The following is a 57,671-nucleotide window of genomic DNA, read 5'->3' as shown; positions in this document are numbered from 1 at the left end:
TTAGATTATGAATTTTTGGTACTCAAATATTATTTATAATTTAACTATTCAAATTTGACGAATTCTAACTTTGAATAAATTATTTTAACTGAGAATAAACCCGCATTAAGCGGGTTTATTTCAATCTCAAAAGAGATTACATATTAGGATAATTAGGACCACCACCACCCTCAGGTGTTACCCAAGTAATGTTTTGAGATGGATCTTTAATATCACACGTCTTACAGTGAACACAGTTTGCCGCGTTAATTTGGAAACGCTTAGAACCGTCGTTTTCTTCCATAATTTCATAAACACCAGCAGGGCAGTAGCGCTGAGCAGGCTCATCCCATTTTGGTAAGTTCACATTTACAGGTATAGAAGCATCTGTCAGTTTCAAGTGAGCAGGCTGGTTTTCTTCATGAACGGTATTCGATACGAATACTGAAGACAAACGGTCAAATGTAATTTTACCATCTGGTTTTGGATAATTCGGTTTGAAGTTCGCAGCATCGACAGTTTTTAAAGCACTGAAATCTGGCTGTAAGTCATGTAGTGTAAATGGCACTTTAAAGATGTTTTGATCAACAAAGTTGAACGCACCACCCATCCATTGACCAAACTTATGCATAGCAGGGCCAAAGTTACGAGAGTTATATAACTCTTCTTTCAACCAACTGTTGTTGAACTTGTCTGTGTACGCAGTTAACTCTTTAGCGAAGAAGTCTTCACCTTCAGTCACACGTGCAATGGCAAGGTCACCACCTTTTTCCACACCCGCAGCAATCGCTTCAAATACAGCTTCACCGCACAGCATGCCTGATTTCATTGCTGTATGAGAGCCTTTGATTTTTGCAAAGTTTAGGAAACCTGCGTCATCACCAATTAAGCTACCGCCTGGGAATGTAAATTTAGGTAGAGAGTTGAAGCCACCTTTTACAACCGCACGTGCGCCATAAGAAATACGTTTACCACCTTCAAGATATTGCTTGATCAGTGGATGTGTTTTCCAACGCTGCATTTCCATAAATGGATACATGTGTGGATTGGTATATGATAAGTCAACGATCATACCCAACGTCACTTGGTTGTTTTCAGCGTGGTATAACCACCAACCGCCTGAAGAACCTGTTTCACTTAAAGGCCAACCTGCACCGTGCATCACCAAACCTGGCTTGTGTTTAGCAGGGTCGATTTCCCAAAGTTCTTTAATACCAATACCGTAATGTTGTGGATCGGCATCTTTATCCAAGTTGAATTTTTGGATTAAACGTTTACCTAAATGACCACGACAGCCTTCAGCAAATAATGTGTATTTCGCATGAAGTTCATAGCCAGGGGTAAAGTTGTGCGTTGGTTCGCCATCTTTACCAATACCCATGTCGCCAGTCTGAATACCTTTCACAGTCCCATCTTCATGGTAAAGAATTTCAGATGCTGCAAAGCCTGGGAAAATAGACACTTCTAATTCTTCAGCTTTAGCACCTAACCAGCGAACCACGTTACCTAACGAAATAACATAGTTGCCATCGTTATGCATGGTTTTAGGCACCATCCAATGCGGTGCTTCTTGTGATTTTTCATCAGACAATAAGAAGAAGGTTTTATCTTCAGTCACAGGCACATTTAACGGTGCGCCTTGTTCTTTCCAATCTGGGAACAATTCATTCATTGCGCGAGGTTCGAGCACAGCACCTGATAGAATATGCGCACCCACTTCGGAGCCCTTTTCCACGACACAAACGGACAGATCGTTTAGGTTATTTTCAATTGCAAGTTGACGAATTTTAATCGCAGCAGATAGGCCGGCAGGACCTGCACCGACGATAACTACGTCAAACTCCATCGATTCACGTTCGATGTGTTCCATGTAGGACTCCTCATATTTCGGAAGGTGGCATCCATTCAATTCATTTAAATGGTGCTGCCATGAGTGTTCTTAATGCCCAGACACAATTTTTCTATCGTGTCTTTGATATTGTGGGCTAGTATAGTTTTAAACCGAGTTCTAGCCAATTGGCTGAATCATATTATTTTTCCGTCACTAAGGTATTTATTAGGCGGATGAAGCAGCAATTGAACGAAAACCCGACGAAAAAATTCATTAATAGGGATGATAGAAATTTAATGAACATTGCACAATACTTAAAAGATGGACAGTCCGGTCACAAAAGGTCAATCCCTCCATTAGATCAATGGCATCCAAAGCATTGTGGTGCAATGGATTTGAAGGTTTTAGCCAATGGAGAATGGTGGCACGATGGTCAATTGATCAAGCGGCAAGCACTCATTGATCTGTTCTCAACCGTGCTTTGGAAAGAAGATGGGAAATTCTATTTAAAAACCCCTGTGGAACAAATTGAAATACAGGTGGAAGATGAGCCTTTATTTGTTAATCAAGTCGATACGCTTGAGCTAGAAAACAAGCGCTATATCCAGTTTACGACCACAACACAAGACGTGATTGTTGTGGATGATGAACATCCTATTTTTATGCGTGAATATCAAGGTGAATTGCGCCCTTATGTACATGTGCGTTTTGGAATTAATGCACTGATCCAGCGTGCCGCATTCTTTCATTTGGTTGAGATGGGTGAACTGCTTGAAAATGAAAAAGGTGAATCCATTTTAGTGTTACAAAGTGGTGATTTGCGCTTGCAATTAGGCACCTGAGGTTTAAGCTTTCCACCTTGTCATTCTGAACAACATATAAGTGATCCTATGACCGCCATTCACCCCATTTACCCACTGGATGTACCCATGCCGAAAGCTGGCGCAGATGCACCGATCGGTTTATTTGATTCGGGGATTGGTGGCTTATCTGTGGCCTTGGAAATTGCGCGCTATTTGCCGAATGAACGTATTGTGTATTATGCCGATACTGCACATGTACCCTATGGGCCACGTGATGATCAAAATATACGTGAATTGACTGCACATGCCATAGAGTGGTTATACCGCCAAGGCTGTAAAGTCGCTGTCGTGGCATGTAACACGGCATCTGCTTTTAGTTTGGATTATTTGCGTGAACATTATGGGGAGAACTTCCCCATTATTGGTTTAGTTCCTGCGTTAAAGCCTGCCGTTCTGCAAACAAAAAGTAAAACAGTGGCTGTTCTTGCAACTCCTGCGACATTTCGTGGAAAGTTGATTAAAGATGTGATGCATCGTTTTGCTGAGCCGGCAGGGGTCAATGTTCTGACTGTGACCAGTCTGGAATTGGTGCCCTTTGTTGAAGCAGGTGCGCAAATGACTGAGCCTTGCCTGCAGACATTAACCGAGATATTACAGCCAGTTGTAGATGCCGGTGCAGATTATTTAGTGCTTGGATGTACGCATTACCCCTTCCTAAAATCGGCAATTCAGTATATTTTTGGTCAGAAGCTGACATTAATTGACTCAGGTTTTGCAGTTGCACGACAAACAGCCCGAATTTTGATTAAAAATGAGTTATTATTTGATCAGAAAAGAGAAAATTGTTTGCGTATAGAGTGCTATGTCAGTGGCAATAATGCGGAAAATTTAAAACCGGTTGTGGCGCGCCTGATTCAAGATGATATTTCTTGGAACATTGCCAACATCGGACTTATAAGTTCAGAAGACTAAATCAGTCATTTTGGACAACGTTAAATGAAAAAATTAGTTTTTTATTGGGGTAGTCATGTCGCATTTTCCAGCTAAGATCAATTCGATGCTGAGTGCGTTATGCAGCGGGAGAGGATCACTAATGCTCGATAAGCGTTATCAAGTATTCATTTCCACATCTGGTAGCGAAATGCAGCCAGAACGGATCATTTTGGCTCAGACGCTTGTGGGAATGGGGTTTTTCTCATGGGGGCTAGAACAACGCACACCATTGAGCACTGCTTTTGCACGTCGTCAAATTGACGATTGTGACTATGTGATGATTTTATTGGGTAGTCAATACGGTGAGCAGTCTGTGTCTGGTGTGGGCTATATGCACCTTGAATACATCTATGCGGTGACCAAGCAAAAACCTGTCATTGTGTTTATGCATGATGATCCAGATTCACGTGATGATGCGTTACATGATGCTAAACCTGAACTTCGTGAAAAATTTAAAGAATTTAGAAAACTATTACAAAATGAAGTCGATCAAGTTTTTACCTATCGTAGTTTGCGTGATTTAGAAATGGCAGTTCGATTGAACATGCCACAAATGCTAGAACGCTATCCTGTTACAGGTTGGGTGCGTCCACAGAATACTCAAGCTTTACATGATGAAATTGATCGTTTAAAAGCCCAGTTAGTTCAACTCGAAACAGAGTCTGGAAAACGCGAAGTTGATCCATTCCTATCTTTACCAAAAGTGTCGATGCATGAAGTATTCTCTTTTGAGTATCGTATGCATGCCTATCAAGACGGCAATTTTAAAGAGCTGAAAGTTCAGAAAAAAATGACTTGGGCACAGTTGCTTTCGATTTTGGGTTCAACTTTTGTCAATCCAACCCCAGAAGAGTTTTTCTCTAAACGCATGAATGAATTTCTAAACGAAACAGGTTTGGAAGATGCTCGCGTAGAAATGCCTCGTGCGCATGCAGTTGCTCGTGCTCAGGTGAATATTCGGGCTTTGCATAATATCAAGAGTCAAATGCGTCAAAATGATTGGATCATTCCAAATGGACGTGATGACCGTCAACGCATGTTGTGGCAAGTGACCTCGAAAGGTCAAAAACTACTGGAAAGTAATTTGCTGGATAATGATCGGGTTTTTCAATTTAAATCTGCATATTAATCTGTATTATAAAATAGATAAAAAGCTGCTACATTAGCGTCATTCAAATTGATGGAAAAAGTGTAATGTTGTCTGCCGAAAAAGCTAAAGTCACCATTATTCTGGCGAACTTAGGCACGCCTGATGCACCTTCTGTGCCTGCGGTACGTCGTTTTCTGCAACAGTTTTTGTCAGATCAGCGAGTGATTGAAATCCCGAAACCGATATGGCAAATCATTCTACGTTTGTTTATTTTGCCATTTCGCCCTAAACGTGTTGCACATGCTTATGACATGGTTTGGGGTAATGATTCGCCCATGCGTGAAATTTTATTTGAGCAAGTCGCCGCAGTAAAACAGCATCTCACAGCAAAATATCCAGAATTTGAACTGAATGTGATTCCGGCCATGACTTATGGTAATCCGGGGATTTCTGCCGCTTTAGCGCAATTGGCTGAGCAGCCTCAAGACCACATTCTATTATTTCCGTTGTTTCCACAGTATTCAGCAACATCTACGGCACCTTTATATGATGCGATTGCTAAATGGATTCCACAGCAGCGTAATTTACCTGGTCTGAGCATTATTCGTGACTATTACCAGCATCCTGTGTTTATACAGGCCTTGGCGCAAAGTGTGCGTGATTATCAAGCTAAACATGGTGTACCAGATAAATTATTGATGTCATTCCACGGTATTCCACAGCCTTATGCCGATAAAGGTGATCCCTATGCTGACCGTTGCCGTGTAACAGGGCACTTGGTCGCAAAAGCGCTCGGTTTAAATGAAGATCAATATGAAATCAGTTTCCAATCGCGCTTTGGTAAGCAAGAATGGGTGAAACCTTATACCGATGCCACTTTGGAAGCGTGGGGCAAACAAGGCGTGAAATCGGTACAGGTTATGAGCCCTGCATTTTCAGCGGATTGTTTGGAAACGCTAGAAGAGTTGGCGCTGCAAAATGCTGAAATTTTCCAAGCTGCAGGCGGTGGCGAATATGGTTATATTCCAGCATTAAACGTGCGGGATGATCATGTCGCATTGCTCAATTTATTACTTCAAGCTAATCTTGATGCCTTAAAGCAAACATTAGCCCATTCATCGCCTTGAGGTTTTCGCCCTATGTTGCAAGTTAAAATCGTTCCCGTCACGGCATTTCAACAAAACTGTTCCATTGTTTGGGACTCTGAGTCGAAAGAAGCGGTCTTGATTGATGCAGGGGGAGAGCCGGAAAAATTAAAAGCTGAAGTTGAAGCGCTTGGTTTAACGGTAAAAGCATTGTGGCTGACGCATGGGCATTTAGATCATGCAGGTGCGGTTGGGGCATTAACCCAAGCGTGGAATGTTCCGGTGATTGGCCCACACAAAGAGGATGCTTTTTGGTTGGACATGATTCAGGAAGTTTCTGCGAAATACGGTTTCCCGATCCCTGAAAATGTCAATGTGACTCAGTGGTTAGAAGGTGGCGAAACACTGAAACTGGGTGAAGAAGAGTTTGAAGTACGTTTTGCACCGGGGCATACACCGGGTCATGTCATGTTCTATAACGCAAAATATGCCGTGCTTTGGACGGGTGATGTGTTATTTAAAGGCTCGATAGGCCGGACAGATTTTCCACGTGGTAACCATCAACAATTACTCGACTCCATTCAGCGTGAATGTTTTAGCTTGCCAGATGACACCCAGTTTATTTCAGGGCATGGTCCAATGAGTACCATTGGTTATGAAAAACAACATAACCCTTTCGTTGCTAGTAAAGCGGGTTAAGCAACAAGATTGAGAAAGCCAATAAAAAAAGGAATCCGTGTGGATTCCTTTTTTATTTACCTAAATAAAGGGTTTATGCACTTGAGTCCTTAGAACTGATCTTCCTCACGGCCGCCATCAGCCTGAGGCGCATCTTGGGTTGGCAGGCGATATTCGTCATTGGCCCATGCACCGAGATCAATCAATTTACAGCGATCTGAGCAGAATGGGCGGTATTCATTGTCTTCCCATGTGGTGAGTTTGCCGCAGCGTGGACAATTCATGGTGGTGGGCATGCTTAACTCCAGCAAAAACGGATGATTCAATTAGGCAAATACAGTCGCAGTTGTTAGACTTATGCCGTTCTGTTTAGTTTGATCTGTTTATGCCTATTCGTCAATTTCAAGCGCAGCGTATGCGAGCTCCCCGTGATTTTCAGCCGATTGATTCCACACCGATTTGTGTGGAAATTGGGGCTGGTAAAGGTAAACATGCATTATTGTTTTCAGCCAATCACCCTGAATTTCAATTGATTGCTGTTGAGCGGACACGTGAAAAATTTGTGGCAATGCAAAAGCAGCATCAACTTGAAGGGCAAAACAATTTAACTCCAATTCATGCTGATGCATTGCCTTGGGTAGTACATGCCTTACATCCTGCGCAAGTACAGCAATTCTTTATTTTGTATCCAAACCCTGAACCGCATAATCCTGCACAGCGCTGGTTAAATATGCCGTTTTTTGAATTTTTATTGTCGCGTTTGCAGCCGGGTGGTCAGATTACTTTGGCGAGTAATATTCCTGAATATATTGAGGAAGCGCAGCAGCAGTTAATTGATGTTTGGAAGCTACCTTTTGTCAAAGAACGCATTGCAGAGACTTCAGCACGTACACACTTTGAGATTAAATATCTAGAACGTGGTGAACTCTGTCAGCAGTTAATCATTACCAAGCCTGTAGATTACACCACACGTTTTGATGATTTTCAGCCGCTACAAGGTAAGCAACCCACCGAAGCATCTGCGGAATAATTGGGCATGACTCAGCGTATTGCAATCATTGGGGCAGGGCCTGCGGGATTGATGGCTGCGGAAGTGCTTAGCCAATTTGACTATGACATTCATGTTTATGAGCAAAAACCATCGGCAGCCCGTAAATTTTTAATGGCGGGCAAGACGGGGCTGAATATTTCGCATGCAGAACCCGTTGAACAATTTGTGCAGCGCTATGATCAAGTGGAATGGCTGAGTCCATGGGTTAAGCAGTGGGATGCAGCATGGATTCAACAATGGATGAAGGGGTTGGGCATTGAAACCTATATTGGTTCATCGGGTCGGGTCTTTCCTATTGAAATGAAAGCTGCGCCTTTGCTGCGTGCCTGGTTAAAACGTCTTAGTCTAGACGGGGTACAGTTTTATTATCGACATCAAGTTTTGGACTTACAGTCCAATCAGCTGACAATTCAAAACCTTGTTGATGGATCAAATCAAGCGCTTGGCTTTGATGCGATTATTATGGCGTGTGGGGCTGTGTCTTGGTCACGTTTAGGCAGTGATGGCGCATGGCAAAAATGGCTACAGCCTGAGAGCATTGAAGCTTTTCAGGCCAGTAATGCAGGCGTGGAACGCGTTTGGTCGAAGTTCATGCAGCCCGTGTTTGGACAGCCTTTAAAGCGGGTCAATGCATGGGTCGAGCAAGCCGAGCCGACCCAAGGTGATATCATCATTTCACACTATGGACTGGAAAGTGGATTGATCTACAAACAAGGTCGTGCTTTGCGTCAACAAGTGAAATCTGCTCAGCCCATGCAGCTGACTTTGGACTTATTGCCAGATCAAAGTGTTGAACAATTGGCTAAGAAATTACAGCCTTCGAAAAAGCAATCTTTAACCAATGTTTGGCGTAAAGCCGGTTTAGATGTGGCGAAAGCTGCACTGGTCCGTGAACTGGTGGATAAATCTTTGTGGCATGAACCTGCCTTACTTGCTGCGAAAATTAAACACTTAAATATTCAACTTGATGGATTTCGCCCGATAGATGAGGCGATTAGCTGCGCAGGTGGTGTGAAGCGTTCAGTCCTAAATGATGGCTTACAATTGAAGAGCAATCCTGCAGTATTTGTCTGCGGAGAAATGTTGGATTGGGATGCGCCTACAGGAGGCTATTTGCTAACAGCATGCCTTGCAACCGGTCGAGCAGCGGGTGAAGGGGTTCAAAACTATCTGGTTTCTTTGCAGAGCTAAGCGCTTCAAATTGTCACAATCTTGCTGAGGAGTTGTGATATTTTGAGATGAAATTCTTCTAAGAAAGACCACTATGCGCGTACAAGAACAATATACCGGAAGCTGCTTGTGTGGAGCGGTTTGTTATGAGATCAATGGTCCGATTGGTGAGATCGTGCAATGTCATTGTTCTCGGTGCAGAAAAGCCAATGGCACGGCATTTGCGACCAATGCTCCAATAGCCAAAGCAGATTTCAAAATTGTGTCGGGTGAACACGTATTGAAAAAGTTTAAATCTTCACCAACCACACAGCGTTGTTTTTGTGGGGAATGTGGTTCACCAATTATGAGTATTAAAACCGATACCCCGGATTACTATCGCTTACGTATAGGAACACTGGATACACCCATACAGCAAGTACCAGTCTGCCATATATTTGTCAGCTCGAAAGCAGAATGGGAAAGCATTCATGATGATTTACCGCAATATGCAGAGCATCCTTAATTTTTTTGCGTTGTATTTCTAAATAAAAAAGGGTTCACGTGGAACCCTTTTTGTTTAAGTCATTTTTCGACTTTTAATTTATTGAGCTTGAGCAGGATGTTTAAGCTCGGGATATTGTTCCTGCCAATGACCTAATTGTTCTTGTGCATGAATAAACTGACCGAGACCTTTGACACTATCACTAGGATTTTTTAACTCACCATCGGCTGTTTGATTTTTCTCACGATAAATTTGTGATTGATTGTCCCAGTACTGATACATCAAGCCTTGAATGTAACGGCCTTGCTCAGTTTTCATTTCGAGTTCTTTGAGCATATTCAGTGCTGACTGGATGTTGTCACGCTTACGCTGTGTAGCAAATTCATCAGTGAGTTTGCCTTCCTCACGCAGTTTCATCAGCTCATCTTCCATCTCATCGCTAATTTGACTAAAGCTCTCGTCATATTGCGTCAGTAGCGTTAAGTCGTGTAGATCATCTGGGGTCTTGGCAAAGTTTTTAATAGGATCACTATTTAGCTCTTTCATGATTTGATCGTCGAAACTGATTTCACTATTTTGTTCCACCGTTTTTGATGATTTTTCACATGCAGTGAGTCCTAAGACTGTACCCATGAGGAAGATGACACTGAGTTTTTTTAAAGAGATTGGCAAGAGCATAATCGTGTCCTAATGTGTTTTTCTAAAGATGTAGACATGCGTGATATAGGGGAAATCAATGAAATCCTGTGCAGTCTTTTGGGTTGATTCAGCCACGATATTTTCAAATTGTTGTTTCAGTTTTTGTTGTTCATCCGTGTTTAACGCTGCAATAAAACTGGTGGACAATAATCGTTTGGAAACCACGTGTTCCACTGTACCATGATGCAATTGTTGAAAGGTGGTTTCGGCAATTAATTTAAATGTTTGCTGCTGTTCAAACACTTTTTGCCATTGCCCACTATGATAACGTGGTGTGTCACCTTCGAGTTCACTCAAGACATCAGCGAGTTGTTTGACCCAATTGACTTGGATATCACGCTGGTTCCAAATCAAAACAAGATCCCCCTTGGGAACTAAGATACGACTGATTTCATTGAGGGTTTCAGGGGTGGCAAACCAATGAAAAGATTGAGCACAAAATACCGCTGCCACAGAATGATCATGCAATGGAATCTGATCACTTTGGGCGGCTAAAGTTGCAATATGCGGATGTTTTTTCTGCAATTGTTGCAGCATTTCATGCACAGGTTCGATCGCGGTGATATTTTCACTGAGTGGGCGAATATACTCGAGAAATTTGCCTGTACCTGAGCCTAAGTCCACCAGATGGGCTTGAGGGGCTAAAGCTAAATGTTGTTGTAGCCACGCACTGATTTCAATCGGGTAGTCAGGGCGGGCTTGTTGATAGAGTTCAGCTGCAGAGCTAAAGCCTTGTTGTGCGGCAGGATGTATTGAATGTGTCATATTCTGCACTTTTTAATCTGTATGGCCTCTATAAAATAGCATATTCGGAACAAGATAAACTTTGAATGCAACAAGGAAGGAAAAGCGTGACGCAACAAGGACTGGAGCAAAGCACAATGGAAAAGCACATCATTTTTGAAGATGATCAAATTCGTGTCATTTTTCAGCCTGGCAGTTCTCGTGAGCTTATTTTCTCCTTCGGTGATTTGATTACCCGCGCCAAGGGCTTGAGCATCAATGCAGAGAAGTCTTTGCAAAAGTATGATTTTAATGTGATTGGTGTGATGCCGAAACAAAAATCGTGGTTTCCAGCATCGTCAATGCAACCGATGTATCAAGCCATCAAGCCAATCCTCGAACAATTTGACCTACGTATTGCCTATGGTGGTTCCATGGGTGGCTATGCAGTCATTAAGTATGCCAATTTATTTGGATTCCAGCGCGTGGTCAGTATGGTACCGCAGTACTCCATAGACCCTGAAGACATTGTCGATACACGCTATGGCATGTTCTTTCAACCCAATCTGCATGCCAATATGCGGGTATTTGCTGAAGACGTCTCGACTACACGCGAATATATCGTGGTGTATGATCCTTATTGTCCAGAAGATCGCGCGCATTTTGAAAAATTACAGGCTTTAATTCCGCATGTGCATGTGTTGCATCTGCCGTTCACAGGGCATGATGCCATTGCAGTGTTGGCGAGTTCAGAACTGTTAAATGATTTCTTAAGACATCCTTTTGATGCGCCGTATTTTTATCAAAAAATGCGTCGGGTTAAGAAAAACAGCAAATTCTATTATCGAAAAGTCATCGAAAATTTACTGACTCGTCATCGAGATGCCTTGGGTGAAATTTTAAAAAGCAATTCGTTTCAGCTTGACCCTCAGTTTTTTGATGCCAAACAAAAACAAACCTTATTACGGGTATTGTTTAATAACAAACAAGTCAGTGAGCAAGATCTGCAAAAGTTGGGGATCACGACCTTTTTGCCACAGGAAAATCGTAGCCTACTACTCGACCAGTTTGAACATGGTTTAGTGTTTAATGTGATTAGCCAAAAAATTGAAAGCTATGCAGCCGGTGTGATTGCGCTGAACCATAAGTTTTTGATTCCTTTGCAGCCGAAGGGCACAGGCCTAGTATACGTACAAGTTCAAGATGAGCGTTACATGGTGGTGATGAATGACCGTCAGGTAATGAAATTGGTCTTAGCTCAAGATGAACTTGCGACAGGTATGCACCCTCTTTTAATGCAGAAATATGTGGGCTATTACACACTCAACTATAAAGAACTGCGTTTGAGTAGCGATGAATTTGGTCAAGTCTTCTTTGTGGAAAATGCCGATGCATCTTGCCAGTTTGTGGTGCAACCCGAACAAATTTAAGCTCGACATTGGGTTGAAAATCCAAAGCTTGCTAATTTGTAGGAAGAGATTATGATGAGAGAAAGGTAGTATAAAAAACAATCATACTACCTAAAACATCATGAGGAATACGAGGGGTATCAGTATGCATTCAACACAGATGCTTGCTGTATTATTCATCTTAGTGCTGACCATGGGTTCAGCCTATGCACAGGGGGTTAGTTCAAGCATACTGATTTTTAGCAGCAGTATGTTGTTACTTACGATACTGACCATTTATGTCATACTCAAAATTCGAAATTCATTGCAACATCATCTCGATAAACCCGCGAAATAGCGGGTTTTTTTATATGCTGTTCGATTGCACTTTGGTGCATCACAGGTTTTAATCATCCACAATCGAATTTTTATAATCGGCCAGAAGGGAAGCTGCCATGAAAGCGGTATTTCTAGATTATCAGTCTCTAGATAAACAGGACTTAGATTTTAGCGGACTAGAAGCACAGTTTGATGACTTGACGCTCTATCCCGCAACAATGGCTGCAGAGGTTGCTCAGCGCATACAAGAGGCTGATGTGATTATCAGCAATAAAGTACACATCAATGCTGAGCACATGCAGCTCAATCCGCAATTAAAACTGATCTTAATTTCTGCCACTGGCACCAATAACGTTGACCTTGTACACGCACAGCAACAAGGCATCGTGGTGTGTAATTGCCAAGCTTATGGCACCGCTGCGGTTGCACAGCATACCTTGATGTTAATGTTGAACTTGGCGACATCATTTCGACAGTATGATCGGGCGGTTCAACAGGGAAATTGGCAAAAAGCGGATCAGTTCTGCTTACTGGATTTTCCAATTATTGAGTTGGCTGGTAAGACTTTGGGGATTGTCGGCTATGGCGAATTGGGGCAAGCCGTGGCCCATTTGGCTAAAGCGTTTGGCATGAAAATTATGATTGGCGCGCTACCGAATCGACCTATGGTGGCTGAGCGAGTGGCCTTTTCTGAGATGTTAGCGCAGGTCGATTTTCTGAGTTTGCATTGTCCTTTAACTGATGAAACCCGTGATTTACTCAATCATGAAAGCTTGGCTCAAATGAAAGCATCGGCCTTTGTGATCAATTGCGCACGAGGTGGTGTGGTTAATGAATCGGCATTAGCCGAGGCATTGAAATCAGGAAAGATTGCAGGTGCGGCAACCGATGTCTTGACGGTTGAGCCACCTAAGCAGGGTAATGTGTTGCTTGACCCAAGTATTCCAAATTTAATTATTACTCCACATAGTGCATGGGGCAGCGTCGATGCAAGACAACGTATCGTGCAGCAAATGGTTGAAAATGTAGAGGCCTTTAAAGCGGGGATGGTCATTCGGCAGGTGAATTAAAACGAGTTTAAGGAACCTTATTTTTGAATAAAGCTCTATATAAATAGGGATGTCTATGCAGGTCGATCTTGCCAATAAAAAAAGTTTAAGATTATTTTGCATGCTGATTCTCTTTACCGCATGCATTACTTGGGCATGGTACAGTTATGTACTAAATATCAGTGAAAATTATTTATTCCAGAATCCTGATTTTGAAGTTCATAAATTCATGCCGACCTTACAAGTTGTGCTGGTTTCGGTATTTTTTATTGCGCATTTCGTCTTAGCGCTTATTGATTTTTTAAATCGCTATTGGTATTGGGGGCTATGGCTTGTTGTAGTGCCTATTATTGTGGGACAGGTCTATTTTTCTGTCTTTGGAGAGGTTGCTCATATTGATCATTTATCAGTCTGGGTTGACTATCCATTTTGCCTGTTGATGCTTATTCAAATCTGTACAGCATTGTTTGTACGTAGGCGATATCTCAAGCCTACTACTTAATGCATTAATGCTTAATTTAATAGTTAAATTTCAGCATTTTTTCAAAAATTTAGCATTGAAATGATTTTTGATTTGCTCAAATTCAAGTTCAGTCTTGATATTGTTTGGCATCATGATTTGTAAATAACTTTTTTCAAGTTTAAAAGGCTCTTTGGTATTGGGTTCAGCGTAAAAGCCACCGTTTGGATAAGTCAGATATGTTTCATAGGCACGTAAAATCTGACCTTTGTGAAAATAATAACTTGTTAGGCTTTGATAGGATTCACCAAAAACATAGAGGTTTATTTTGCATTGATCATCGAGTTGATACAGTGTCGCTTCATTGCCTTCAGTCGATTTGTATTCTTCGTCATCTAGCATCTCTAAGGTTTGTAATAATTTACCTTCGGCATCATGGTTATATTGGTATGAATCGTACAATTGGGGAAAAATAGTCTGCAACTGTGGATAACTTTTCAACAATTGTGGAAAACGTTGTAAGCCAATCACAGAGCCAACGCAGAGCAGAATACCAAGCAAGATACCAAATAAAATTCGCATTTTTTTCTCATTAATTCATTGTTTTTATAGGCATAGGCCAAAGACCAAAAGCATTCAATTTTGGTTTTAAAAAAGCCCAACCAAAGTTGAGCTTTTAAATGTGGTGTTAAATTATAAATCAGTCACAGGATAGGTTGTAGACGTCGAACTCGAAGGATAGCTACTTTGAGGATATTGATTGTTATTTTGCCCTGCATTGCTGCTCGGAGCTGTATTAATCGTATTACCTGAAGACGGTTCACTCAACGACTGTTGGCTAATGGGCGCAGGTTGGCTAGTTTTACCTGTAATATTTTCACGGGTTTGTTTCAATTTTTCATTGACGTTTTGGGTGGCTTGCTGTGCGCCCTGATCAACCTGTTGTACTGTATTTTGAGTAGCAGTTTTCGTATTGTCCCAAGCTTGGTCAACCGAAGGCTTAATTTTAGAAATCCCGCGTTCAGTCATTTCACCAATATTTTTAGCAGCACCGACCACGCCTTCTTGGGCTTTATAGGCCCACACATGCAATAAATTTGGATTATCACCATAAGGGCTCACAGGTTTTTTCGCTTGTTGCTCAGTACTTTGCGCTGCTGCGTTTTCTTGTGCCCAAAGCATGGGTGTCGTGAATATTAAGCTTAGGCATAACGTTGCTTTTAATGAAATCTTCACAGCTTCACCTCTGAATTTTATAGATTTTCTATCTGATGAATGGATTTAACGCATTATAGGAAAAATTGCAGCGAAAAAAACTTGCCATAGCACAATCAATACAGCAAATGACAGCTTTGTACACGTTTGTATTTTGCATAAGGTAAAAAAGGCCCACCGAAGGGTGAGCCTACTCTCTGGAGGAGAGGGTATGAAAGCCAGTTTATTTATTTGTGAGCACCTAAGCTGGCTTCATGTGAGCTATGGACTTCAGCTTGTGCGACAGGCGTTTGCAACTGTACATTGCTACTGCCACTCACATTGGCTTCTTGACCTTTTTGGAAATTCGCTTTGGTTTGTTGCCATTTTTCACTGGCAAATTGGCGACCTTCCTGAGCTTTTTCACCTAAATAACTCTTGGTTTGATCAACTTTGTTGTCGACATTACTTTTACGTTCATCGAGTTTTGCTTTGTCTTTTGCAGCTTTTTCATCGAGCTGTGCTTTGCGCTCATCAAGCTTGGCTTTGTTTTGCTCAGCCTTGGCATCGATCTTGGCTTTCGCTGCATCTGACTTTTCATCTTTAGACTGTTTTAGTTCAGCCCATTTGTCTTTGGCATCTTGCTTTTTGTCTGCACTAAATTCTTTGGTGTCTTGCCATTTTTCTTGAGTGAATGTTTTGGTCTTATCGACACCTTTTTCAATTTTATCACCTGCTTTATGTGCAGATTGATTAATGTCTTGTTTTAAATTTTGTAGAACACTCGGTTGTTGAGCATCTACTTTAGCTTCCACTGATGCTGTTGTATTGGCAAATAGTGGAGTGGTTGCGAATAATGCTGCGGTGATCAGTGTTGTTTTAAATAAAGGTTTCATCTTTGCAATTGTCCTCTTTTATTGAACGCTGCTGTTGCACTCAGCATTTGCGCTTTTGGAGCAGAGAACATCTTAAGAGTAAAAAAAAGCAAAAAGTGGTTTTGTGCGATAAGTCACACAATGCAATAACAGCTCAGATACGCGGAAGTTTGAAGTGTGGAAACTTGGTTAAGTTAATGCATTATTGTAATTTTATGAAAATACAGTGGCTTATATGTGTTTTGCGCGTTGCTGTGGTGTGGTGCTAGTTACGATTTTCATCATAAAAAATTATGGGTTTGAACGAATTATTGTGCAAGATTCAAGGAAAAATGAAACCATACCTCCATTTTGGAGATATGGTTTTTATTATTTATTCACATTGTGTAAGCGCATCTTTTGCAAAATGACCGCGTAATGCAAGGAAGTTCTTTTGTACATCCGCCGCATTTAAATCAAAATTGTGCGCTGAACTTGTACCATCTTTGGCAAAGGTTGCTGTACCACCTGAAATGAGGGTTAAGCCTTTAAATGACCATTGTTCAACCGATTTTGCTTCTTCTAAATTGCCTGTAAATTCAATCACGCATTTATCTACAAATTTAGTCAGTTTTGCTTTGTTATCCGTGGTATCTGGGTAGACATCAATATTTTGAACTTCTTGTAATACACCTGTTTCAAGTTGTGGAATCGTTGGTGCAGATGTACATGCAGAAAGTGTTATACCCGCAAGACCAGTCAAAAGGAATGCTTTCAATTTCATAAGTTTCATTCTTGTTGAGTGTTGTTGGATTGAGTATAGGGAATTGGTGAATTATTGGCTATAGATTTAAGTCTTAAGCCTAAATTCAACTTCATTCACTTAATATTTAACGTTTATAGGCTGCACTTCCTGGACCAACGGCATTGATGCTGACTTGGCGTGATGGATGGGTGCTTTTTTGATAATACACTTTCGAATTTGGTCCATAAATATTGATTTTATTGACTGATTCTACATATACCGTTGTATTTGGACCTGCAACAGTAATCATCGGGCAACTGCCTTTTAGAGTAATACGGCTATCTGGAGCAGGAATATTCACTGAGCGTCCTGCGCAATCATAACTTGCAACGGTATCGGGTGAAGAAATGATGATTTGGGAATGAGTCATTTCCGTTCCAGCATTTGCAGAAGAAATAGATAGAATCAATAGTCCAAAGCTAAGTAATTTTTTATTCATCATCGGTATTTCATTTTATTCAGGTTGAGTTATTTTTAGCATGCCGAGATTTATTTGCTCAAGTTTTATTCATCTTTATTTAAAACGAGATATTGTGTGCAACAGCAGATCTTTTCCACATTGATGTAATAAGAGGTGATTTCGCTTGGTGATTTAACTAATATTTCAAACCGTCTCATTGAATTATTAGGACGTTATCCTAAATAACCCATGAAGCCTTAGCTGGTTTATTTAGCGATTAAAGTTTTGGCAAAAAGAACAACAACACAAGGCCACCCAATACTCCACCGATAATGAGCCAATCTTTCTTACGCATATCTGCAACACGAATTATTGAAAAATACAGGCTGCTAAAAAATAGAAAAACGAAGACAAATAGTACAAGGGGATTATTGAATATAAATTTAGTACTGCCAAATAAAACGAAAATGGTTGTGCTCGACAACCAATACACCAAACTTAAAACAAATTTAGACAGCGCTAAGTAACGCACAGTGCGGTATAATCTGGGCAAAGTCACCGCAACGATGATGATTCCAATAAATCCACCCAAAACAGAAATAATCAAAAAGAATAAAGCACCCATATCTGGCTTGTTTGGAATGTATGGATAAACCTTCCAAAGGTAAAAGCTGCATGCCATCAATACTGCATGTAAGATAAAAAGATAGAGATTTGGGCGGTAAGGATAATTGACTGTAATACTTTTCATATATTGTTCTTATCAAAAAATTCCGCTATTTCTAACAGGATTCTACCTAGATTTCAAACGGCATAAAAAAACCCGCTCTAAAGCGGGTTTTTAATTAATGCTTAAACTTAGTGCTGTAACACTGAAATATCAGCCACTTTCGTAAACAAGTCACGAAGCTGTGCAAGCATACGTAAACGGTTTGCTTTTAGGTCAGCATCATCGGCCATCACCATCACACCGTCAAAGAACGCATCGACTGGCGCACGAAGTGCAGCAAGTGCAGAAAGGGCAGCGGTGTAGTCCTTCGCAGCAAATAATGGCTCAACTACAGGTGTGATTTTTGCAAGTTCAGCGAACAATGCTTTTTCAGCATCTTCAACCAAGTTCGCTTCAACCACAGCGCCTTCAGGTGCAGCTTCTTTTGCAAGAATGTTTGCAACACGCTTGTTGGCAGCAGCAAGTGCAGCAGCTTCAGGCAAGTCACGGAAATGATTTACCGCATTTACACGCTTATCAAAATCAAGTGGAGATTTTGGAGACAACGCTTGAACTGCTTGAATTACATCAACTGCTACGCCTTGGTCTTCATATTTCGCACGGTAACGACCTTCAAGGAATGCAACAGCATCCGCTAAAGTTTTATCGTGATCTTTAATCACATCGCCATAAGCAGCAAGTGCAAGTTTGATTAGATCTTCAATCGAAACATCTAAATCATTTTCAGTCACAAGACGCAAGATACCAATGGCTGAACGGCGTAGTGCAAACGGGTCTTTAGAACCTGTAGGCGCCTGACCAATACCAAAAATACCTGTGAGCGTATCTAAACGGTCAGCAAGCGCAAGCGTAGTACCTGTTTTGGTTTTAGGTAAAAGGTCACCTGCAAATTTAGGTAAGTATTGTTCACCTAAAGATTCAGCGACTTCATCATTTTCGCCTTCAATACGTGCGTAGTAAGTACCGGCAATACCTTGAAGCTCAGGGAATTCACCCACCAACTCAGAGGTTAAGTCGCATTTTGCAAGGAGCGCTGCTTTTTCAGCATCTGCTGGGTTTGCACCTGTGATAGCCGACAAAGCCACAGCCAATTTAGCAATACGTTCAGACTTGTTCCATAGTGTGCCAAGTTCTGCTTGGAAGACCATGTTCGCAAGTTTCTCTTTACGAGAAGCAAGCGGTTGTTTTTGGTCTTGTAAGAAGAAGAATTCAGCATCCGACAAACGTGGACGCACAACTTTTTCGTTACCTTCAATAATTTGTATCGGGTCTTTCGACTCAATGTTTGACACGGTAATGAAGTAAGGTTGAAGTTTATTGTCGCTATTCACTAAGCAGAAGTACTTTTGGTTGTCCTGCATCGTCGTGATGAGTGCTTCTTGAGGAACAGCAAGGAAGCGTTCTTCAAAGCTTGCACGAAGCGCAACTGGCCATTCAACCAATGCTGTTACTTCGTCACGTAAGTCCGCAGGGACAATCGCAATGGCATTGACTTCATCAGCTAAAGCTTTGACTTGTTGGTCGATGATGGCTTGGCGCTCTTCAAAGTTTGCAATCACTTTTGCAGTACGAAGGGCATCAAGATAAGCATCAGCATTTGCAAGTGTGATTGCTTCAGGGGCATGGAAACGGTGACCATAAGTCACGTTACCTGCTTGGTGATCCTGAATGGTTGCTTCAATTACATCACTGTTTTTCAACAACACAACCCATTTTACAGGACGTACAAATTCAGCACGGCTTGCCGCAGAACGCATGCGTTTTGCGATAGGTAGGTTATCTAAAGCGTGTTGTAAAATTTGTGGAAGTAAAACATCAAGGCTTTGACCTTTTACATCTTTTAAGTAGCACACTTTTTCAACTTTACCCGCTTGGAAAGTCGATACTTGATCAACCGTGATGCCTTGACCACGCATAAAGCCTTCTAAAGCTTTAGTTGGTTTACCTTCAGCATCAAACGCTGCTTGTTTAGCAGGGCCATCAAAACGTTTTTGTGTGTCTGCTTGTGCACCGTCTACATTGACAATTTTCAATGCAAGGCGACGTGGTGCTGCATATGCTTCGATTGAATCGAATGCTAGACCTGCGTCTTTTAAACCTTTTACCGTTTCTGCATGAAGCGCATCACGTAATTTTTTTAAGCTTTTTGGTGGAAGTTCTTCGCAGCCTAATTCGAACAATACTGTATGTTTAGACATTATTTGCTCTCCTTAGATTCTACTTTTGCTTCCGCTTCAACTTGTGCTTTAAGTTGAGCAAGGACTTCGTCACGTAAAGCTGGTTCTGCCATCGGGAAGCCAAGCTTCGCACGCGCAGCGACATAACTTTGGGCAATCGCACGAGCCAATGTACGTACACGTAAAATGTAACGTTGACGTTCAGTTACTGAAATTGCGCCACGTGCATCAAGCAAGTTAAAGCTATGCGATGCTTTAATTACTTGTTCATAGGCAGGCAGTGGAAGTTCAGCTTCCATTAAACGAGTCGCTTCAGCTTCATAGAAATCAAATAGCTCAAACATTTTTTCAACGTTGGCATATTCAAAGTTATAGGTCGATTGTTCAACTTCGTTTTGGTGGAATACATCGCCGTAAGTCACTGTACCAAACTGACCTTTAGTCCAAACCAAGTCGTAAACTGAGTCTACACCTTGGAGGTACATCGCTAGACGTTCTAGACCGTAAGTGATTTCGCCAGTTACAGGGTAGCATTCAACACCACCGACTTGTTGGAAGTAAGTGAACTGAGTCACTTCCATACCGTTTAACCAAACTTCCCAACCTAAGCCCCATGCGCCAAGTGTTGGAGATTCCCAGTTGTCTTCCACGAAACGAATGTCGTGAACAAGGGTATCAATACCAATGGCTTTTAATGAATCTAAGTACAACTGTTGGATGTTGTCTGGGTTTGGCTTCAACACGACTTGGAACTGGTAGTAGTGTTGTAGACGATTCGGGTTCTCACCATAACGGCCATCTTTAGGACGACGAGAAGGCTGAACATAAGCCGCGTTCCAAGTTTCAGGGCCTAAAGCACGTAGGAAAGTTGCAGTGTGGAAAGTACCTGCACCCATTTCCATATCGTAAGGTTGTAACACTACACAACCTTGTTCAGCCCAGTAGTTTTGTAAGGCAAGAATTAAGCCTTGGAAGGTATCAATATGCGATATGGCGCGACTCATGGTCATCCACTTAAAATTAGATAAAAATTGTGCTCAATTATAAGGATTTTGGGGGTGTGTGGCAAAGGGTTAATCATTCTTGAATCAAGCTTTGATGTTTTAATGATGCGCAGAATTTTATATTTTCCTATTGTACAGAATAAAAACGAAGTTACTTGTGGCATAAAGTGGATGAATAAATTGAATGATGAGCGATAACAATGTTTAAGAAGTCTTTTATTGTGATAAGTATGGTGCTATCTGCCTGTAGTACGACGCCTGTAGCTTTGTATTCAGATTCATCACTTCACGCTTCAAAAATTGCGACTATTACAAATTCTTGCAACGCGGAATGTAAGAATTTGATTAAACAGCAGTTAGTGGTCAGCTCAAAGTATCAAATGAGCGAAGGTCTTTTGCTTGAGGTCAATGGTCAGCAGGGGACGCGAAAAGTCACACGAGGAATGGCTTTTGACTCACCTATTCACGGACGGTTTACCACCGCTGTAGAACAGGGAAAAACTGAGCTCGTCATTGATCATAATTCACAGCTAGTTATCGCTCGTCCAGCTCGATTCACTGTTGATTTATTGGGTGGGCATAATTATGTGATTGGACGTATTCGAGTTGAACGAATCCCTTCGGCTTATTATGAATGGTTTCCTATTGTGTATGATGAAACAGCTCAGAAAATTATTTATGGCAGTGAAGATTTAATTGATCAAGATGAATAAGCTGACCGCCTAAATGTTCCTTTGTTTTAGTGAGTACAGATGTGAGCGCTGATAGATTTTTTATTTTAATTATCAGTAACATATAATGAGAATTTTAGGCTCATTTCTTGGGATAAAACTACGCAAGTAAGCGGCGTATACATCATTCAAAAGAATCAAAAGTAAAATTTATAAGATAAAGATGTAAGTTGAATACATCTTATTGCTTGCATGGCTTTATAATTGCCACATCTCGCAAAACAACAAACAAGGTATCTCGTGTTTCACGCAAAATCAGCTTGGCTCAATACGCTTAAACCCAACTTTAAAGTTCTGCCTTTAAAAGACCGCATCCTGTGTGGGGTAGGTGCTTTGCTGGGCCTGAGTATTTCTTCGCTGATCAGTTGGCTGGCGCTAGATGACTTAAATGCGTGGTATATCGCCCCGATGGGCGCATCGTCCGTACTGCTCTTTGCTGTACCTGCCAGCCCATTGGCACAGCCGTGGAATATGGTAGTCGGTAATAGTCTTGCGGCCTTGATTGGCGTGACGTGTGCGATGTTTATTCCTAATTTAACCGAAGCATTTAGTATCGCGGTTGCATTAGCGATTATCTTAATGATGACCACAGACTCATTGCATCCACCAAGTGGAGCCGTGGCGATTACAGCGGTATTGGGCGGAGAGGCAGTCCATGATTTAGGCTATGCCTTTCTTTTTTATCCAGTCCTTTTAAATTCGGTCCTCTTGATGGTGGTTGCTATCATTTATAACCGATTACTAGGCAAGCAGTATCCACAAAAAGCACAAGTCAATACTCGGACGACAGATCCAACACCGACACAAAAAGTGTCGATTCAGCCAGCGGATATTCAGCAAGTCTTAGAACAGCAAAGTCAGTTGCTTGATATTAGTGAATATGACTTACAAAAAATTATTTTAGAAGCACAGCAATTAGCCAGTCGTCGTGGCCTAAGCCAGTTTCATTGTCGTGACATCATGAGTCAGCAAGTGATTACCCTGCGTGCAGAAGATGATATTCAGTCAGCATTGGAAAAGTTTAAACAAGTCAATTTGATGAGTTTGCCTGTGGTGAGTGATTTGGATCGCTTGGTGGGAAATTTGGCTTTATATGATGTAGTGGAATGGTTTAAACGTGCCGCAGACCCCAAAGCCAGTTGGGAAAATCACGTTTATCAAATTATGAATCCCAAAGTGGTGACCGTGCAGCCGGATCAGCCGATTGAAGACTTGGTGCCATATTTTGTGGAAAGATCTTTTAATTATATTCCAGTTGTTGAGCAAAAACGGTTGGTGGGAATGATTAGCCGTGCCGATATGATTGCCGCCTTATATCAACAGTTAAATCAGCAAACAAAATCTTAAGCTTTAAACTTTGATTTAAATTCATCAGACTTAAATATGGCTTTGCCAATATATAGGCAAAAAAAAGCTACGGAATCTTGGGGGAGAAACCGTAGCGACCAAACTGGGTCAAAGGATTTTAACGTCTGTCATCATTCACAGTACGAATAGGGTCTGAATAGCCATTGGTACGGAAAAAGTTATCTTGTGCTTTAGGCATGACTAACCATAAAACCAAGTACACCAAAATACCGGGAAAGGCTGCGCTTAAGCATGATACAAAGATAAAAATAATACGCAGTAAATTTGCATTCCAACCAAAACGTTCAGCAATACCCCCCATCACACCAGCAATCATGTTAGAGCGGTTTGAGCGATATAAACCAACATTGGCCATTCAGGTCTCCTTCAAAAAAGAATAAATTTGAATATTTCCAAATTCATATTATAGAAATGGTGACAAGCTTTGCGATTTAAAGGGTGCAGAAAAAAAATTAAGTAAAGTTATGTAATTTGAAGAATTGGTTTGATTAGTTTGCCTTTAAAATAGCTTGATTATTAATTAAATATCAACGATAACAATGAGATATGATTAACATATATCGCAAATATATGTATACAGCGTTGATTTTTTGATTACAATATTAAGTCAGCAAGAACTGAAAAAACCAATGAATGATTGGTCTTGGCACATTATATGAAAACATCGGCTTCACCTTTTTTGATGAAATTTGCATATCTTTCAGTGTTTGCAGGAGTGTTCAGCCTCTCTTTTATTGGTTGTAGTCCAACGCCTCAACCCGCAGCGGATAAGGGTGAAAGTTCAGCATCAACTGTCGCATCGGAAGTTCAAGCGAAGCAAGATCATGGAAAAAAATTAACCCAAGTGGCAGGGCAGGCGACATTGCCGAATGACGATGACATAAAGTCAGCTCCTGTTCCTGAGCATGCCAAAATTTTTATTGGACGTTTTCATGCCAAAGTAAAATGCGATGACAGTTTTATTCCATGCCCAGAAGGCGATGCGGAGTTCATTCTTAACTTATTGCCAGATGGCACGGTACACCGCAGTATTATTCAAATTGGTAAAGTGTTTGCTGAAAAAACCAATACGCCAGGCATTAATGTGAAATACCGTAAGGATACGTGGAGTGTCAATGAAGCACATACCGAGCTGGTGGTTCATCGAAAAGAAGGCGTGAATTTTTATTATCACGTGATTAATGAAAATAAAATCACCATGGATTTAGACAAAATTCGTCAAGGTGAAGTTGATCGAAATCAGGAATTATTTTCCAAGGGTTATCCTCAGCCGCAACATGCCTATACCTTGGTGAAAGACCCAAATTAAATACTGCGAATGAAGTAAATAAAATTATAAATTGCGTTTGAGCGTCGGCGTGAAATTCGCAAATCTTGGCTAATCGAATGCAACTAGCTTATAAAAAATTGAATTATTAATACGACATAGAATTGGTGGGTTGTGTGGGGTTCGAACCCACGACCAATAGATTAAGAGTCTACTGCTCTACCAACTGAGCTAACAACCCTGGGAAAATTTTAAAAGAGCATTTTAAAATTTTAGCAAGATAAACGAAGCGCGTAGTTTTGAATACTAGGGAATATTTGTTATCTAAAATTTTTCAGGTCAAATACTTCATCTAGCAAGACAAGAATGATACTTCGCAACATCGCTATAGCAAAATTTCGAGAATGGCGAATCAAAACCAGTAATGGTGATGGTTTGTCTTGGTCGGAACCTGCAGGTTTCTTTTTCTTCAACTGCCGGAAGAAAGAAGCCCTAAGAAAGAATGGTGGGTCGTCCGCGACTCGAACGCGGGACCAATAGATTAAAAGTCTACTGCTCTACCAACTGAGCTAACGACCCTTAGGGGGTATGCACAAGATTGTAATCTAAAACTGGCATTTTAGAAAGATGGTGGGTCGTCCGCGACTCGAACGCGGGACCAATAGATTAAAAGTCTACTGCTCTACCAACTGAGCTAACGACCCATCTTGTGGTATCGAAGGAAATGGTGGGTCGTCCGCGACTCGAACGCGGGACCAATAGATTAAAAGTCTACTGCTCTACCAACTGAGCTAACGACCCATTTCGCTTGATGGTGCGTATTGTAGCAAGATCTGCTTCAAGCGCAAGTAAAAAATCATAAACTTGCTTGTGTTTGATTATAAATACAACAAAGTAGCTCATTTTAGCGGATATCTGTCGCTAAAATGAGCGCTATTTGCTTAAAAACGGTATTTATATGCCTGAATATTGGCATAAATTTCAGGAGTTAAATCACAGTAAGCAGTTGCATTTGGCAGCAATACCAATAAACGTTCATCAGTTTGCTTAGGATCAAAAGCTTGTTCTTTCAGCTTGTTTTTTTGGTATTTAAATGTGCCTGTGGTTTCGACTTTTTTCTGTACACGTAAAAATACCGGTACAGCATACGCTGGTAAGCATTTTTTAAATTGTAGAACCATTTCACTACAATCTTGTTCGTTGAGTTCGGCACCATCGGTGAGCGTGATGGCAGCCATACCTGCACGGCCATTGGTATCTGGAATTTCTACGCCATAAACCACAGCTTCAGCAATTTTATCGTACTCACTCACCATATTTTCAACTTCAGTGGTTGAAACGTTTTCACCTTTCCAGCGGAAAGTATCGCCTAGACGGTCGACAAATTGTGCATGTCGGAAGCCAATGTCTCGAACCAAGTCACCAGTGTTGAAGTATGAATCACCATGCTTGAATACATCTTTCATAATGACGGATTTGTTTTTTTCTGTGTCGGTATAGCCATCGAAAGGTGAGCGACGGGTAATTTTACCGATGAGTAAGCCGACTTCGCCTTTTTTCACTTTAATGCAGCGACCTTTAGCATCATGTACAGCTTCATTTTTTTCTTTATCAAACTGAATAATCGCATAAGGCGTTGGTGAAAAACCAACGGTATTGTCGAAGTTAAACACATTACTAAAGCCGACGTTGCCTTCACTTGACGCATAGAGTTCAAGGACTTCTTCGACTCCAAAGCGTTCTTTAAACTTATCCCAAATGTTTGGTCGCATGCCGTTACCAATCATTTTTTTCACACGATGGCCTTTTTCAAGGTCTGAATGTGGGGCATCCATCAAATAGCGGCAAAGTTCGCCCACATAGCCAATGGCTGATGCATCAAATTTTTGTACATCTTTCCAAAATGAAGAGGTCGAGAACTTGCGGCGCAGGGCAAGGGTGGCGCTACCTGCAATCACCCCACACCAACAAACCACAGTACCTGTAGCATGATAGAGCGGCAAGGTTACATACATCACATCATCTTTATTCAGATTAAGGACGTGACCATAAGTTCCATAAGCCAAAGTCCAACGGCTGTTGGTGAAAATCACCGCTTTAGGTAAGCCTGTTGTCCCAGAGGTGTAGATATAAAATAGACCGTCTTTGCCTTTTACACTTGCAGTGGTGGGTGTGTTGAACTTTGGAAATTCATCAATCGCTTCTGCAAGGTTTAAGAAGCCTTTAGGTGCTTGACCAGCATCTACACGAGTGGCTTGATCTGCGAACCAATGTAAACGATCTGCAGCTACACTGAGATCACCACGAATCTCTTCTACGGCTTGACGGCATTCTTCGCCCACAATTACCGCAATTGGGTTTACTAAGTTGATGCTGTGTGTCAGGACTTTGCCGACTTGTGAGGTGTTTACTAAGGCACTGGTGACGCCAATTTTGGCTAAAGCCACGATGGTTGCAACGAGTTCAGATCGGTTTTCGATCATCACCGCAATCACATCACCTTTTTTTGCACCGAGTGCAAGGTAATAGTGACCAATTTGATTGGCCCATTCATTGAGTTCGTTATAGGTATATTTTTGCTCTTCAAAATAAAGCGCATAACCTTTAGGATTACGCTTTACGGCTTTTTCAAATGCAATTCCCAAGCCTGCGGAAGTATTTGGGGTACGTAAATAGGCTTGCTTTAGACCACTCAACAGGTTGGGTACTTTGCTAATGAACGCGGGAATTTTTGCTGCAACATCAGCAATCCCAATAAGGTCGTGTTGTGTAGTTTGGCTCATGTGAATCCTATTTATTTTTCGTAATCCGATACGGTCTATTTCTTTGCAATGAAATTTGCAGCAAATTCTACAATTGTCTTTTAATCGTTTCGATCTAGTGCAATCAACCTAATTTGACAAAAGTATCAAAAAAAAACCAGTCACCGAAATGACTGGATTTTTTTATTCACCTGCAAAATAGCAAATTACTGCTCAGTTGCGGTGTTTGCTTTTTTCGGTGGACGACCGCGAGGACGACGAGGGCGTGCAGGTTTTTCACCTTCAGCGGCCGAGTTTTCGTCTACAGGAACCTCAACTTTCTTTTCCGTTTCAACGGCTTGAGCTTTTTCTTCTACTGGTTTAGTAGGAGCTTCAGACACTTCTTCCGTCTTTTCAGGCTGCGCACTCACATCCAGTTCAGCTTGAACGGGTGTCGGTACTTCAGCTTGAACGTGTTCAGGTGCTTCAGTTTGACCTGCAACGTCGGATACATTGGCTTCAACTGTAGCAGCTTTAGCTTCTGCAACTACAGGCGCCTCAATAGTAGTGTCTGCGACAGGCGTAGCTTCCACCTCAGCATGTGCTTTTGCTTGGTCTTGTTTCGCTTGTTCAGCGGCAAGTTTAGCAAGGCGACGACGCTCACGTGGGTCATTAGCAACACGTTTATCTGACACAGGCTTTGGTGGTGTCAAATCCAACATTGGCGCTGGTTCAGCTTCAGGTGCAGCTTTTGCAATTTGAACATCACGAGTGACAGGCTTTTTCTCTACAGCTGTTTCAGCTGCAGGTGCAGTCAAAGTTGCGGCATATTCTTCCGTGAATTTTTGCAATGCACGGTTGAATGTTGGAATTAAGCCAAATTGCTCAATCAGTACTGAGCAGTCTTCGCCGTATACATGCTTAATCAAGCTGCTTATAGTGTATTGACCTAGTGTCGGCACTTGAGATGGCGAAATTTTCGGAGCCTGTGCTTGTTGAGCACGAGCTTCACGCTGTTCACGGCGGCGCTGACGAGGGTCATTGCTTGCACGAGACGGTTTTTGCTGCGCATGCTGTGGTTTATGCGCTGCTTCTTTTGTTTCAGTCGCAGGTTTTTCCACTTTTTCTGCTTCAACGACAGCGGCTTTTTGGACTACTGGGGTTTCTACAGGTTTTTCAACTGCTGGGGCAGTATTTAGCGCTACGATTTCGCTTTGAGCTTGATCAACATTTACTACAAGTGCTGTTGGTATCACGTCTTGACGTGGTGCATCAACAACTTCAACTTTAGGTTGACGTTGATTGCGGTTTTCAGATTGTTGCTCAGTTGCAACTTCCTGAGCAATCACTTGCTCGTTCAATACGCTTTGATCGCGGTGGCGATTTGGGCGATTTGGACGTTGTTGGTTGTTACGGTCACGACGTGGAACAGACTGCGGTTGTTCATTGTTTTGAACATCGTGCTGTACTTGTTCATTGTTATGTTGACGGCGTGAGTTACGACGGTTTTCACGTTGGTCTTGACGGTTGTCTTGGCGCGGTTCTTGACGTTCAGAACGTTGCTCTTGGCGTTCGTTTTGACGTGCTTCGTTATTGCGCTGCTCTTGACGATCTTGACGTGAAGGTTGTAACACTTCTTCATGAACTTGATGCGGTTGAGCTTCTTGTTCACGTGGTTCTTTATGCTTAGTACGCTTTTTGTTGTGACGTTTTTCTTCACGGTCAGCTTTTTCTGAATGGCTGTCACGTTCTTGTTTGTGCACAACAGAAGAAGGCGCAAGGTAAGCATTATTGTCTACGACAACAACAGGCGCTGCCGATGCAGGGGTAATTTGACCAAACTGGCCACGGCTTGCAGCACCGCTATTTACCATTTGTTCAATTGCAGCAGCGGCATTGTTTGCAGTACGCGACTGGTCAACGGTTGCAGCTTGTTTTTGCACAAATAAGTTTTCTAACCATGCACATGGACTAGATGATGCTGCAGGAGCGGCAACTTGTGCAGGTGCTTGTTGAGCAGCAACGGGTTGTTGCTTATTCTTTTTGTGGCCTTTTTCTTGTTGTTGTACAGGTGCTTGTTGCTGAGCAGCAGCGGCCTGTTCTTCACCTAAATGCCATTCAGATGCTTCGTAACCCAATTCTTTTTCGCTAGAACGTGTCGCTTCAGTGCGTTCATAGCTTGTAGGTGCAAAACCTTCAGGGTTATACGAAATTTCGTAATGTGGTGTTTCTAGGTGAGGGTGTGGAAGTACAGTCACACGAACATTTGAAGTTTGTTCAAGATATACAAGGCTGTGACGCTTTTCATTCAATAAGAATGCAGCAATTTCAACAGGCACTTCAACTTGAACTTCACCATGACGTTCGCGTAGCGCAATTTCTTCCACTTTACGCATAATTGAAAGTGATAAAGAACGTAGGTCACGTACCATACCTGTGCCATGACAGCGTGGGCACACATAACCAGTGGCTTCTTCAAGCGATGGACGTAAGCGTTGACGGCTCATTTCCATCAAACCAAAGCGTGACAGTTGACCGAATTGGATACGTGCACGGTCACTTTGTGTTGCTTCACGAAGTTTAGCTTCAACCATACGTTGGTTACGGTCTTTGGTCATGTCGATGAAGTCGATCACAACCAAACCACCGATATCACGTAAACGTAATTGGCGAGCGATTTCTTCAGCAGCTTCAAGGTTGGTATTGAGCGCTGTATCTTCTACGTCGCTACCACGTGTTGATTTTGCAGAGTTAATATCAATTGAAACCAATGCTTCAGTTTGGTCAATCACAATTGAACCACCAGAAGGAAGTTTTACTTCACGTTCATAGGCAGTTTGGATTTGACTTTCAATACCAAAATGAGCAAATAACGGTTCATTTAACGTATAGGTTTTTAATTTGTCGATTTGACGTGGCATCACCGCTTTAACAAAGTTATACGCTTCGTTATACGCTTGCTCAGAGTCAATTAAAATTTCAGCAACATCATCACGTAAATAGTCACGAATTGCACGTGTAACCACACCGGCTTCTTGGTGAACCAACATTGGTGATGGACCTGAACTTGATGTGCTTTGGATTTGTGCCCAAAGGTCCAGCAAGTGTTGAAGGTCAAGTTGGAGTTCTTCTTGAGAACGACCAATACCTGCAGTACGTACAATCACGCTCATGCCACGAGGGACATTTAAAGACGCCAACATTTCTTTCAATTCTTCACGAACTGAACCTGAAATTTGACGGCTAATACCGCCACCTTTCGGGTTGTTTGGCATTAAGACCAAATAGCGACCAGCAAGTGAGATAAATGTAGAAAGGGCAGCACCTTTATTACCACGTTCTTCTTTTTCCACTTGAACTAAAAGCTCAGTGCCTTCAGTGATCAATTCGCGGATGTTTGAAGTTTGGCGAGGATCAGCTTTGTAATAAGAGTTAGCAATTTCGCGCATCGACAAGAAGCCTTGACGACCTGCACCGTATTCAACAAATACAGCTTCTAAAGACGGCTCTACGCGAGTCACATGACCTTTATAGATATTCGATTTTTTTTGTTCACGGGTACGATTCTCTAAGTCAAAATCGTAAAGACGCTGACCAGTGACAAGTGCAACGCGAATTTCTTCGGCATGTGTTGCATTAATCAACATACGTTTCATGGGTGTAACACCTAATAGTGATACACAGAAGAACATCGCCTGACTCGTAGCGAGCATCAGATAGCATGGATCAAGTTGCACAGATCGAAAAACATCATCTGTGCATGTGTACCGACCTTCTTTGGGTGGGCAACGATTTTTGATTCACGTATTGATGATGGCAATACGGCTTCAATCTTTTAAACGATTAAAGTCACCTGAACGCGTTTCACTGGCGGACAAACGGTGCATTGGATGTGAGTAACTTTCACTGTCACATTGCTCGAAGAGCATCCATTCATATCTGATAGAGCGTCTTGATACGGAATTATCATCGTACCTTTACAAACTGTGCAGATCCAATGCATCAAACGTTGTGGCCTGAACACGATTTCCAGGGAGCGACTGGTCTGATGTGTATCAGTTTACGTTTAAAAACCAACCTTGGTTGGCACATATTTTTTTGGGGCAAACTGTTTTATGTACCTACGGCACAATTAAACGCAACAGTTTGCAGTTTTGCCGATATAATAAGCCTTCGGCGTCGGCATAATTCTTTTGGGACCTTTCCGAGCTAAATGAGTAATTGCTTGAAAGTTCAATGACAGTAAATACTGAAATGAATCAACTTTTACTCAGTTACGGTGGTTTCCGTGCGCTGACTATATCAAACCTTGCATCATCTGCCTATGGGCTAAGCTTATGTTTCTTGCGAAAAGTATAGCTTAAATGATCAATTTTTAATCAATTTTAGTATTTTTTTAGGTCACAGTAACTGTATGAATTCTACGCAAGAATGGCAAAGCGTCACCTGGTTTGAAGTGGACGAGCATCAGGCGGGTCAACGTATTGATAATTTCCTGTTTAGTCGTCTGAAAGGTGTGCCTAAAAGTCGCATTTATCGTCTGATTCGTGAAAGCCAAGTCCGCGTCAATAAAAAACGCGTCAAAGCGGAAACCAAACTCAATATTGGTGACCAAGTTCGAGTTGCTCCAATTCGTTATGAGCAAAAAGATGAGTCTGCGGTTCCCGTATCGGACAAAGTGGCACAAAGTTTACTGAGCCGTGTGGTGTACGAAGATGAAGGCTTAATGGTGGTAAACAAACCTTCTGGTATTGCTGTTCACGGCGGTAGTGGTGTGGCGTATGGCTTGATCGAAGGCTTACGTGCCGCAACAGGGAAGAAATACCTTGAGCTGATTCACCGAATTGACCGCGACACTTCTGGGTTGGTGATGATTTCGAAAAAACGTAGTGTGTTAAAAAGCCTGCAAGACATGTTACGTGAGCACAAAATCCAAAAAACTTATGCTGCTGTGGTGAAAGGCGTGGTGAGTTTGGATAAGCAGCTCATTGATCAGCCTTTGCATCGTTACGAACTGGCAAATGGCGAGCGTCGTGTTCGTGTATCACCTAAAGAAGGTAAAGAGTCGAAGACGCTGTGGAACGTGAAAGAACGTTTTATGCATGCCACATTGGTGTATGCGTCTCCACTTTCGGGCCGTACCCATCAGATCCGTGTACATGGTTTAAGTATTGGTCATCCATTGGTGGGCGATGAAAAATACGGTCATGAAACTGAATACCGTGGTCCAAAGCCACGTCGTTTATGTCTGCATGCTATGCGTTTAGAAATTCCGGGTTACCAAACCATTGAAGCGCCATTGCCAGAAGATATGCAAAGCCTTGTGGCGCAGCTACGCGCGCAAAAAGCCGACAAAGTGGTGAAGTCTTCAGAAGATGACGAGTAAGTTTTAAATACGAGACTTCTCTCCCTGAGCAGTACTGCTTCGCATGTTTTCTTTCGCCCTCTCCTTTAAGGAGAGGGCCGGGGTGAGGTAAATAAATTGATGCACTCCAGAATCTGAATTACCAAACACTGAATCAAATCTAGGAAAACGTATGAACTCAGCTGTAAAACTAGTCATTTTCGATTGGGATGGCACTTTATTTGATTCTGTGGGTCAAATTGTAGCGAGTTTGAAATTTGCAGCAGATCAATATTCACAGCCACTGACCGATGCTGATGCGAAAAGTATTATTGGTTTAGGTCTGCCGGAAGTCGCACAGCGGTTATTTCCGACGGTTCCTGAATTGCACAGCGACATTTTGCAAAGTTATGCCGATCACTATGTGGCCCATTCCAAAGGGGATATGTGGTTTGATGGTATCGCGGATATGTTGCAGGAATTACGTGATGCCGGTCTACAGTTGGCTGTTGCAACGGGGAAAAGCCGTAAAGGTCTAGACCGTGTTTTGGCTCAAACGCAAAGTCATGAGCTATTTTGTGCGACCCGAGCAGCCAGTGAAACCAAATCTAAGCCAGATCCATTAATGTTGGCAGAAATTTTGGCGGAAACAGGGCTGCGTCCTGATCAAGCCATTATGGTCGGTGACACATCTTATGATTTAGAAATGGCCCTCAATATTCAGATGCCACGTGTAGGCGTGAGCTATGGAGTGCATACTGTAGAAACACTCCAGTATTTTCAACCCTTACATATTGCACATAGCGTAGGTGATTTGACTGAATTTCTACTAGAACACGTGAAATTACGTCTAGCTGTATAGTTTTAGATACAAACGAGTAAAAAGGGTGAAATTTGTTTTCACCTTTTTTGTTACCAAATGAATAGTAACGCAAGCTCTACTTGATGAAATGAGTAAATTCAATTATTTAAAAAAGTAATAACACTAGATTTTTCTACAATAACAAGCAGTCTTCTAGCAAATTTACCTTAAAAAGTTGAGCGCAACTATTTGGCCTTTTACCACAAGCTGGAATAGATTTTTTGTTTGAATTTTTGGTTTTATCTTATTGTTGTTTATTGATTTATTTTTAAATTTCCAATTTATTAAACTAAATCATATGAAATTGAACACCTATGTGTAAAAGCTGGCCTGACGCTAAAATAATCTTTTAATCTTATCTTTTAGTCGTATAAGCCAAGTTTTTTAGTAGAGATTCAGATTTAAGGGCGAAAAAAATAGTGAATTTTATTTAATTATTTTAACTTAAGTTTTTGAATATTAATAACAAATAATGATTAATTTATAGCTAATAGCTATAGTCATAAATAAAATAAGTATTGGTATTCACTTTCTAAAATCTCGATGCTAAATGCATCTAAACATAACGTGTAGTATGTCAAGTGAAATGCTTTAGGCGAATCCTGACATGACTTTCATCACTTTGATTTTGATGGTGATCGGGATGAAACACGTTGTGCATCCAATTTTTGCAGTTTAAGGAAACATTGATGTCGAATTCTGCTGTTGTTGAATCAGTTGCGCAAGCATTACGCGATGCGGAAGTAAATCAGGCTGCGATTGCGCCGATCCGTCCACAACTTGGTGGTGAAAGTGCTGATGTAGATATTGCTTATGCCGTTCAAGAAGTGAATACCAAACGTGCGGTGGCAGAAGGTCGTCGCCTTGTAGGTCGTAAAATTGGCTTAACTTCAAAAGTTGTACAAGCGCAGTTAGGCGTTGATCAACCTGACTTCGGTATGTTGTTTGCTGACATGGCGTATGGCGATGGTGAAGAAATCCCTGCTGGTTTATTGATTCAGCCAAAAGTTGAAGCAGAAATTGCTTTGGTGATTAACCAAGATTTGACCAAAGAAAAACACACCTATGCAGACATTATTAGTGCAACAGAATATGCACTGCCTGCAATTGAAGTGGTCGATAGCCGTATCGAAAACTGGAAAATCTCGTTGATTGATACTGTGGCAGATAACGCATCTTCAGCAGGTTTTGTGCTGGGTTCTAAGCCTGTAAAACTTGCAGATCTTGACCTTGTAAATTGCAAAATGGTCATGACTCGTGGTGAAGAAGTGGTTTCACAAGGTGTGGGTAAAGCGTGTCTTTCTAACCCATTAAATGCAGCAGTGTGGTTGGCTGACGAAATGGTTCGTCGTGGTCGTCCATTGCTTGCAGGTGACATCGTATTGACCGGTGCCTTAGGCCCAATGGTTGTGGCAAATCCTGGTGATGAATTCAAAGTTGAAATTGAAGGCTTTGGTTCTGTGACTGCAGCATTTGCAGCGAAATAAGCTTGGGTTTTACGGAATTTTTAAGAGTACACATTCATGAAAAAGATTAAATGTGCATTGATCGGTCCAGGGAACATTGGTACTGACTTGCTTTACAAACTTCAACGCAGCGAATTTTTAGAACCAGTATGGATGGTTGGTATTGACCCAACGTCTGAAGGTTTGGCTCGCGCTGCTAAAATGGGTTTAAAAACCACTGCTGAAGGCGTAGATGGTTTACTTGCACACGTAATTGAAGACGACATTAAAATCGCATTTGATGCAACTTCTGCCTATGTTCATGCTGAAAACAGCCGCAAATTAAATGAACTTGGCGTGTTAATGATTGACTTAACACCTGCTGCAATCGGTCCATTCTGCGTACCACCAGTAAACTTAGAAGCGTTATTGGACGCAGGTGAAGTTCCGAACGTCAACATGGTGACATGTGGTGGTCAGGCAACGATTCCTATGGTTGCTGCGATTTCACGAGTTCAGCCTGTTGAATACGGCGAAATCATTGCAACAGTTTCAACAAAATCTGTGGGTCCAGGTACACGTAAAAACATTGATGAATTTACTCGCACGACTGCTGGCGCTATTGAAAAAGTGGGCGGTGCGAAACAAGGTAAAGCGATCATCATCATTAACCCTGCTGAGCCACCACTGATGATGCGTGATACTGTTCACTGTCTTGTTGAAGGTGAACCAGATCAAGCAGCAATCACTGAATCTGTACATGCGATGATTCTTGAAGTTCAAAAATATGTACCAGGTTACAAACTTGTAAATGGTCCTGTATTTGACGGTAACCGTGTTTCAATCTTCTTAGAAGTTGAAGGTTTAGGTGATTATCTTCCTAAATATGCAGGTAACCTCGACATTATGACTGCGGCAGCTGCACGTACTGCAGAAATGTTTGCAGAACGCGTATTAAACACTGCTGAAGCTTAAGGAGTAGCCACATGTCTAAGATTATTATTAATGATATGACTTTACGTGATGGTATGCATCCTATGCGCCATCAAACTACACCTGAACAAATGGTTGCCATTGCAACTTCTTTGGATGATGCAGGTGTACCTTTAATCGAAGTTACGCATGGTGACGGCTTAGGCGGTAACTCTGTGAACTATGGTTTTGCAGCAGCAACCGATGAAGAATACCTAAAAGCGGTGATTCCAAACCTGAAACAGGCGAAAGTATCTGCACTTTTACTTCCTGGTATTGGTACGGTTGACCATTTGAAAATGGCACATGATGTTGGTGTAGCAACCATTCGTGTTGCAACGCACTCAACTGAAGCTGACGTTTCTGAACAGCACATTACTGCTGCACGTAAACTTGGCATGGACACTGTGGGCTTCTTGATGATGGCGCACATGGCAACTCCTGAAAAACTTTTGGAAGAAGCCAGCAAAATGGTGTCATACGGTGCAAACTGTATTTATGTGACTGACTCTGCTGGTTATATGTTGCCTCAAGATGTGACTGACCGCGTGGGTATTTTACGTGCCAACCTGGCTTCAGAGATCGAAATCGGTTTCCACGGTCACCATAACTTAGGTATGGGTGTTGCGAACTCTGTTTCAGCGGTTCAAGCTGGTGCAACGCGTGTCGATTTAGCTTCTGCAGGTTTAGGTGCAGGTGCAGGTAATACTCCACTTGAATTGTTTGTTGCGGTTGCCAACCGTATGCAAATGGAGACAGGTGTGGACTTGTTTAAAGTTCAAGATGTTGCGGAAGATTTAATCATTCCAATGATGACACATCAGATCCGTGCTGACCGTGATGCAGCAACTTTAGGTTATGCCGGTGTTTACTCATCATTCTTGTTATTCGCGAAACGTGCTGAAGCGAAATATGGCGTTTCTGCGCGTGAAATTCTTCTTGAGCTTGGTCGTCGTGGTACGGTTGGTGGTCAAGAAGATATGATCGAAGACTTGGCATTGACCATGTCTAAAGCAAAAGAAGCCAATGCTTAATTTGCTTTAAATCAAAAAGCGCCCGAAATGGGCGCTTTTTTTATGTCTGAAGTGGCTGTTTTGGTTTGAGATGGGCTTGAGATTACGTTGAGATTGATTTGAGGCATGGAAAGCGGATTGAAATAAGAAAAGTTCTGCGAACCAATGGTCGATTTCGAGCAGTCATGGTGGTGAAATTTAACTTTAAGTTGTTGATGATTATATAAATTAAATATCATGTTATATCTAAATTTTATAACTAAAATAAGGATAAATCTCAGCAAAAAACTTTGATTAAACTTAAAAGCAATTAATACAGCGTATGTAATTGCGAAAAATAAAAAACTTTAAATTTTATGTTAATAAAACATGGGGTTAATTTAATCAGTTGTTCTAAATGATAAAAAAGAGTTATTGTTTTAATCTCTAAGGAAAATAACCAGAAATAACTTCCAAAGTTCAAGTCGTACAAAAGCCTGATAAACCTTAATACTGTAGTCGGATTTTTTTCCAAGGTATTGTTGAGCATGATGATGTCATAGCTTAATTTGATCACTGGGAATAAGCCATGCGTCGTCAAAATTTATGGATAGCAATTCTTGCTGCGACAGCAACATTAGGAACATCTGCAACTTATGCGGACTTTGTTGACGACAGCCAAGTACAATTGAAATTTAAAAACTTCTACTTAGACCGTCAAATTAAAGAAAATCCGGCGGGTAACTGGGGTTCATGGTCACAGGGTGTGACTTTGGATGCCAAGTCAGGGTATCAAGATATTGGTGCAGGTATTCAAGTGGGTGCTGACCTTTTGGTTCAACATGCATTTAAACTTAATGCACGTGATAAAAACCCAGACTGGATCTTGCCGCACGATGGTAAAGAATCAAAAGATAACTTTGGTAAAGTGGGCGTGACCCTTAAAGCCAAAGTATCTGAAACTGAGTTGAAAGTGGGTGAGTTATTACCAGTGTCTCCAGTGTTGGTTTTCGATCCATCACGTCAGTTAATGACGACTTATAGCGGTGCATGGTTAGAATCGAAAGAGATTAAAGATACTAAGTTAACTTTGGCATACATTGACGGGATCAATAACCGTTATGACAACCAATTCCGTGATTTATCAATGTTCGCTCCAGGTAAAAGATTACCAGATGGCACCATAGGTCATTATGATCTTGGGCCAACTTCTGATGGTATGTATATTGCGGGTATTGACCATCAATTTACACCTGAAATTGGTGGTAGCTATTGGTATGCCGATGTTCAAGACATTTACACACAGCAATATGTCGGCGCGAACTATAAAACTAAGTTAGGTGACAAAGCCAAACTGGATAGCCATATCCGTTATTTTGACAACTCAGATTCGGGTGACAAACTGTATGGCGAAATTGATAACCAAGCGTTATCGGTTGGTGCGAAAGTGAATTACGGTTCGCATACCTTTGGTTTGGGTTATCAACAAATGTTTGGTGATAATGCATTCCCAACACTGGGTGGATGGGTGCCGCAGCCGTACTTAGTCAACTGGGGTATAGCAACATTTACTGCAAAAAATGAAAAATCATGGGGCTTTACTTATGGCTATGATTTCTCAGAAATGGGTGTGAAAGGCTTAAATACAACTGCTGTGTATTTCACAGGTTCAGATGCAGAAATTGCTGGTCTTAAAGATCAGAAGTCAGATGAATTGAACTTAATTGTGAACTACACCGTGCCTGAAGGTAAGTTGAAGGGCTTAGGCTTCCAGGCAATGTATATCGATGCCGATTTCGATTACAAATCTGACTTGCAAGAGTACCGTGTCGCGACAACTTATACCTATAAGTTCTAATTTCTCAGGATAAAAAAGAGGGAAGTGGATTCATTGCTTCCCTTTTTATTTGCTGGGTTATTTAAAAAAGAAATACCTCAAAGATTTTATGGATATATTTTTGAGTTATATATTTAAAAAACAATAACTTAAATTATAGTCTATTTGTTGTTTATGATCGTAAATATGTATCAGTTAGCAGTGGCTGAACAGGTAATATGAGACTGTAAAAACCACAAAATCCAAAAGAGTCCCCCTTGTGTTTAAATCCGTTATGGATTGAAACATAAGCTCTACGCAATACGAGGAGCATGTATGAGCACTGTTCAGATTCCTGACTATACAACTGATTCATTCTTTGGTTTAGAAGATAAATGGATTGAAACTGCTGAAGGCGAATTAACGCATTACCACGAAGTGGGTGAAGGCACACCAATTCTATTTTTACACGGTTCAGGTACAGGTGTATCTGCTGCTGCAAACTGGTGGTTAAACCTTCCACAAATTGGTGAACAAGCACGTTGTATCGCTATCGATACGATTGGCTATGGTCAAACTGTTGTTGCACCGAATACTGCTTATGGTATCCGTGCTTGGGTTGATCACGCTGTACGTACGTTAGATGCCCTAGGTATTGAAAAAACTTGGTTAGTGGGTAACTCACTCGGTGGCTGGTTAGCATTCCAAATGGCTTTGGACTATCCAGAACGTGTATTGGGTATCGTTTCTATGGGTACAGGCGGTGCTAAACAAACTGCAGCACTTAAAGCACATGCAAACCCTGTATTAACCGAAGAAGGCATCAAGAAAACCTTGTCTATGTTTGTTGTAAACAAAGACTTGATTACTGATGAATTAGTAAAAGTACGTTTTGCATCTGCTGCAAATGACTATGCATCTAACCGTTTGATGGATGTTGTTGGCGCACGTGACCGTGACCGTTTCGAATTCCCATTAGATTTTGAAAAAATGAAAGACATTACTGTGCCAGTATTGTTGATTCACGGTGTACAAGACGTGGTGATTCCTGTATCTCGTACGTGGGATATTTTGAATACCGTTCCTCATGCTGATGCGCATATTTTCAGCCAATGTGGCCACTGGTCTCAAGTTGAAAAAGCAGAAGAATTCAACACCGTGATTAAAGATTATTTAAAAGCGCGTGGTGTGTAATTTCTTGTCACTGACATGAAATTCAAAAAAAGGATGGTTTTGCCATCCTTTTTTTTATATAAATCTTTTGACAGAAATACTTTAAATGAGTATTATTCGCATTAACAGGTCGACAGTGTACGGTCTAAATCAGTAAAAAGGCATAAAATAAGCTCATCTAAATGGTTGGGGAAGGGGAATTATTTATTAGACTTAAGTTGTAAATCGGCTATTCTTAGCAATTTTTATCAATATCTAAACTAAAATTTATAAGTTATTTTCCATCAAGTCGATATGCATGATAGATAAAATGCGTCGATTAAAACATTTAAAGGATTAAAAAAGCGACTTTTTAGCCATAAAAAAAGCACCATTATTTATTTCAAAAATAATGGTGCTATATCTATAAATTATGACTTGGCGAAAATTAACGCTGTTCGCGATTGATATCGAGATAAAAAACTTTGGTTAGCAGTTCAAGGAATTTATCTACAGCCACAGAACTCGCCGTTTTTCGGTAACTTACGTACAGGTCTAGATACGGTAATTCGACATCTAAAGGACGAATGACAGTATTGTTCATGGTCAATGGCGCGATGTATCCCGGTAGGATCGTGCAGCCTAAACCCATGCCGATGGAGTTAATGTTAAACAGGATATTGTCGGCTTTTTGCACGATATTAAATTGAACGCCATGGTTAGAAGCAAAGTCTAAAATGGCTTCATGCAATGTGCCTGATTGTTCGCGTGCAGGAATGATAAAATCAATACCATTCAATGCTTTAACTGGAATACGTTCGTACTTCGCTAAAGGGTGATCTTTGGGTAAAATAAAGATCAATGGTTCACGTAGTACAAACTGACTTTCAATTTCGTCGCTATGAAAGTTATTGCGAGTAAAAGTGATATCTAGTTCACCTTTTTGCAGCAATTTCATCTGATCGCGATTATTTAAACTAAGTAATTCAATTTTGAGTTCTGGGTTTTGAACACGCAGATTTGGCAAGACGTATGGGAAGATTTTCATCTCTGCGACAGGCACAAAACCAATGCGCAGCATCTGTTGTTTGGCTTGTGAAACCTGACGTGCCATCGCTACGGCCTTGTCTGCTTGAGCTAGTGTCAAACGTGCTTGTTCTAGAAATACGGCACCTTCTTCTGTGAGCTCAACTTTGCGTTTAGTCCGGTGCAACAATTTTACGCCGACATCTTCTTCAAGATCTTTAATTTGTTGGCTTAAAGAAGGTTGAGCAGTATAAAGTTTTAACGCAGCTTTACTGAAATTGAGTTCTTCAGCAACAGTAATGAAGTAGCGTAAGTGTCGTAATTCCATATAATCAACCCGTGGAGTAATCCAAAAAATGTCTTACTTAGAAGTTCGTTCAGTATAATCTATAAACAACTATTGCGTGAGGATTATTTTGCCATTCACGAAATAAATGGTGTTCTCGGTAATTTAAAAAAAATACTATAAAAAAAATCTACCGTAATAATCCATAAAATCTCTTAATTAAAACAAAATAAATATTTCCCGAATATCGCTCTAAAATCCATCATCGTTGAAAAGTTGAGTCTATTACTTTGTGCCTTATGGTCACAGGAGAGCTTTTCATGAGTGGAAAAATTGATGTGCGCGAAATCGATGCTTTAGTCGATGCACAAAATGGACGTATCACGCCATCTATCTATACAGATCCAGACATCTACGAACTTGAATTAGAACGTGTGTTCGGTCGTACATGGTTATTCCTATGCCATGAGAGCCAAATTCCTAAAGCCGGCGATTTCTTCAATACCTATATGGGTGAAGATCCAATCATCGTGGCACGTCAAAAAGATGGCTCAATCAAAGCATTCTTAAACCAATGTCGTCACCGCTCTATGCGTGTGAGCTTCGCGGACTGTGGTAATACACGTGCGTTCACTTGCCCATACCACGGCTGGTCATACGGTATTGACGGTTCTCTAAAAGATATCCCGCTTGAAGATCGTGCTTACCCACATGGTGCATGTAAAGAGCAATGGGGTCTGGTAGAAGTTAACCGCGTTAAATCATACAAAGGCTTAGTATTCGGCTGCTGGGATGAAACAACTCCAGATCTAGAAGAATACATGGGCGATATCGCTTGGTACCTGGACGGCGTTGTAGACCGTCGTGAAGGTGGTACTGTGATCGTTGGTGGTGTACACAAATGGGAAATCGACTGTAACTGGAAATTTGCAGCTGAACAGTTCGCTTCTGACCAATACCACGCGTTGTTCTCTCATGCATCTGCGATTCAGGTGCTTGGTGCTAAACCAGATGATGAATCTTCTAAGAAATTAGGTGCTGCACAAACTGCCCGTCCAGTTTGGGAAACTGCCAAAGACGCGATCCAATACGGTTCACGTGGTCACGGTTCAGGCTTCTTCTTCACTGAGAAACCAGACGCAAACGTATGGGTGGATGGTGAAGTAGCAAACTACTTCCGTGAAACGTATGAAGAAGTGAAAGAACGCCTAGGTGAAACTCGTGCACTGCGTCTTGCTGGTCACAACACCATGTTCCCAACACTATCTTGGTTGAACGGTACTGCAACGCTTCGTGTATGGCACCCACGTGGTCCAAACAAGACTGAAGTATGGGCATTCTGTATCTGTGATGCGGACGCGCCAGAAGATGTACAAGCAGCATTTGAACGTTCTGCAACACGTGCCTTCGGTCCTGCTGGTTTCCTAGAGCAAGATGACTCTGAAAACTGGATCGAAATCCAAAAAGTATTACGTGGTTATAAAGCACGTCAAAACAAACTCATTATGGAAATGGGTAAAGGCAACGAGAAAGTACGTGAAGATGGTATCCCGGGTATCACTAACTATATTTTCTCTGAGACTGCAGCACGTGGTATGTACCGCCGTTGGGCAGATTTATTGATTCATGAAAAATGGGAAGACGTTGAAGCTGCGGCTGACGAATATGAGAAGGAGCTTATGAAATGAGTCAAATCAGTTTAGAACTTCATCACCAAATTAGTCAGTTCCTCTATCGTGAAGCAAAATTGCTTGACGACTGGAAATTCCGCGAATGGTTAGACGTATTGGCAGAAGATATTTCTTATACCTTGCGTACTACACCGAACGCTCAAACTCGTGACCGTCGCCGTTCGATCGAGCCACCTACAACTTGGGTATTTAACGATACCAAAGATTTGTTGGAACGCCGTGTTGCCCGTCTTGAGACAGGTATGGCATGGGCCGAAGAACCTCCTTCACGTACAACACACATGGTTTCAAATGTGATTGTTGAAGCGACTGAAGTTGAAGGCGAATACGACGTTTACGTAACGTACTTGTTGTACCGTACCCAGAAAGAGAAAGATGTAACAATCTACTGTGGTAAGCGTCATGACAAGATCCGCAAAGTCGACACTGAGCAAGGTTTCGAAATCTTCAACCGTAAGATTACCCTTGATCAGGTGACTTACAACTCACATAACCTGAGCGTGTTCTTCTAATGAATAAGATTTTTGTTTGCCAAGTTGACGAATTAGACGAAGGCGAAGCATTGAAAGTAGATTGCGGCGTTAACGGTATCGATGCGCTTGCAGTATTCAACAACAATGGCGAATTTTTCGCGATGAACGACCGTTGTTCACATGGTAATGCTTCAATGTCTGAAGGTTACCTTGAAGATGATGGCACTGTTGAATGTCCACTTCATTCGGCTCGATTCTGTTTGAAAACTGGTCAAGCATTATGCTTACCAGCAACAGATCCTATCAAGACATTCCCTGTGATTGTTGAAGATGGTGCTTTATACGTAGAGATGGCAGGAGAGTAATCATGGGTTGGCTACAAGGCGAAGTTGCACTTATTACCGGTGGTGGTTCAGGCTTAGGCTGGGCATTGGTTGAACGTTTCTTAGAAGAAGGTGCACAAGTTGCTGTTCTTCAACGTTCTCAATCGAAAGTTGATGCATTGAAAGAACATTTTGGTGACCGCGTGCTTGCGATCGCAGGAGATGTAGCCAGCTATGAGGATAATGTTCGTGCAGTTCAAGCAACTGTAGAACATTATGGCAAACTTGACTGTTTCGTCGGAAACGCAGGTATCTGGGATCATTACGCAGATATCGTCAATACATCGGGTGAACAGCTGGAGAAAGCTTTTGATGAGATTATGGGTATTAACACCAAATCTCTCATCTTAGGTGCCAAAGCTGCACTTGATGCATTGATAGCTTCGGAAGGTTCTATCATATTTACTTTGTCTAACTCAGCACTGTATTCGGCAGGCGGAGGCCCTGTATACACAGCGTCTAAGCATGCTGGCGTTGGGATCATGAAAGAATTAGCCTACGAGCTTGCGCCTAAAGTACGAGTGAACGCTGTTGCTCCGTCGGGTATGAATGTCAACATCAAAGGCGCTGCTTCTTTAGGCCAAGAAAACCTCGGTCTACTCGATGCACGTGATCCTGAGAAGATTGCACGCGGCATGCCGCTCAATTTCTTACCCGAACCTGAAGATATGACTGGTTCATACGTGTTATTGGCTTCTCGTCAAAACAACCGCCCATTAACTGGTGTTTTAATTAATGCTGAATGTGGTCTGGGTATCCGTGGTTTACGTCAACCACGTGCTGGCTTCTTTGACGAGATTTAATTCGCCAAATACGTAAAGGACTTACTCGGCAGCCGTCTTGGCTGCCTTCCGTTTAGGAGTCACCCATGGCCGTTAAACTTATTTGTGCATCGCACAGTCCCCTAATGGAATTCGCTTCTCCGCAAGAGAAATACAAAGAGGAAAAAGTTCGCGAAACTTTTGCCAAACTTGCTAAAGAAGTTGAAGACTATAATCCAACATTGATCATTACTTTTGGTCCAGACCATTTCAATGGTTTCTTCTATGACCTCATGCCATCTTTCTGCGTCGGTATTCGTGCCAAAGCAGCAGGTGATTGGGATTATGGTAAAGACAATGACCACATCAATGTGCCTGAAGAAACAGCAATCAGTCTGGTTCGTCGCGTATTGGATGAAGGTGTCGATGTTGCATACTCTTATCGTATGCAGGCAGACCATGGTGTGACTCAACCATTACATTTCCTTTGTGGTGGTAAGCTTGATCGTTATCCAACGATTCCAATTTTTATCAATGGTGCGGCTGCACCGATGCCGACAACTAAGCGTACAGTCGCTTTGGGTCGTGCTGTGGGTCAGTTTATTCAATCATTGAACTTAGAGAATGAACGTGTACTTGTTTTGGGTACAGGTGGTCTTTCACATGATCCACCAACACCGCAAATGGGTTCAGTTCCACCAGAAGTGGAAGAGTTCCTGATTGCAGGTCGTAACCCAACTGAAGAGGCACGTAATATACGTCAAGGCAAAATCATTGCTGTCGGTCAAAAACTCGCAGCGGGTGATACTTCTGTCGCAGTGCCTTTAAACCCAGAATGGGATCGTGCATTGCTTGATACTTTCGCCAAAGCTGACTTTGTTGCCATTGAAGCGATGACTGAAGCTGAAATTCGTGTTGAAGGCGGTCGTGGTGGTCAAGAAGTTCGTTCTTGGATGGCTGCCTTTGCTGCATTACATGAAGTGGGCGAATATGACATGACTACACATTGCTACGAAGATATTAGTGAGTGGATTGCGGGCTTCGGCATCGTATCTGCAGAATTGAAATAAGGAACAAACCCATGAGCCAAAATGGTATCGAAACCATCGTTATTGTTGGAGCTGGTCAAGCTGGTGCTAGCGCCATTTTAGAACTCCGTGCGAACAAGTATGAAGGCAAAATCATTTTGGTGGGTGATGAAACACATCTTCCTTATGAACGTCCGCCTTTGTCTAAAGACGTAATTCTAAAACCTGAAGAGACCAAAATCGAAATTCTGTCAGAAGAAAAATTGGCAGAACTCGGTGTTGAACATATTCGTGGCAATGGCGTTGTGAAAATCCATAGCGATGCGAAAACAGTTGAACTGAAAAATGGCGAAATTGTTGCATTTGACAAGTTGCTTCTAGCAACCGGTGGTGCAGCACGCCGTTTACCGAATTTCGATGCTTTGGGTAAACACGTTTATACCTTACGTAACCTTGAAGATTCACAAGCATTGGTGCCTGTATTACAAGCGGGTCGCCGTATTGTATTGATCGGCGGTGGTGTGATTGGTCTTGAGCTTGCTTCTTCAGCACGTTCTAAAGACTGTATCGTGACCGTGATTGAAATGGGTCCAATGGTGATGGGGCGTTCATCTCCACGCGTATTGAGCGAATTCTTATTGGCTCAACAACGTCTTGCAGGTGTAGATGTTCGTCTTTCGACTTCTATTTCTGACTGTAAGCTTGATGGCGAAGAAGTGGTGATCACGATTGAAGGCGGTGAAGAACTTCGTGCCGATGCAGTTATCTATGGTATTGGCATTGTGCCAAATGCTCAACTTGCGGTTGATGCAGGTTTAGACGTTGATTTTGCCATTAAAGTGAATGATAACTGCCAAACTTCGCATCCAGATATTTATGCAGCGGGTGACGTTGCGACTCAGCTTCGTGACTGTGGTAACCACCGTCGTGTCGAAACTTGGGAAAATGCCAATCTTCAAGCAGGTATCTTTGCTCGTCATGTAATGGGTGTTGAACATCCAACCCCAAATCCAGCGTGGTTCTGGACAGATCAATTGAATATCAACTATCAATTTGTGGGTGATATGGCTGCAAGCGAATGGATTGCACGTGGCGAAGTAAATCCTGAATTAGCTGCAGAATCATCATTTGTTTTGTTTGGTGTTACTGACGGTGTAATCGTGGGTGGTATCACTGTGAATGCTGCGAAAGAGATGCGTCATTTGAAAAAATTGATTAGCAAGAATGCGGCGTTTGAAGCGGATAAATATTTAGATTTAAGCCAAGATTTACGTAAACTTGTAAAGTAAGCTGAATGTCTAAGAGGAGCAGACTTACGGTAACGTAGGTCTGTTTTTTTATGTCTTTAGTTTTAGCGTCGCACTTATAAAGCTATTTTGTAGTCCATGTATATAGTTTTAGCTTATGTAGATCTATTCAACGGTTTTAATCCTCCCCAGCCCACCTTTTTCAAAGGAGGGAGTAGTCTTTGTGAAGAATGGATTTCGTTTGGATGATTCCCCCTCTTTTTTTAAAGAGGGGTTTGGGGAGATTATTGATCGTTTGAAGAGAAGTCCTTATACCCCAAACGATCGGGTGGCATTCATACCGCCTCCAATTTAGTTGATAAAGGGGAGAGCAATAATTGGTCTTAAACTTTATTAGTTACTGGTCTTACGAGTAGTTCCAGATCTGAATAGTGGGTTTCAGGTTAAGTCGTTAGAACAATCAAATTTGAGAATGAAATGAAATCTTCACTGCCGCTGACGGCAAGTATATATGCTCTTTTGGTACTGATTTGGGCGACGACGCCGCTCGCGATTGTGTGGAGTGTACAGGAAATACATCCGATGTGGGTGTTGATTATCCGTTACTTCGGCGCATCTATTATTGCGCTGTTTTTGTTGAAATTGATGCGTGATCCTTTGCCGTTTGATGAAACCTCATTAAAAAGTTATGTGGCAGGGAGTTTGAATTTGATTGGCGCACAGTTATTTATTTATCTGGCAGCCAATTATCTCACCTCAGGTTTAATGGCACTGATTTTTGGTTTTTCACCCTTAATTGCCGGTTTGATTGGGCATGTAATTTTAAAAACACATAAATTGGTCGCTTTGCAGTGGTTGGGCATGGCGGTTGCAGTGGGTGGTCTAACTTTTGTCTTTGCAGATTCTGCTGATAGCAAAGTCAATCCAATTGGCGTTGTACTGATGCTAATCAGTATGGTGTCATATATCAGTTCGATTTTTTGGGTGAAACAGATTAACGCACCGTTAAAGCCGATGTCACAGGCAACCGGTTCCCTGATTGTTTCTGCTTTAGGATCGATGCTCATTATTCCTTTTATCTGGCAGCATTTTCCAACCGAATTGCCAAGCGGCCGTGCAATGATTGGATTTGTCTTTACCATGATCATGTCATCCATTGTGGCAATGCTGTGTTACTTCTGGCTGATCAAACGTTTGGCCGCATCAACGGTGTCACTCAGTAATGTGATGACACCTGTCATAGCATTGGTTTTGGGAGCGACGTTGAACAGTGAACATATTAGCTCCAATGCCTTTGTTGGAATCGTGGTCGTGATGTTTGGTATTGTGATGTACTTTTGGAAAGAGTGGCGCGAGCAATATTTTAATAAAGTACGTTGAACCTCGTACATCTAGAGAATTATAAGGAAGCTGCGGCTTCCTTTTTTTGTTCTATACCTTTGCGCTAAAGAGCGTGTTTCACATGGAACATGATGGCATTGTCGAAACAATCGACAGTTGGTGTAAAAACAACAAAATAACAAACAACAGCTACAGTCAGTTTGAGTACTATGGAATGAGCTATAAAATCAAATAGATCTGTTTGATAAAAATAAATTTAGGACAATTTTACATGTCTGAATCTAACAAAATCGTGGTATATGCAGCGCTCTTCGGCAATTTAGCGATTGCACTGGTGAAGTTTGTCGCTGCCTACATCACGAATAGTTCGGCCATGTTGAGTGAAGCCATTCACTCTGTGGTTGATACTTTAAATGAAATCTTACTGCTCTACGGTATGAAAAAATCGCAGCAGCCAGCAAATGCACGCCATCCGTTTGGCTATGGGAGAGAGCTGTATTTTTGGGCTTTTATTGTGGCGTTGATGGTCTTTGCTTTGGGTGCGATCGTGTCGATTTATCAAGGGATTAGTCATATTTATCACCCCGAAGAAATGCAAAATCCGATGATTAATTATATCGTGTTAGGTATTGCGATTTTGTGTGAAGGAACGTCTTGGTTTGTGGCATTGAAAGCATTTCGTAAAATCAAAGGGAAACAGGGCTATTTTGAAGCATTTCGACGCAGTAAAGATCCGACGACATTTACCGTGTTATTTGAAGATTCAGCAGCGCTGATTGGTCTGTTTATTGCCCTGATCGGTATCTATTTATCACACGCGCTGAATATGCCAATGCTTGATGGTCTGGCATCAATTCTAATTGGGGTTGTACTCGCTATTTCAGCAATTTTACTTGCACGTGAGACTAAAGGATTGCTCATGGGAGAAACTGCTGACCCACAATTGAGGCATAATGTCTTGATGGTTGCAGAGCAAGATCCAGCAGTGCATTCTGCCAATGGGGTGTTAACAGAGCAGATGGGTGCACATCAAGTTTTGGCATCTTTGAGTCTTGAATTTAAAGATAATTTAACGTCAGATGATATAGAAGCTTGTGTCAACAGAATTGAAGCACAAATTAAACAGCTTCATCCTGAAATTGTGGCACTCTTTGTCAAGCCTCAATCTCGGAAGGTTTGGCTTGAGCGCATGAAAGGTCGTCTTGATCAATAGGTCTGCGAGGTTAAATACTTTGCAAGGTTTGTCAGCATAGTGAATGAATTTTAAATACACATGAATCAAAAAACTCAATCAGCACAGTTTCAAATCAGTACTAAAAGCTGTATGAAACATACGTGGACGAAGCCTGTATTTGATTATCTGGCAACTGACCATTTTAATGGGGAAAAATTCTTTAATACCCTTCGAAATCCAGATGCATTTACGCGTAAAGATATGCTGAAATGGATCATGACGCGTAAAAGCGATACATGGAAAGTAGATCGTGAGCAAGAATACCAACAGTTTTTTGCTTCTTCGCGTAGCATTCCGCACAATCGGCCATTGGCTAAAATGGATGATTGGTTGGTTTGGTTTGTCGGACATGCGACGGTTTTGATTCAAATTGGGCCATATAATTTTTTGACCGATCCTGTATGGGCGGAGTATGCAGGCCCACGTCAAGGGACTGGACCACGACGTGCTTGTCCTGCAGGAATTGCCTTAGAAGAATTACCTACAATTCATGGGGTTTTACTGAGCCATAATCATTATGATCATATGGATTTAGCAACCTTGAATTGGTTACATGAACAATTTGCTATGCCGATTTATACTGGTTTAGGCAATGCTTATTATTTACCCACACATTTCAATGTCATTGAACTTGATTGGTGGCAATCGGAAATGTTTGAAGATTTGCGTATCGTTTATACGCCTGCACAGCATGGTTCAGGTCGTGGTTGGCGAGATCAAAATCATGCCTTATGGGGAGGTTTTTCCATCGTGCATAGTACAGGACATTTCTTCTTTGCTGGAGATACGGGCTATGCCGCGCATTTCAAACAAATCCATACACGCCTAGGTGCACCCCGAGTAGCGTTATTACCGATTGGAGCTTATGAGCCACGTCGTTTAATGAAATATTTGCACATGAATCCCGAAGAAGCTTTTCAGGCGCATAAAGATTTACAGTCAAAATGTTCATTGGCAATGCATTATCGGACTTTTCAGTTGACTGATGAAGCTAGAGACCAACCTGAACATGACTTACATCATGCAATGCGAAAAACATCAAAGTTAATGAATCCATTTTTAACCATGCATGAAGGCAAAAAATTGATTGTTTAAGGATTAATAGAAGGTAATTGGAATATTTAATGCCAAGAAAAAACCACCTTAAAAGGTGGTTTTTTTATTCAAAGATAAAACTTAAAGCAAGCCAGGATTACCTTGAGCTGGATCAGTTGCACGAGCAGCTTGCGCATCCGCTACAGTTAAGCCTAATGCTTTTGCAACACCTTCACCATAAGCTGGATCACATGCGTAACAGTTACGGATATGACGATATTTGATGAAGTCGAGTGCATCGCCCATTGCGCCAGCAGTGTTATTAAACAATGCTTGTTTTTGTTCATCATTCATTAAGTTGAATAAAGCACGTGGTTGACTGAAATAGTCGCTGTCATCTTCACGGTAATCCCACAAGTCAGCATCACCAGTAATTTTCAATGGTGGTTCTTTGTATTGTGGTTGCTCTTGCCATTGGCTGAAGCTGTTTGGTTCATAATGCGGTGTTGCACCATAGTTACCATCAATACGGCCTTGACCATCACGACGGTTGGAATGAACAGGGCAACGTGGTGCATTTACAGGAATTTGGTAATGGTTTACACCCACGCGATAACGTGCAGCATCAGCATAGTTGAATAAACGCGCTTGCAGCATACGGTCAGGTGAGAAGCTAATGCCCGGCACCAAGTTGCTTGGTGCAAAAGCGGCTTGTTCAACATCTTGGAAATAGTTTTCAGGGTTACGGTTGAGTTCGAATTCACCCACTTCAATCAACGGATAGTCGCCTTTAGGCCATACTTTGGTTAAATCAAATGGGTGATAAGGTACTTTTTCTGCATCAAGTTCAGGCATGATTTGAACGTACATTTTCCATTTTGGGAAATCGCCGCGTTCAATTGCATTGAACAGATCGGTTTGTGAACTTTCACGGTCTTTGGCAATAATCGCTTCAGCTTCAGCATCGGTTAAGTTTTTAATGCCTTGTTGAGTGCGCATGTGGAATTTAACCCAGAAGCGTTCATTATTGGCATTAATAAAACTGAAAGTATGACTGCCAAAACCATGCATATGACGGTAACCATCTGGAATACCGCGGTCAGACATCACAATCGTAACTTGGTGTAGAGCTTCAGGTAGTAAAGTCCAAAAATCCCAGTTATTAGTTGCACTACGCTTATTGGTTTTAGGATCGCGTTTTACTGCTTTGTTTAAGTCAGGGAATTTACGAGCATCACGTAGGAAGAAGACAGGGGTGTTATTACCAACTAAATCCCAGTTACCTTCTTCAGTATAGAATTTAAGGGCAAAACCACGAATATCGCGTTCTGCATCTGCAGCACCACGCTCACCCGCTACGGTAGAGAAACGAGCAAAAAGTTCAGTTTTTTTACCAACTTCTGAGAAAATTTTAGCGCGGGTATATTGGGTAATATCGTTAGTCACGGTAAACGTACCGAAAGCACCAGAACCTTTGGCATGCATACGACGCTCTGGAATTACTTCACGAACGAAATTACCGAGTTTTTCATTAAGCCATAGGTCTTGGGCAAGTAAAGGACCACGTGCACCTGCCGTCATACTGTTCTGATTATCTACAACAGGAGCACCAGCATCAGTTGTTAGGTGGGTGACAGGACATTTTTTAACGTCGTCGCTCATTGAGTATCTCCATTATTATAATCATGTATTAAAGTTGGGAGTTATAACCTTTCAATTGATAACACGCTCAACAGCACATGACATTAACCGTTTTGTTAATTCATTTTAAAGTGACAATGTGACAACAGTTTTTCTCTTATTCTAAAATTTTTCAAGCAGCAATCAATCGAAGAGAAGTTATAAAACTGTAGCCGTTAAAAGCTTAAAAATCTCTATATACTTATTGACTCTAAAGCTTTCTGTGGCTTTTGACAAATGGAAAAATAGTTTTGTATAAATGGTTAATTCGATTGATTAAGTTATTGAATTTATAATATTTATTTATATATTTTGTTTTGATATTTTATCCATGAATTAAACTCAAATATATTGCTATGATAGGTAGAAGAGGACGAAATATCTAAATCCATATTTTTATTATGGATTTTGGCCTTAATATAGGTTTTTTAGCTGATTCTAGTTAATGAAAGACATTTTTATGTTGTTAATATTGCAGAGTTTTTCAACATTAAAGACATTATTTAATACTTAAAATAAGCTAAAAATACAGCTGAAGAAATATTGGCAAGTGGATTACGTCGTTTAAAAAATGTAAATAAATTTTTATGGATTGATGCCAGTTGGTACAGCTATCTTTATTGTTGTCAGGTCAGGTGTTGTCACTCCAGCGTGTATCGATTCCTACATCATATCAACATACTAGGTAACCTTACGTGATCGCATATCGTAGTTGAGGGGGTTAATGGCGAACCCATTTTGACCTCGGGATATATTTTACTCCCAAAAGGATAAGCACTTAAACAAGACTGGACCGTATTGGCATGAGCACATGGCACGACTGTGTGGCTGATACAAGTGCTCCTTCAAGTGATTATACAATGGGCCTGTATATAGTTTGCAACTAGTCATAGATGGTGCAATCGACAGTTGTTTGAGGCATGGCTATGTAGTGGTTGCAACAGATTATAAGGACTGGGTAAGCCAAAACTGCACCCCATATGAATGTAGTTAGTTAAGTTTATAATTTGGTGCATTCTGTACATGCACTGCATTCTTGCAAGTCGAAGCAATTTAATAAAGACTGGATGGTGATGGGGCATAGTCAAGGTGGTGCAGCTGTGATTGCGGTTGCAGCTCAGGGACAAAAAGATGCGCTTGAATTGAATCTTAAAGCTGCAATACCCTTGGCACCAGGTAGTTATCAATATGAATGTATTGCTGAATACGTAGAAACCAATCCAAATCCAGATACCAATGTAGCGGCATTTTTCCCAATCGTGTTGTTGGGAGCAGCCGAAGCAGATCGATCAATGTAGATCAACAGGTTAGTCCAGATATGCAGTCTTTATTAAATCAGGGCCGTAAACGCTGTTTGTCAGAACTATAAACTGAGTTAAAACAAGCACCTCAGCCAATCTTTTAAAAAATTCAGACTTAAGGCCATCCCTAAGCTATTTAAAACTGTAGTCGATTGAATATATGACCCTAACCGTAACACTGATGTTTGTTTAAGGCGCCGCAGACCATTTAGTCGATCACCTTGGTACTCAAAGTTATTACCAGAAATTGTGCAAATAAAAATTGCCAGTAGTCTATCAGGCGATCCCAAATGGCTATCATCGGGGTGCATTAGGCCATAGTCCAAAATATACGGCTGAATTTTTAAAGAGCTTACAACTGGCCAGCATTGCAAAGGCGTATAAATGAGATAAGTAAGCTGGCAATAAAAGCATAACTTCTAAAGCACTTTTATTGAAAGATGAACCAAGTGATGAATGATTTTCTTCTACCGTAAAAATGAATTTCCTAAATATCTAAAATAACTGGTTTAAGAGCCGGTTTTTTTGTAAATAACATGACTTTATTTTATTCACCGATGCATTTGAAACGTCATTAGACTTGTCCGCGAAGTCTAATCGCGCAACATATGAATTATATCTCGCTTTAATTCATCCCATTCAGTAAAGTTGGGTACGATCAACAAGCTTTGCGACACAAAGCCATAACACACTCTTTGTATATTTAAAGCCATTGGCTTGAGCTTTTCCTCGTTATTTATAAAAGGCTTAAGCATGTGTTGCCACATTTGCACCATCATGACATAACTTTTACGGTAACTTTCAATATCTGAAATACGCCGTTCCAATAAAAACACCTGTGACCATAAAAACTGCTGTGCTTGAATTTGCTCAATTTGAAAGTGGATGATTTGCTGTAAATACTCTTGAAAATCCAAATCTGTGGATAACTTCATCAGCGATTGTGCATAAGTTTTCATCTGTTCGGCATTGTGTTTCACATGTAAATGAATGGTTAGCGCAATCAAATCTTCCTTCTTAGAAAAATATTCATAAAATGTCCCTAAGCCAACGCCTGCAAGGTCGGTAATTTCACGAATGGTAATTTGACTGGCAGGGCGCTCATGCAAAAGCCGAACAAAACTGTCCTGTAAGGCTTCTTGGGTGAGCTTTGCACGTGATTGACGCGGCTTACGCCGTATCTGAATGGCTGAATTCTTCATATTGTTAAGCGCTGAAAACCGAACGTCTATGCTTTAAATTTTCTCTATACTGAAATGAAAAGCCAACAAGAACAAGTGGAAAATATAGACGATGAATACATTAGAACAGACATGGATGACCCATCAAATCAGCAACCAATTTGATGAGCTGGAAAACTACAATCTATTTTCAAGCGATACGGTTTTACATGAAATCTTAAAACGCTATGGCAGCCATGATCAGCCGACTTTATGCGAAATGGGCAAAGTGGCAGGTTCAAGTGAATACTTTCAGCATGGGGCTTTAGCCAATAAACACACGCCAATCTTACATGCCTTCGATGCCCGTGGTCGCCGTACTGACTTTATCGAATTTCATCCCTCATGGCATAAATGGATGGGACTCAACCGCCAGTTTGATACCCATGCGCATCCTTTTAATCAGCCAAACTCCAAGACAAAATGGGTGGAGTGGGCAGCACGTTTTTATTTAGCAGGTCAGGTCGAATGCGGCAACTTATGCCCAAACTCCATGACGCTGGGCAGTATTCCACTCATTCAGCGAGAGCCTGAACTGTGGGCAAAGATTGGCGAGAAACTACTTTCGACGGAATATGATGAACGTGATGTGCCGATTGCACAGAAAAAGTCGATTTGGCTCGGTATGGGCATGACTGAAAAGCAGGGCGGTTCGGATGTACGTGCTAATGAAACTATAGCTGTGCCTGTGGCAGAAACAGGACGAGGCAAAGCTTATTTACTCACAGGGCATAAATGGTTTTTCTCTGCGCCGATGTGTGATGCGCATTTGGTGGTGGCAAAAACCGAACAAGATGGCTTGGCCTGTTTCTTTGTACCGCGTTGGCTGGAAGATGGCGCGAAGAATAATATTCAGGTACAGCGCCTAAAAGAAAAAGTCGGTAACCGCAGTAATTCAAGCTCGGAAGTCGAATTCAAAAATGCGTGGGGCATTATGATTGGTGAGGCAGGGCGTGGCATTCCAACCATTATTGAAATGGCGAATTATACCCGTCTGACCTGTTCGGTCGGTTCGAGCGCCATGCTGCGTCAAGCTTTGGTGCAATGCATTGCTTATACCCGTCAGCGTCAGGCTTTTGGTAAACATTTGATTGAACAACCCTTAATGCGTGCAGTTTTGGCAGATTTGGCTTTAGAGAGTGAAGCAGCGACGCAGCTCAGTTTCCATTTGGCGCAGTGCTATGAATCGGATGATGCCTTGTCTGTGGCATGGAAACGCATTATGACCCCAGCAGCTAAGTTTTGGATTTGTAAACGTGCAGTCGAACTAACTGGTGAGATGATGGAAGTTTTTGGCGGCAATGGCTATGTTGATAACGGCATCATGGCGCGCATTTTTAAAGAAGCACCTGTGAATACCATTTGGGAAGGTTCAGGTAATGTTATGTGCCTAGATGTGCTGCGCGCGATTGGGCGTGATCCTGAATCTATTGAGGTGCTGTTTAAAGATTTGGCCAGTACAGCAAGTACAGATGAAAGCTTGCAAACAGAATTGCAGGACTTGTTCAGGTTGTTCCATCAATCGCCTGAAGATTTACAATTTATGGGGCGCAGTTTGGTCAGTCGTTTAACGGTACTTGCACAAGCGGTGTTATTGAAACGCTATGCGCCTGATTATGTAGCAAATGGTTTTATTCAAAGCCGTTATAGCGCTAAACACGGGCAAGTGGTGGGGATGTTGGATGCCAAAATGGTCGATGTAGAGCGTTTGTTGGAACGGGCTTTCGCAAGTTAAATACAATGTATTTCCCTCTCTTAATGGGAGAGGGTTTTGGAGATGGGAATAATGTGGGAAAACAATTTTTTATGGACATGGGACTAACTACGCTGTATCAAAAAGCCATAGGAAAGTGCTTGAAAAAATCTAAAAATAGACCAATATATGCACTACAGCACGAAGGTGCTGTATAGGCAAAAGGTGAATGCAAATGGCAAAGAAAAAAGTCCTGCCAGAAGTTGAAGTTCGCAACTTCGTGGCAAAACACATGAATGATTTTAACAAAAGCCAAACTTTTGTAGATCGAAAGAAAAATGCGAAACGTGGCTATGACAAGCACAAAAAAGGGAGATACTCAAATGACTATCTCCCTTTTTATTGGTCTGTATTTTTATAATTTAACTGACTATTCGTGTCGCTGATTTCACCATATCACCTAGACCATGAGTCTTAAAGTAATACTCCATTAAGCTTTTCACCATCAGTGGATTATTCATGCTTAAGGCACGATCCAAGAGCTCTTTTGCATCTGGCATCGGCACATGGCAGATGGCTTTACGAACTTTCAGGATATTACTCGAACTCATCGATAGGGTATTAAAGCCCATTGCCATCAATAAAATAGCGGTGAGTGGATCACCAGCCATTTCCCCACAAATACTAATCGGCTTGTCGTATTTATGACATTCTTGCACCAAACGAGTCAGCGCACGAAGTACGGCTGGGTGTGAGTGTGAATAGACATTGGCAACACGTGGGTTATTACGGTCAACCGCAAGTAAATATTGGGTTAAATCGTTTGATCCGACCGAGAAGAAGTCAACCAATTCAGCAAATTCAGCAAATTCATCGATCTGTAACAGCACACTCGGCACTTCGACCATGATGCCGATTTTGGGTTTGGTAATTTTCACCTGTTCTTCTTCTTGCACCGCTTGCCAGTCACGATCGAGCAAATACAACGCTTCTTCGACTTCGCTGACACTGGTCACCATCGGCAGCAAAATATGCAAGTTGTTCAGGCCAATACTGGCTTTGAGCATTGCACGAATTTGGGCTGAAAAAATCTCAGGATGATCAAGGGTAAAGCGAATCCCACGCCAACCCAGTGCAGAGTTTTCTTCTTCAATCGAGAAATAAGGAAGGTCTTTATCTGCACCAATATCGAGGGTACGCATCACTACGGGTTTATTGGCAAAATGACTGAGCTGTTGACGGTAAATCGCCCGTTGTTCTTCTTCACCTGGGAAGCGATCACGCAGCATAAATGGAATTTCAGAACGATATAAGCCTACACCTTTGGCGCCACGTTGTACACCGCGAACTACATCGATCATCAAGCCGGTATTTACAAACAATCGAACCGCGACGCCATCAGGGGTGATGGCATCTTTGGTTTCGTATTGCTTCAGATCTTTAGCAATTTGCTCTTCTTCTTTTTGAATCTCTTTATAACGTGTGCGTAAACGACGAGGTGGATTGATGAATACACGACCTTGATGTGCATCGACAATCATTTCGACATCATCGAGGGTGTTAATTGGCAGTTCAGTCACGCCGACTACAGTAGGA

At 41.6% G+C, this 57,671-nt stretch carries 53 protein-coding genes, 4 tRNA genes and 1 pseudogene (1 of these 58 cut by a window edge); 35 read left to right on the top strand and 23 right to left on the bottom strand.

What is annotated here, in order from left to right; all coding sequences use genetic code 11:
* Positions 1–136: 136 nt before the first annotated feature.
* Complete coding sequence (locus B1201_RS06570) at positions 137–1,849, bottom strand: electron transfer flavoprotein-ubiquinone oxidoreductase (RefSeq protein WP_078192805.1); 1,713 nt, start codon at positions 1,847–1,849, stop codon at positions 137–139.
* A gap of 194 nt (positions 1,850–2,043) precedes the next feature.
* On the opposite strand from B1201_RS06570, the gene B1201_RS06565 reads away from it, so the two are divergent.
* The 5 genes from B1201_RS06565 (at position 2,044) to B1201_RS06545 (ending at position 6,480) form a co-directional block, all read left to right on the top strand.
* The gene (locus B1201_RS06565) at positions 2,044–2,652 is read left to right on the top strand and encodes a DUF1285 domain-containing protein (RefSeq protein WP_078192804.1); all 609 of its coding nucleotides are present in this window, start codon (positions 2,044–2,046) and stop codon (positions 2,650–2,652) included.
* 48 nt (positions 2,653–2,700) lie between these two features.
* Positions 2,701–3,585 carry a glutamate racemase gene (gene murI, locus B1201_RS06560; protein ID WP_078192803.1) on the top strand — a complete coding sequence of 295 codons (885 nt, stop codon included), beginning with the start codon at positions 2,701–2,703 and terminating at the stop codon, positions 3,583–3,585.
* Between the two features lie 121 nt (positions 3,586–3,706).
* A complete protein-coding gene (locus B1201_RS06555) occupies positions 3,707–4,735 on the top strand; it encodes a DUF4062 domain-containing protein (protein WP_078192802.1) in 1,029 nt (342 codons plus the stop codon).
* Between the two features lie 65 nt (positions 4,736–4,800).
* Entirely contained in the window at positions 4,801–5,823 is a 1,023-nt protein-coding gene (gene hemH / locus B1201_RS06550) for a ferrochelatase (protein ID WP_078192801.1), read from the top strand.
* Between the two features lie 12 nt (positions 5,824–5,835).
* Complete coding sequence (locus tag B1201_RS06545) at positions 5,836–6,480, top strand: MBL fold metallo-hydrolase (RefSeq protein WP_078192800.1); 645 nt, start codon at positions 5,836–5,838, stop codon at positions 6,478–6,480.
* Positions 6,481–6,569: 89 nt separating this feature from the next.
* Here the strand turns inward: B1201_RS06545 and B1201_RS06540 are convergent, their stop codons facing one another.
* Positions 6,570–6,755 carry a DNA gyrase inhibitor YacG gene (locus B1201_RS06540; RefSeq protein ID WP_067764029.1) on the bottom strand — a complete coding sequence of 62 codons (186 nt, stop codon included), beginning with the start codon at positions 6,753–6,755 and terminating at the stop codon, positions 6,570–6,572.
* Positions 6,756–6,838: 83 nt separating this feature from the next.
* Here B1201_RS06540 and B1201_RS06535 point away from each other — a divergent pair, with 83 nt between their 5' ends.
* The 3 genes from B1201_RS06535 to B1201_RS06525 all read left to right on the top strand — a co-directional run bounded on the left by B1201_RS06535 (position 6,839) and on the right by B1201_RS06525 (position 9,185).
* Positions 6,839–7,489 (top strand): DUF938 domain-containing protein, encoded by a 651-nt coding sequence (locus B1201_RS06535; RefSeq protein WP_171263754.1) that lies wholly within the window; start codon positions 6,839–6,841, stop codon positions 7,487–7,489.
* Positions 7,490–7,495: 6 nt separating this feature from the next.
* Positions 7,496–8,701 (top strand): TIGR03862 family flavoprotein, encoded by a 1,206-nt coding sequence (locus B1201_RS06530; RefSeq protein ID WP_078192798.1) that lies wholly within the window; start codon positions 7,496–7,498, stop codon positions 8,699–8,701.
* 73 nt (positions 8,702–8,774) lie between these two features.
* Positions 8,775–9,185 carry a GFA family protein gene (locus B1201_RS06525; protein ID WP_078192797.1) on the top strand — a complete coding sequence of 137 codons (411 nt, stop codon included), beginning with the start codon at positions 8,775–8,777 and terminating at the stop codon, positions 9,183–9,185.
* A 78-nt stretch (positions 9,186–9,263) separates the two neighbouring features.
* Here the strand turns inward: B1201_RS06525 and B1201_RS06520 are convergent, their stop codons facing one another.
* Complete coding sequence (locus B1201_RS06520; RefSeq protein WP_078192796.1) at positions 9,264–9,842, bottom strand: hypothetical protein; 579 nt, start codon at positions 9,840–9,842, stop codon at positions 9,264–9,266.
* Positions 9,843–9,851: 9 nt separating this feature from the next.
* The gene (locus B1201_RS06515; protein ID WP_078192795.1) at positions 9,852–10,628 is read right to left on the bottom strand and encodes a class I SAM-dependent methyltransferase; all 777 of its coding nucleotides are present in this window, start codon (positions 10,626–10,628) and stop codon (positions 9,852–9,854) included.
* Positions 10,629–10,744: 116 nt separating this feature from the next.
* On the opposite strand from B1201_RS06515, the gene B1201_RS06510 reads away from it, so the two are divergent.
* The 4 genes from B1201_RS06510 (at position 10,745) to B1201_RS06500 (ending at position 13,864) form a co-directional block, all read left to right on the top strand.
* A complete protein-coding gene (locus B1201_RS06510; RefSeq protein WP_078192877.1) occupies positions 10,745–12,016 on the top strand; it encodes an alpha/beta fold hydrolase in 1,272 nt (423 codons plus the stop codon).
* A 124-nt stretch (positions 12,017–12,140) separates the two neighbouring features.
* Positions 12,141–12,332, top strand: a complete 192-nt coding sequence (locus B1201_RS16770; protein WP_078189765.1) for a hypothetical protein — start codon at positions 12,141–12,143, stop codon at positions 12,330–12,332.
* A gap of 97 nt (positions 12,333–12,429) precedes the next feature.
* Positions 12,430–13,383 (top strand): 2-hydroxyacid dehydrogenase, encoded by a 954-nt coding sequence (locus tag B1201_RS06505; RefSeq protein WP_078192794.1) that lies wholly within the window; start codon positions 12,430–12,432, stop codon positions 13,381–13,383.
* A 100-nt stretch (positions 13,384–13,483) separates the two neighbouring features.
* Positions 13,484–13,864 carry a hypothetical protein gene (locus tag B1201_RS06500; protein WP_143221666.1) on the top strand — a complete coding sequence of 127 codons (381 nt, stop codon included), beginning with the start codon at positions 13,484–13,486 and terminating at the stop codon, positions 13,862–13,864.
* A 30-nt stretch (positions 13,865–13,894) separates the two neighbouring features.
* On the opposite strand, the gene B1201_RS06495 is transcribed toward B1201_RS06500, so the two are convergent.
* The 8 genes from B1201_RS06495 to glyQ form a co-directional block, all read right to left on the bottom strand.
* A complete protein-coding gene (locus tag B1201_RS06495) occupies positions 13,895–14,404 on the bottom strand; it encodes a hypothetical protein (protein WP_078192792.1) in 510 nt (169 codons plus the stop codon).
* 111 nt (positions 14,405–14,515) lie between these two features.
* Entirely contained in the window at positions 14,516–15,004 is a 489-nt protein-coding gene (locus B1201_RS06490) for a hypothetical protein (protein WP_078192791.1), read from the bottom strand.
* A 260-nt stretch (positions 15,005–15,264) separates the two neighbouring features.
* Positions 15,265–15,912: a hypothetical protein gene (locus B1201_RS06485; protein WP_078192790.1), complete on the bottom strand. Its 648-nt coding sequence runs from the start codon at positions 15,910–15,912 to the stop codon at positions 15,265–15,267.
* A gap of 352 nt (positions 15,913–16,264) precedes the next feature.
* Positions 16,265–16,654 carry a hypothetical protein gene (locus B1201_RS06480; RefSeq protein WP_078192789.1) on the bottom strand — a complete coding sequence of 130 codons (390 nt, stop codon included), beginning with the start codon at positions 16,652–16,654 and terminating at the stop codon, positions 16,265–16,267.
* Positions 16,655–16,760: 106 nt separating this feature from the next.
* On the bottom strand, positions 16,761–17,117 hold the full coding sequence (locus B1201_RS06475; protein WP_078192788.1) for a DUF3060 domain-containing protein: 357 nt from the start codon (positions 17,115–17,117) through the stop codon (positions 16,761–16,763).
* Positions 17,118–17,352: 235 nt separating this feature from the next.
* The gene (locus B1201_RS06470) at positions 17,353–17,826 is read right to left on the bottom strand and encodes a hypothetical protein (protein WP_078192787.1); all 474 of its coding nucleotides are present in this window, start codon (positions 17,824–17,826) and stop codon (positions 17,353–17,355) included.
* Between the two features lie 107 nt (positions 17,827–17,933).
* Positions 17,934–20,003: a glycine--tRNA ligase subunit beta gene (gene glyS / locus B1201_RS06465; RefSeq protein ID WP_078192786.1), complete on the bottom strand. Its 2,070-nt coding sequence runs from the start codon at positions 20,001–20,003 to the stop codon at positions 17,934–17,936.
* On the bottom strand, positions 20,003–20,986 hold the full coding sequence (gene glyQ, locus B1201_RS06460; protein WP_078192785.1) for a glycine--tRNA ligase subunit alpha: 984 nt from the start codon (positions 20,984–20,986) through the stop codon (positions 20,003–20,005). The genes glyS and glyQ overlap by 1 nt, the downstream gene beginning before the upstream one ends.
* A gap of 200 nt (positions 20,987–21,186) precedes the next feature.
* Between glyQ and B1201_RS06455 the strand changes: the two genes are divergently transcribed.
* Positions 21,187–21,699, top strand: a complete 513-nt coding sequence (locus B1201_RS06455) for a hypothetical protein (RefSeq protein WP_078192784.1) — start codon at positions 21,187–21,189, stop codon at positions 21,697–21,699.
* A 258-nt stretch (positions 21,700–21,957) separates the two neighbouring features.
* Positions 21,958–23,064, top strand: a complete 1,107-nt coding sequence (locus B1201_RS06450; RefSeq protein ID WP_078192783.1) for an HPP family protein — start codon at positions 21,958–21,960, stop codon at positions 23,062–23,064.
* A gap of 118 nt (positions 23,065–23,182) precedes the next feature.
* On the opposite strand, the gene B1201_RS06445 is transcribed toward B1201_RS06450, so the two are convergent.
* Positions 23,183–23,440, bottom strand: coding sequence for a PspC domain-containing protein (locus B1201_RS06445; RefSeq protein WP_078189754.1), 258 nt, complete (start codon positions 23,438–23,440; stop codon positions 23,183–23,185).
* 300 nt (positions 23,441–23,740) lie between these two features.
* Between B1201_RS06445 and B1201_RS06440 the strand changes: the two genes are divergently transcribed.
* Positions 23,741–24,394, top strand: a complete 654-nt coding sequence (locus tag B1201_RS06440; protein ID WP_228144756.1) for a hypothetical protein — start codon at positions 23,741–23,743, stop codon at positions 24,392–24,394.
* Between the two features lie 123 nt (positions 24,395–24,517).
* Here B1201_RS06440 and B1201_RS06435 read toward each other — a convergent pair.
* The 6 genes from B1201_RS06435 to B1201_RS06410 form a co-directional block, all read right to left on the bottom strand.
* A tRNA-Lys gene (locus B1201_RS06435) sits at positions 24,518–24,593 on the bottom strand.
* A gap of 262 nt (positions 24,594–24,855) precedes the next feature.
* A tRNA-Lys gene (locus tag B1201_RS06430) sits at positions 24,856–24,931 on the bottom strand.
* A gap of 49 nt (positions 24,932–24,980) precedes the next feature.
* Positions 24,981–25,056: transfer RNA gene (locus tag B1201_RS06425), tRNA-Lys, on the bottom strand.
* 21 nt (positions 25,057–25,077) lie between these two features.
* A tRNA-Lys gene (locus B1201_RS06420) sits at positions 25,078–25,153 on the bottom strand.
* A gap of 140 nt (positions 25,154–25,293) precedes the next feature.
* Complete coding sequence (locus B1201_RS06415) at positions 25,294–27,135, bottom strand: long-chain-acyl-CoA synthetase (protein ID WP_078192782.1); 1,842 nt, start codon at positions 27,133–27,135, stop codon at positions 25,294–25,296.
* A gap of 185 nt (positions 27,136–27,320) precedes the next feature.
* The gene (locus B1201_RS06410; RefSeq protein WP_078192781.1) at positions 27,321–30,749 is read right to left on the bottom strand and encodes an Rne/Rng family ribonuclease; all 3,429 of its coding nucleotides are present in this window, start codon (positions 30,747–30,749) and stop codon (positions 27,321–27,323) included.
* 394 nt (positions 30,750–31,143) lie between these two features.
* Between B1201_RS06410 and B1201_RS17295 the strand changes: the two are divergent.
* The 8 genes and pseudogenes from B1201_RS17295 (at position 31,144) to B1201_RS06375 (ending at position 39,718) form a co-directional block, all read left to right on the top strand.
* Positions 31,144–31,452: pseudogene (locus B1201_RS17295) on the top strand (hypothetical protein).
* Between the two features lie 55 nt (positions 31,453–31,507).
* On the top strand, positions 31,508–32,479 hold the full coding sequence (locus B1201_RS06405) for an RluA family pseudouridine synthase (RefSeq protein ID WP_078189751.1): 972 nt from the start codon (positions 31,508–31,510) through the stop codon (positions 32,477–32,479).
* 151 nt (positions 32,480–32,630) lie between these two features.
* Positions 32,631–33,299 (top strand): HAD-IA family hydrolase, encoded by a 669-nt coding sequence (locus B1201_RS06400; protein WP_078192780.1) that lies wholly within the window; start codon positions 32,631–32,633, stop codon positions 33,297–33,299.
* 689 nt (positions 33,300–33,988) lie between these two features.
* Positions 33,989–34,786, top strand: a complete 798-nt coding sequence (mhpD, locus tag B1201_RS06395) for a 2-keto-4-pentenoate hydratase (protein ID WP_078189749.1) — start codon at positions 33,989–33,991, stop codon at positions 34,784–34,786.
* Positions 34,787–34,822: 36 nt separating this feature from the next.
* Positions 34,823–35,719: an acetaldehyde dehydrogenase (acetylating) gene (locus tag B1201_RS06390; protein WP_078192779.1), complete on the top strand. Its 897-nt coding sequence runs from the start codon at positions 34,823–34,825 to the stop codon at positions 35,717–35,719.
* 11 nt (positions 35,720–35,730) lie between these two features.
* Positions 35,731–36,750: a 4-hydroxy-2-oxovalerate aldolase gene (gene dmpG, locus B1201_RS06385; RefSeq protein WP_078192778.1), complete on the top strand. Its 1,020-nt coding sequence runs from the start codon at positions 35,731–35,733 to the stop codon at positions 36,748–36,750.
* A gap of 547 nt (positions 36,751–37,297) precedes the next feature.
* Positions 37,298–38,566 (top strand): OprD family outer membrane porin, encoded by a 1,269-nt coding sequence (locus tag B1201_RS06380; protein WP_078192777.1) that lies wholly within the window; start codon positions 37,298–37,300, stop codon positions 38,564–38,566.
* Positions 38,567–38,860: 294 nt separating this feature from the next.
* Positions 38,861–39,718, top strand: a complete 858-nt coding sequence (locus tag B1201_RS06375) for an alpha/beta fold hydrolase (RefSeq protein ID WP_078192776.1) — start codon at positions 38,861–38,863, stop codon at positions 39,716–39,718.
* Between the two features lie 406 nt (positions 39,719–40,124).
* On the opposite strand, the gene hcaR is transcribed toward B1201_RS06375, so the two are convergent.
* Complete coding sequence (gene hcaR / locus B1201_RS06370; RefSeq protein ID WP_078192775.1) at positions 40,125–41,030, bottom strand: DNA-binding transcriptional regulator HcaR; 906 nt, start codon at positions 41,028–41,030, stop codon at positions 40,125–40,127.
* Positions 41,031–41,308: 278 nt separating this feature from the next.
* Here hcaR and hcaE point away from each other — a divergent pair, with 278 nt between their 5' ends.
* The 9 genes from hcaE (at position 41,309) to B1201_RS06325 (ending at position 50,241) form a co-directional block, all read left to right on the top strand.
* Positions 41,309–42,676 (top strand): 3-phenylpropionate/cinnamic acid dioxygenase subunit alpha, encoded by a 1,368-nt coding sequence (gene hcaE, locus B1201_RS06365; protein WP_078192774.1) that lies wholly within the window; start codon positions 41,309–41,311, stop codon positions 42,674–42,676.
* Positions 42,673–43,191 carry a 3-phenylpropionate/cinnamic acid dioxygenase subunit beta gene (gene hcaF / locus B1201_RS06360; RefSeq protein WP_078192773.1) on the top strand — a complete coding sequence of 173 codons (519 nt, stop codon included), beginning with the start codon at positions 42,673–42,675 and terminating at the stop codon, positions 43,189–43,191. The genes hcaE and hcaF overlap by 4 nt, the downstream gene beginning before the upstream one ends.
* Positions 43,191–43,517 (top strand): 3-phenylpropionate/cinnamic acid dioxygenase ferredoxin subunit, encoded by a 327-nt coding sequence (gene hcaC, locus B1201_RS06355; RefSeq protein ID WP_067763933.1) that lies wholly within the window; start codon positions 43,191–43,193, stop codon positions 43,515–43,517. Before hcaF ends, hcaC begins: the two co-directional genes overlap by 1 nt.
* Positions 43,518–43,519: 2 nt before the next feature.
* Positions 43,520–44,338 (top strand): 3-phenylpropionate-dihydrodiol/cinnamic acid-dihydrodiol dehydrogenase, encoded by an 819-nt coding sequence (hcaB, locus tag B1201_RS06350; RefSeq protein ID WP_078192772.1) that lies wholly within the window; start codon positions 43,520–43,522, stop codon positions 44,336–44,338.
* Positions 44,339–44,403: 65 nt separating this feature from the next.
* Positions 44,404–45,366 (top strand): 3-carboxyethylcatechol 2,3-dioxygenase, encoded by a 963-nt coding sequence (locus B1201_RS06345; RefSeq protein WP_078192771.1) that lies wholly within the window; start codon positions 44,404–44,406, stop codon positions 45,364–45,366.
* A gap of 11 nt (positions 45,367–45,377) precedes the next feature.
* Positions 45,378–46,613, top strand: a complete 1,236-nt coding sequence (gene hcaD / locus B1201_RS06340) for a 3-phenylpropionate/cinnamic acid dioxygenase ferredoxin--NAD(+) reductase subunit (RefSeq protein ID WP_078192770.1) — start codon at positions 45,378–45,380, stop codon at positions 46,611–46,613.
* Between the two features lie 435 nt (positions 46,614–47,048).
* Positions 47,049–47,951, top strand: coding sequence for a DMT family transporter (locus tag B1201_RS06335; RefSeq protein ID WP_078192769.1), 903 nt, complete (start codon positions 47,049–47,051; stop codon positions 47,949–47,951).
* Positions 47,952–48,183: 232 nt separating this feature from the next.
* On the top strand, positions 48,184–49,125 hold the full coding sequence (locus tag B1201_RS06330; RefSeq protein WP_078192768.1) for a cation diffusion facilitator family transporter: 942 nt from the start codon (positions 48,184–48,186) through the stop codon (positions 49,123–49,125).
* A 60-nt stretch (positions 49,126–49,185) separates the two neighbouring features.
* A complete protein-coding gene (locus tag B1201_RS06325) occupies positions 49,186–50,241 on the top strand; it encodes an MBL fold metallo-hydrolase (RefSeq protein WP_078192767.1) in 1,056 nt (351 codons plus the stop codon).
* Positions 50,242–50,322: 81 nt separating this feature from the next.
* On the opposite strand, the gene B1201_RS06320 is transcribed toward B1201_RS06325, so the two are convergent.
* Complete coding sequence (locus B1201_RS06320) at positions 50,323–51,843, bottom strand: catalase (RefSeq protein ID WP_078192766.1); 1,521 nt, start codon at positions 51,841–51,843, stop codon at positions 50,323–50,325.
* 1,028 nt (positions 51,844–52,871) lie between these two features.
* On the opposite strand from B1201_RS06320, the gene B1201_RS06315 reads away from it, so the two are divergent.
* The gene (locus B1201_RS06315; RefSeq protein WP_143221665.1) at positions 52,872–53,159 is read left to right on the top strand and encodes a hypothetical protein; all 288 of its coding nucleotides are present in this window, start codon (positions 52,872–52,874) and stop codon (positions 53,157–53,159) included.
* Between the two features lie 596 nt (positions 53,160–53,755).
* Here the strand turns inward: B1201_RS06315 and B1201_RS06310 are convergent.
* Entirely contained in the window at positions 53,756–54,364 is a 609-nt protein-coding gene (locus tag B1201_RS06310; protein ID WP_078192764.1) for a TetR/AcrR family transcriptional regulator, read from the bottom strand.
* Between the two features lie 91 nt (positions 54,365–54,455).
* On the opposite strand from B1201_RS06310, the gene B1201_RS06305 reads away from it, so the two are divergent.
* Both B1201_RS06305 and B1201_RS06300 read left to right on the top strand, forming a co-directional pair.
* The gene (locus B1201_RS06305; protein WP_078192763.1) at positions 54,456–56,117 is read left to right on the top strand and encodes an acyl-CoA dehydrogenase family protein; all 1,662 of its coding nucleotides are present in this window, start codon (positions 54,456–54,458) and stop codon (positions 56,115–56,117) included.
* 193 nt (positions 56,118–56,310) lie between these two features.
* On the top strand, positions 56,311–56,496 hold the full coding sequence (locus tag B1201_RS06300) for a hypothetical protein (RefSeq protein ID WP_078192875.1): 186 nt from the start codon (positions 56,311–56,313) through the stop codon (positions 56,494–56,496).
* 1 nt (position 56,497) lies between these two features.
* On the opposite strand, the gene ptsP is transcribed toward B1201_RS06300, so the two are convergent.
* A protein-coding gene (gene ptsP, locus B1201_RS06295; protein WP_078192762.1) for a phosphoenolpyruvate--protein phosphotransferase crosses the window boundary here: on the bottom strand, positions 56,498–57,671 show its 3' portion. It continues 1,130 nt past the right edge of the window; 1,174 of the gene's 2,304 nt are visible here — the last part of the coding sequence; its start codon lies off the right edge, out of view; its stop codon occupies positions 56,498–56,500.

Origin of the sequence: Acinetobacter sp. ANC 5600 (genome assembly GCF_002018395.1) — a bacterium.
Taxonomy (GTDB): domain Bacteria; phylum Pseudomonadota; class Gammaproteobacteria; order Pseudomonadales; family Moraxellaceae; genus Acinetobacter; species Acinetobacter amyesii.
Note: the sequence above shows the minus strand (reverse complement) of the source record. Positions and strands in the feature narration are given on the sequence as shown.

What these genes read in the sequence shown, in the direction of transcription:
- B1201_RS06320 (WP_078192766.1), bottom strand. Translation starts at nt 51,843, where the DNA reads ATGAGCGACGACGTTAAAAAATGTCCTGTCACCCACCTAACAACTGAT.
- hcaB (WP_078192772.1), top strand. Translation starts at nt 43,520, where the DNA reads ATGGGTTGGCTACAAGGCGAAGTTGCACTTATTACCGGTGGTGGTTCA.
- glyQ (WP_078192785.1), bottom strand. Translation starts at nt 20,986, where the DNA reads ATGAGTCGCGCCATATCGCATATTGATACCTTCCAAGGCTTAATTCTT.
- B1201_RS06345 (WP_078192771.1), top strand. Translation starts at nt 44,404, where the DNA reads ATGGCCGTTAAACTTATTTGTGCATCGCACAGTCCCCTAATGGAATTC.
- B1201_RS06525 (WP_078192797.1), top strand. Translation starts at nt 8,775, where the DNA reads ATGCGCGTACAAGAACAATATACCGGAAGCTGCTTGTGTGGAGCGGTT.
- B1201_RS06475 (WP_078192788.1), bottom strand. Translation starts at nt 17,117, where the DNA reads ATGATGAATAAAAAATTACTTAGCTTTGGACTATTGATTCTATCTATT.
- B1201_RS06325 (WP_078192767.1), top strand. Translation starts at nt 49,186, where the DNA reads ATGAATCAAAAAACTCAATCAGCACAGTTTCAAATCAGTACTAAAAGC.
- B1201_RS06305 (WP_078192763.1), top strand. Translation starts at nt 54,456, where the DNA reads ATGAATACATTAGAACAGACATGGATGACCCATCAAATCAGCAACCAA.
- B1201_RS06530 (WP_078192798.1), top strand. Translation starts at nt 7,496, where the DNA reads ATGACTCAGCGTATTGCAATCATTGGGGCAGGGCCTGCGGGATTGATG.
- B1201_RS06545 (WP_078192800.1), top strand. Translation starts at nt 5,836, where the DNA reads ATGTTGCAAGTTAAAATCGTTCCCGTCACGGCATTTCAACAAAACTGT.
- hcaR (WP_078192775.1), bottom strand. Translation starts at nt 41,030, where the DNA reads ATGGAATTACGACACTTACGCTACTTCATTACTGTTGCTGAAGAACTC.
- B1201_RS06470 (WP_078192787.1), bottom strand. Translation starts at nt 17,826, where the DNA reads ATGAAAAGTATTACAGTCAATTATCCTTACCGCCCAAATCTCTATCTT.
- B1201_RS06300 (WP_078192875.1), top strand. Translation starts at nt 56,311, where the DNA reads ATGGCAAAGAAAAAAGTCCTGCCAGAAGTTGAAGTTCGCAACTTCGTG.
- B1201_RS06565 (WP_078192804.1), top strand. Translation starts at nt 2,044, where the DNA reads ATGAAGCAGCAATTGAACGAAAACCCGACGAAAAAATTCATTAATAGG.
- B1201_RS06500 (WP_143221666.1), top strand. Translation starts at nt 13,484, where the DNA reads ATGCTGATTCTCTTTACCGCATGCATTACTTGGGCATGGTACAGTTAT.
- B1201_RS06570 (WP_078192805.1), bottom strand. Translation starts at nt 1,849, where the DNA reads ATGGAACACATCGAACGTGAATCGATGGAGTTTGACGTAGTTATCGTC.
- B1201_RS06390 (WP_078192779.1), top strand. Translation starts at nt 34,823, where the DNA reads ATGAAAAAGATTAAATGTGCATTGATCGGTCCAGGGAACATTGGTACT.
- B1201_RS06455 (WP_078192784.1), top strand. Translation starts at nt 21,187, where the DNA reads ATGTTTAAGAAGTCTTTTATTGTGATAAGTATGGTGCTATCTGCCTGT.
- B1201_RS06405 (WP_078189751.1), top strand. Translation starts at nt 31,508, where the DNA reads ATGAATTCTACGCAAGAATGGCAAAGCGTCACCTGGTTTGAAGTGGAC.
- hcaF (WP_078192773.1), top strand. Translation starts at nt 42,673, where the DNA reads ATGAGTCAAATCAGTTTAGAACTTCATCACCAAATTAGTCAGTTCCTC.
- B1201_RS06400 (WP_078192780.1), top strand. Translation starts at nt 32,631, where the DNA reads ATGAACTCAGCTGTAAAACTAGTCATTTTCGATTGGGATGGCACTTTA.
- B1201_RS06510 (WP_078192877.1), top strand. Translation starts at nt 10,745, where the DNA reads ATGGAAAAGCACATCATTTTTGAAGATGATCAAATTCGTGTCATTTTT.
- B1201_RS06375 (WP_078192776.1), top strand. Translation starts at nt 38,861, where the DNA reads ATGAGCACTGTTCAGATTCCTGACTATACAACTGATTCATTCTTTGGT.
- B1201_RS06335 (WP_078192769.1), top strand. Translation starts at nt 47,049, where the DNA reads ATGAAATCTTCACTGCCGCTGACGGCAAGTATATATGCTCTTTTGGTA.
- B1201_RS06380 (WP_078192777.1), top strand. Translation starts at nt 37,298, where the DNA reads ATGCGTCGTCAAAATTTATGGATAGCAATTCTTGCTGCGACAGCAACA.
- B1201_RS06495 (WP_078192792.1), bottom strand. Translation starts at nt 14,404, where the DNA reads ATGCGAATTTTATTTGGTATCTTGCTTGGTATTCTGCTCTGCGTTGGC.
- B1201_RS16770 (WP_078189765.1), top strand. Translation starts at nt 12,141, where the DNA reads ATGCATTCAACACAGATGCTTGCTGTATTATTCATCTTAGTGCTGACC.
- B1201_RS06505 (WP_078192794.1), top strand. Translation starts at nt 12,430, where the DNA reads ATGAAAGCGGTATTTCTAGATTATCAGTCTCTAGATAAACAGGACTTA.
- B1201_RS06555 (WP_078192802.1), top strand. Translation starts at nt 3,707, where the DNA reads ATGCTCGATAAGCGTTATCAAGTATTCATTTCCACATCTGGTAGCGAA.
- dmpG (WP_078192778.1), top strand. Translation starts at nt 35,731, where the DNA reads ATGTCTAAGATTATTATTAATGATATGACTTTACGTGATGGTATGCAT.
- mhpD (WP_078189749.1), top strand. Translation starts at nt 33,989, where the DNA reads ATGTCGAATTCTGCTGTTGTTGAATCAGTTGCGCAAGCATTACGCGAT.
- hemH (WP_078192801.1), top strand. Translation starts at nt 4,801, where the DNA reads ATGTTGTCTGCCGAAAAAGCTAAAGTCACCATTATTCTGGCGAACTTA.
- B1201_RS06485 (WP_078192790.1), bottom strand. Translation starts at nt 15,912, where the DNA reads ATGAAACCTTTATTTAAAACAACACTGATCACCGCAGCATTATTCGCA.
- B1201_RS06520 (WP_078192796.1), bottom strand. Translation starts at nt 9,842, where the DNA reads ATGCTCTTGCCAATCTCTTTAAAAAAACTCAGTGTCATCTTCCTCATG.
- hcaC (WP_067763933.1), top strand. Translation starts at nt 43,191, where the DNA reads ATGAATAAGATTTTTGTTTGCCAAGTTGACGAATTAGACGAAGGCGAA.
- glyS (WP_078192786.1), bottom strand. Translation starts at nt 20,003, where the DNA reads ATGTCTAAACATACAGTATTGTTCGAATTAGGCTGCGAAGAACTTCCA.
- B1201_RS06490 (WP_078192791.1), bottom strand. Translation starts at nt 15,004, where the DNA reads ATGCTTTGGGCACAAGAAAACGCAGCAGCGCAAAGTACTGAGCAACAA.
- hcaE (WP_078192774.1), top strand. Translation starts at nt 41,309, where the DNA reads ATGAGTGGAAAAATTGATGTGCGCGAAATCGATGCTTTAGTCGATGCA.
- B1201_RS06480 (WP_078192789.1), bottom strand. Translation starts at nt 16,654, where the DNA reads ATGAAATTGAAAGCATTCCTTTTGACTGGTCTTGCGGGTATAACACTT.
- B1201_RS06410 (WP_078192781.1), bottom strand. Translation starts at nt 30,749, where the DNA reads ATGAAACGTATGTTGATTAATGCAACACATGCCGAAGAAATTCGCGTT.
- B1201_RS06310 (WP_078192764.1), bottom strand. Translation starts at nt 54,364, where the DNA reads ATGAAGAATTCAGCCATTCAGATACGGCGTAAGCCGCGTCAATCACGT.
- B1201_RS06540 (WP_067764029.1), bottom strand. Translation starts at nt 6,755, where the DNA reads ATGCCCACCACCATGAATTGTCCACGCTGCGGCAAACTCACCACATGG.
- B1201_RS06415 (WP_078192782.1), bottom strand. Translation starts at nt 27,135, where the DNA reads ATGAGCCAAACTACACAACACGACCTTATTGGGATTGCTGATGTTGCA.
- B1201_RS06515 (WP_078192795.1), bottom strand. Translation starts at nt 10,628, where the DNA reads ATGACACATTCAATACATCCTGCCGCACAACAAGGCTTTAGCTCTGCA.
- B1201_RS06445 (WP_078189754.1), bottom strand. Translation starts at nt 23,440, where the DNA reads ATGGCCAATGTTGGTTTATATCGCTCAAACCGCTCTAACATGATTGCT.
- B1201_RS06440 (WP_228144756.1), top strand. Translation starts at nt 23,741, where the DNA reads ATGAAAACATCGGCTTCACCTTTTTTGATGAAATTTGCATATCTTTCA.
- hcaD (WP_078192770.1), top strand. Translation starts at nt 45,378, where the DNA reads ATGAGCCAAAATGGTATCGAAACCATCGTTATTGTTGGAGCTGGTCAA.
- murI (WP_078192803.1), top strand. Translation starts at nt 2,701, where the DNA reads ATGACCGCCATTCACCCCATTTACCCACTGGATGTACCCATGCCGAAA.
- B1201_RS06330 (WP_078192768.1), top strand. Translation starts at nt 48,184, where the DNA reads ATGTCTGAATCTAACAAAATCGTGGTATATGCAGCGCTCTTCGGCAAT.